Annotated in this window: 44 protein-coding genes (1 of these 44 running past the window's edge); 20 read left to right on the top strand and 24 right to left on the bottom strand. The window is 69.5% G+C overall.

The window, feature by feature from the left end; all coding sequences use genetic code 11:
• The 5 genes from ACFO8M_RS17735 to ACFO8M_RS17715 all read right to left on the bottom strand — a co-directional run.
• Nucleotides 1-297 carry the 5' end (the start) of an Hsp70 family protein gene (locus tag ACFO8M_RS17735; RefSeq protein WP_387977977.1) on the bottom strand. 1785 nt of this gene lie to the left of the window's left edge, so only the first 297 of its 2082 coding nucleotides appear in the window; it begins with the start codon at nucleotides 295-297; its stop codon lies off the left edge, out of view.
• Between the two features lie 153 nt (nucleotides 298-450).
• Nucleotides 451-2652 carry a DEAD/DEAH box helicase gene (locus ACFO8M_RS17730; RefSeq protein ID WP_387977975.1) on the bottom strand — a complete coding sequence of 734 codons (2202 nt, stop codon included), beginning with the start codon at nucleotides 2650-2652 and terminating at the stop codon, nucleotides 451-453.
• A gap of 225 nt (nucleotides 2653-2877) precedes the next feature.
• A complete protein-coding gene (locus ACFO8M_RS17725; RefSeq protein WP_387977973.1) occupies nucleotides 2878-3903 on the bottom strand; it encodes a GNAT family N-acetyltransferase in 1026 nt (341 codons plus the stop codon).
• Between the two features lie 88 nt (nucleotides 3904-3991).
• Complete coding sequence (locus ACFO8M_RS17720; RefSeq protein ID WP_387977971.1) at nucleotides 3992-5029, bottom strand: GNAT family N-acetyltransferase; 1038 nt, start codon at nucleotides 5027-5029, stop codon at nucleotides 3992-3994.
• Complete coding sequence (locus tag ACFO8M_RS17715; RefSeq protein ID WP_387977969.1) at nucleotides 5029-6057, bottom strand: GNAT family N-acetyltransferase; 1029 nt, start codon at nucleotides 6055-6057, stop codon at nucleotides 5029-5031. The genes ACFO8M_RS17720 and ACFO8M_RS17715 overlap by 1 nt, the downstream gene beginning before the upstream one ends.
• Before the next feature lie 169 nt (nucleotides 6058-6226).
• Here ACFO8M_RS17715 and ACFO8M_RS17710 point away from each other — a divergent pair, with 169 nt between their 5' ends.
• Nucleotides 6227-6826, top strand: a complete 600-nt coding sequence (locus ACFO8M_RS17710; protein ID WP_387977967.1) for a SigE family RNA polymerase sigma factor — start codon at nucleotides 6227-6229, stop codon at nucleotides 6824-6826.
• Nucleotides 6819-8018, top strand: coding sequence for a hypothetical protein (locus ACFO8M_RS17705; RefSeq protein WP_387977965.1), 1200 nt, complete (start codon nucleotides 6819-6821; stop codon nucleotides 8016-8018). Before ACFO8M_RS17710 ends, ACFO8M_RS17705 begins: the two co-directional genes overlap by 8 nt.
• Before the next feature lie 65 nt (nucleotides 8019-8083).
• Here the strand turns inward: ACFO8M_RS17705 and ACFO8M_RS17700 are convergent, their stop codons facing one another.
• From ACFO8M_RS17700 to ACFO8M_RS17690, 3 genes are all read right to left on the bottom strand, one after another.
• Nucleotides 8084-8287 (bottom strand): cold-shock protein, encoded by a 204-nt coding sequence (locus ACFO8M_RS17700; protein WP_387977963.1) that lies wholly within the window; start codon nucleotides 8285-8287, stop codon nucleotides 8084-8086.
• Nucleotides 8288-8446: 159 nt separating this feature from the next.
• Nucleotides 8447-10321 carry an ABC transporter ATP-binding protein gene (locus ACFO8M_RS17695; RefSeq protein WP_387977961.1) on the bottom strand — a complete coding sequence of 625 codons (1875 nt, stop codon included), beginning with the start codon at nucleotides 10319-10321 and terminating at the stop codon, nucleotides 8447-8449.
• A 176-nt stretch (nucleotides 10322-10497) separates the two neighbouring features.
• On the bottom strand, nucleotides 10498-10764 hold the full coding sequence (locus ACFO8M_RS17690) for a helix-turn-helix domain-containing protein (protein ID WP_387977959.1): 267 nt from the start codon (nucleotides 10762-10764) through the stop codon (nucleotides 10498-10500).
• 104 nt (nucleotides 10765-10868) lie between these two features.
• Here ACFO8M_RS17690 and ACFO8M_RS17685 point away from each other — a divergent pair, with 104 nt between their 5' ends.
• A complete protein-coding gene (locus ACFO8M_RS17685) occupies nucleotides 10869-12128 on the top strand; it encodes a hypothetical protein (protein WP_387977957.1) in 1260 nt (419 codons plus the stop codon).
• 206 nt (nucleotides 12129-12334) lie between these two features.
• Here ACFO8M_RS17685 and ACFO8M_RS17680 read toward each other — a convergent pair whose 3' ends face one another.
• Together ACFO8M_RS17680 and ACFO8M_RS17675 are read right to left on the bottom strand one after the other, a co-directional pair.
• Nucleotides 12335-12748, bottom strand: a complete 414-nt coding sequence (locus ACFO8M_RS17680; RefSeq protein WP_387977955.1) for a hypothetical protein — start codon at nucleotides 12746-12748, stop codon at nucleotides 12335-12337.
• Between the two features lie 249 nt (nucleotides 12749-12997).
• Complete coding sequence (locus tag ACFO8M_RS17675) at nucleotides 12998-14617, bottom strand: ABC-F family ATP-binding cassette domain-containing protein (RefSeq protein WP_387977953.1); 1620 nt, start codon at nucleotides 14615-14617, stop codon at nucleotides 12998-13000.
• Between the two features lie 405 nt (nucleotides 14618-15022).
• Here ACFO8M_RS17675 and ACFO8M_RS17670 point away from each other — a divergent pair, with 405 nt between their 5' ends.
• Nucleotides 15023-15745 (top strand): M23 family metallopeptidase, encoded by a 723-nt coding sequence (locus tag ACFO8M_RS17670; protein ID WP_387977951.1) that lies wholly within the window; start codon nucleotides 15023-15025, stop codon nucleotides 15743-15745.
• A gap of 84 nt (nucleotides 15746-15829) precedes the next feature.
• On the opposite strand, the gene ACFO8M_RS17665 is transcribed toward ACFO8M_RS17670, so the two are convergent.
• The 3 genes from ACFO8M_RS17665 to ACFO8M_RS17655 all read right to left on the bottom strand — a co-directional run bounded on the left by ACFO8M_RS17665 (nucleotide 15830) and on the right by ACFO8M_RS17655 (nucleotide 21243).
• Entirely contained in the window at nucleotides 15830-16816 is a 987-nt protein-coding gene (locus ACFO8M_RS17665; protein ID WP_387977949.1) for a LacI family DNA-binding transcriptional regulator, read from the bottom strand.
• A complete protein-coding gene (locus ACFO8M_RS17660; protein ID WP_387977947.1) occupies nucleotides 16816-19737 on the bottom strand; it encodes a glycoside hydrolase family 3 C-terminal domain-containing protein in 2922 nt (973 codons plus the stop codon). Before ACFO8M_RS17660 ends, ACFO8M_RS17665 begins: the two co-directional genes overlap by 1 nt.
• A gap of 261 nt (nucleotides 19738-19998) precedes the next feature.
• The gene (locus ACFO8M_RS17655) at nucleotides 19999-21243 is read right to left on the bottom strand and encodes an ROK family transcriptional regulator (RefSeq protein ID WP_387977945.1); all 1245 of its coding nucleotides are present in this window, start codon (nucleotides 21241-21243) and stop codon (nucleotides 19999-20001) included.
• Nucleotides 21244-21573: 330 nt separating this feature from the next.
• On the opposite strand from ACFO8M_RS17655, the gene ACFO8M_RS17650 reads away from it, so the two are divergent.
• The 5 genes from ACFO8M_RS17650 to ACFO8M_RS17630 all read left to right on the top strand — a co-directional run bounded on the left by ACFO8M_RS17650 (nucleotide 21574) and on the right by ACFO8M_RS17630 (nucleotide 27240).
• Nucleotides 21574-23262 (top strand): hypothetical protein, encoded by a 1689-nt coding sequence (locus ACFO8M_RS17650; RefSeq protein ID WP_387977943.1) that lies wholly within the window; start codon nucleotides 21574-21576, stop codon nucleotides 23260-23262.
• 115 nt (nucleotides 23263-23377) lie between these two features.
• Complete coding sequence (locus ACFO8M_RS17645) at nucleotides 23378-24361, top strand: ABC transporter permease (protein ID WP_387977941.1); 984 nt, start codon at nucleotides 23378-23380, stop codon at nucleotides 24359-24361.
• Nucleotides 24358-25296, top strand: coding sequence for a carbohydrate ABC transporter permease (locus ACFO8M_RS17640; RefSeq protein WP_387977939.1), 939 nt, complete (start codon nucleotides 24358-24360; stop codon nucleotides 25294-25296). Before ACFO8M_RS17645 ends, ACFO8M_RS17640 begins: the two co-directional genes overlap by 4 nt.
• Before the next feature lie 175 nt (nucleotides 25297-25471).
• Nucleotides 25472-26428 carry an ATP-binding cassette domain-containing protein gene (locus tag ACFO8M_RS17635; RefSeq protein ID WP_387978126.1) on the top strand — a complete coding sequence of 319 codons (957 nt, stop codon included), beginning with the start codon at nucleotides 25472-25474 and terminating at the stop codon, nucleotides 26426-26428.
• Nucleotides 26425-27240 (top strand): ABC transporter permease, encoded by an 816-nt coding sequence (locus tag ACFO8M_RS17630; RefSeq protein ID WP_387977937.1) that lies wholly within the window; start codon nucleotides 26425-26427, stop codon nucleotides 27238-27240. Before ACFO8M_RS17635 ends, ACFO8M_RS17630 begins: the two co-directional genes overlap by 4 nt.
• Here ACFO8M_RS17630 and ACFO8M_RS17625 read toward each other — a convergent pair.
• Complete coding sequence (locus tag ACFO8M_RS17625) at nucleotides 27230-30106, bottom strand: BTAD domain-containing putative transcriptional regulator (protein ID WP_387977935.1); 2877 nt, start codon at nucleotides 30104-30106, stop codon at nucleotides 27230-27232. The two genes, ACFO8M_RS17630 and ACFO8M_RS17625, sit on opposite strands and share 11 nt — an antisense overlap.
• A gap of 314 nt (nucleotides 30107-30420) precedes the next feature.
• On the opposite strand from ACFO8M_RS17625, the gene ACFO8M_RS17620 reads away from it, so the two are divergent.
• The 3 genes from ACFO8M_RS17620 to ACFO8M_RS17610 all read left to right on the top strand — a co-directional run bounded on the left by ACFO8M_RS17620 (nucleotide 30421) and on the right by ACFO8M_RS17610 (nucleotide 32626).
• A complete protein-coding gene (locus ACFO8M_RS17620; protein WP_387977933.1) occupies nucleotides 30421-30909 on the top strand; it encodes an Imm1 family immunity protein in 489 nt (162 codons plus the stop codon).
• A gap of 59 nt (nucleotides 30910-30968) precedes the next feature.
• Nucleotides 30969-31553, top strand: coding sequence for a GNAT family N-acetyltransferase (locus ACFO8M_RS17615; RefSeq protein ID WP_387977931.1), 585 nt, complete (start codon nucleotides 30969-30971; stop codon nucleotides 31551-31553).
• 77 nt (nucleotides 31554-31630) lie between these two features.
• Nucleotides 31631-32626: an IS481 family transposase gene (locus ACFO8M_RS17610; protein ID WP_387977930.1), complete on the top strand. Its 996-nt coding sequence runs from the start codon at nucleotides 31631-31633 to the stop codon at nucleotides 32624-32626.
• 186 nt (nucleotides 32627-32812) lie between these two features.
• On the opposite strand, the gene xylA is transcribed toward ACFO8M_RS17610, so the two are convergent.
• The 3 genes from xylA to ACFO8M_RS17595 are packed head-to-tail and all read right to left on the bottom strand — an operon-like array spanning nucleotide 32813 to nucleotide 37707.
• Complete coding sequence (gene xylA / locus ACFO8M_RS17605; protein WP_387977928.1) at nucleotides 32813-33985, bottom strand: xylose isomerase; 1173 nt, start codon at nucleotides 33983-33985, stop codon at nucleotides 32813-32815.
• Between the two features lie 14 nt (nucleotides 33986-33999).
• Nucleotides 34000-35409, bottom strand: coding sequence for a xylulokinase (gene xylB, locus ACFO8M_RS17600; RefSeq protein ID WP_387977926.1), 1410 nt, complete (start codon nucleotides 35407-35409; stop codon nucleotides 34000-34002).
• Nucleotides 35410-37707: a TIM-barrel domain-containing protein gene (locus ACFO8M_RS17595; protein WP_387977924.1), complete on the bottom strand. Its 2298-nt coding sequence runs from the start codon at nucleotides 37705-37707 to the stop codon at nucleotides 35410-35412.
• Nucleotides 37708-37998: 291 nt separating this feature from the next.
• Here ACFO8M_RS17595 and ACFO8M_RS17590 point away from each other — a divergent pair, with 291 nt between their 5' ends.
• A complete protein-coding gene (locus ACFO8M_RS17590; RefSeq protein WP_387977922.1) occupies nucleotides 37999-38469 on the top strand; it encodes a Dps family protein in 471 nt (156 codons plus the stop codon).
• Between the two features lie 99 nt (nucleotides 38470-38568).
• Here ACFO8M_RS17590 and ACFO8M_RS17585 read toward each other — a convergent pair whose 3' ends face one another.
• The gene (locus ACFO8M_RS17585; RefSeq protein WP_387977920.1) at nucleotides 38569-39990 is read right to left on the bottom strand and encodes an endo-1,4-beta-xylanase; all 1422 of its coding nucleotides are present in this window, start codon (nucleotides 39988-39990) and stop codon (nucleotides 38569-38571) included.
• A gap of 179 nt (nucleotides 39991-40169) precedes the next feature.
• Between ACFO8M_RS17585 and ACFO8M_RS17580 the strand changes: the two genes are divergently transcribed.
• The gene (locus ACFO8M_RS17580) at nucleotides 40170-40580 is read left to right on the top strand and encodes a hypothetical protein (protein WP_387977918.1); all 411 of its coding nucleotides are present in this window, start codon (nucleotides 40170-40172) and stop codon (nucleotides 40578-40580) included.
• A 41-nt stretch (nucleotides 40581-40621) separates the two neighbouring features.
• Here ACFO8M_RS17580 and leuS read toward each other — a convergent pair whose 3' ends face one another.
• Complete coding sequence (gene leuS, locus ACFO8M_RS17575; RefSeq protein WP_387977916.1) at nucleotides 40622-43435, bottom strand: leucine--tRNA ligase; 2814 nt, start codon at nucleotides 43433-43435, stop codon at nucleotides 40622-40624.
• A gap of 296 nt (nucleotides 43436-43731) precedes the next feature.
• Between leuS and ACFO8M_RS17570 the strand changes: the two genes are divergently transcribed.
• From ACFO8M_RS17570 to ACFO8M_RS17555, 4 genes are read left to right on the top strand one after another with little or no spacing between them, the layout of a single operon-like run.
• On the top strand, nucleotides 43732-44736 hold the full coding sequence (locus ACFO8M_RS17570; protein WP_387977914.1) for an AAA family ATPase: 1005 nt from the start codon (nucleotides 43732-43734) through the stop codon (nucleotides 44734-44736).
• A gap of 58 nt (nucleotides 44737-44794) precedes the next feature.
• Nucleotides 44795-46039, top strand: coding sequence for a DUF58 domain-containing protein (locus ACFO8M_RS17565; RefSeq protein ID WP_387977912.1), 1245 nt, complete (start codon nucleotides 44795-44797; stop codon nucleotides 46037-46039).
• A gap of 58 nt (nucleotides 46040-46097) precedes the next feature.
• Nucleotides 46098-48452: a transglutaminase family protein gene (locus ACFO8M_RS17560; RefSeq protein WP_387977910.1), complete on the top strand. Its 2355-nt coding sequence runs from the start codon at nucleotides 46098-46100 to the stop codon at nucleotides 48450-48452.
• 10 nt (nucleotides 48453-48462) lie between these two features.
• On the top strand, nucleotides 48463-50253 hold the full coding sequence (locus ACFO8M_RS17555; protein ID WP_387977908.1) for a DEDD exonuclease domain-containing protein: 1791 nt from the start codon (nucleotides 48463-48465) through the stop codon (nucleotides 50251-50253).
• Here ACFO8M_RS17555 and ACFO8M_RS17550 read toward each other — a convergent pair.
• Nucleotides 50236-50598, bottom strand: a complete 363-nt coding sequence (locus ACFO8M_RS17550; RefSeq protein ID WP_387977907.1) for a zinc ribbon domain-containing protein — start codon at nucleotides 50596-50598, stop codon at nucleotides 50236-50238. The two genes, ACFO8M_RS17555 and ACFO8M_RS17550, sit on opposite strands and share 18 nt — an antisense overlap.
• Before the next feature lie 383 nt (nucleotides 50599-50981).
• Between ACFO8M_RS17550 and ACFO8M_RS17545 the strand changes: the two genes are divergently transcribed.
• Together ACFO8M_RS17545 and ACFO8M_RS17540 are read left to right on the top strand one after the other, a co-directional pair.
• Complete coding sequence (locus tag ACFO8M_RS17545; protein WP_387977905.1) at nucleotides 50982-52592, top strand: RelA/SpoT family protein; 1611 nt, start codon at nucleotides 50982-50984, stop codon at nucleotides 52590-52592.
• A gap of 96 nt (nucleotides 52593-52688) precedes the next feature.
• Nucleotides 52689-53264: a dihydrofolate reductase family protein gene (locus ACFO8M_RS17540; protein WP_387977903.1), complete on the top strand. Its 576-nt coding sequence runs from the start codon at nucleotides 52689-52691 to the stop codon at nucleotides 53262-53264.
• 58 nt (nucleotides 53265-53322) lie between these two features.
• Here the strand turns inward: ACFO8M_RS17540 and qcrB are convergent, their stop codons facing one another.
• The 4 genes from qcrB to ctaE all read right to left on the bottom strand — a co-directional run bounded on the left by qcrB (nucleotide 53323) and on the right by ctaE (nucleotide 57625).
• On the bottom strand, nucleotides 53323-54909 hold the full coding sequence (gene qcrB / locus ACFO8M_RS17535) for a cytochrome bc1 complex cytochrome b subunit (RefSeq protein ID WP_387977902.1): 1587 nt from the start codon (nucleotides 54907-54909) through the stop codon (nucleotides 53323-53325).
• Entirely contained in the window at nucleotides 54906-56030 is a 1125-nt protein-coding gene (gene qcrA, locus ACFO8M_RS17530) for a cytochrome bc1 complex Rieske iron-sulfur subunit (RefSeq protein ID WP_387978124.1), read from the bottom strand. The genes qcrB and qcrA overlap by 4 nt, the downstream gene beginning before the upstream one ends.
• Entirely contained in the window at nucleotides 56024-56833 is an 810-nt protein-coding gene (gene qcrC, locus ACFO8M_RS17525; protein WP_387977900.1) for a cytochrome bc1 complex diheme cytochrome c subunit, read from the bottom strand. The genes qcrA and qcrC overlap by 7 nt, the downstream gene beginning before the upstream one ends.
• A gap of 177 nt (nucleotides 56834-57010) precedes the next feature.
• Nucleotides 57011-57625, bottom strand: coding sequence for an aa3-type cytochrome oxidase subunit III (gene ctaE, locus ACFO8M_RS17520; RefSeq protein ID WP_387977898.1), 615 nt, complete (start codon nucleotides 57623-57625; stop codon nucleotides 57011-57013).
• Nucleotides 57626-57671 lie beyond the last annotated feature (46 nt).

Here is a 57671-nt window from a genome sequence, read left to right as displayed (position 1 = left end):
CGCCGCGACCGCCTCGCGCACCGGGACCTCCTGGTCCCCCAACAGGATCGACGAGGCGTCCAGGCGCAGCTTCGGGTTCCGCTCGTAGCGTTCGGGACGGCGGCGGCCCTCGCGGGCGGCGTCGCGTCCCACATGAATGGATGCCTCGTAGTCGAGGTATATCCCTGAAGGCAGGAGTGGCGTGCCTTCGAAGAGCAGCTGGTGCCGGCGGCCGTCGTCGCGGAGGACCGTGGCGACCGTGTGGTGGGTGCCGAAGTCGATGCCGAGCGCGGCTGCCGTTCGGGGGGCGGAGTCCATCCAGAGCCTTCTGCGAGGGGGCGGATCGGGGCTCATACAGGTTACTCGGACCCGTCGAAGGCCGCATCGTTCGCTCGGTGGACGCGAAGCGGCCCTGGGGAACGAGTTCCCCAGGGCCGCTTGCTCAGTCAGTATCGCCCGACGATGCGGTGCTTACCAGCGGTCGCGACGCTCGCGGTCGCCTCGGAAGCCGCCGCGCTCGCCGCGGTCGTCGCCGCGGAAACCACCGCGGCTGCCGCGGTCGTCGCTGCGGAAGCCGCCGCCACCGCTGCTGCGGTTGTCGCGGTCGCCGTAGCTGCGACGCTCGCCGCCACCGCTGTAACCGCCGCTGCGGCTCTCGCCGCCGCGGTAGCCGCCACTGCGGTTGTCGCGGTCGCCGTAGCTGCGACGCTCGCCGCCACCGGAGTAGCCCCCGCTGCGGCTCTCGCCGCCGCGGTAGCCGCCCTCACGGCTGCCCTGGTAACCACCGGAACCGCCTTCGCGGTTGCCGCGGTAGCCGCCTTCACGGCTGCCCTGGTAGCCGCCGCCGGAACCGCCCTCGCGGTTGCCGCGGTAGCCGCCACCGGAACCGCCTTCACGGTTGCCCCGGTAGCCGCCACCGGAACCGCCTTCACGGTTGCCCCGGTAGCCGCCGCCGCTGCCGCCTTCACGGTTGCCGCGGTAACCACCGCTGGAACCGCCGCGACGCTCGCCGCCGCGGTCGTCGCGCTCACGGCGCGGGCCGCGGTCATCGCGGTCGCGGCGCTTCGGCGGGTCGAGGATCTCGCGCTCGGCCTGCTCGCGCAGACGGGTCGCCTGGGCACGCAGGCCCTCGGCGTCCTCCTTCAGTCGCTGGATCTGCTGCTCCAGGCGGGCCGCCTCCGCGTCGTTCTGCGAAGCCTGGTGGTCGGCCGCCACCGCGCGCAGGTCGGTGAAGTTGCGGGCGCCCATCAGCGCGGTCAGCTCGGGGTCGAAGTTGTCGTTCACGTAGTGGCGCTGGGCCTCCACGCCCGCACGCTCGATCAGGCTGAACATGCTGCGGTTCTGGTGCGGCAGCACCAGGGTCGCCACATGCCCGGACTGGCCGGCGCGGGCGGTGCGCCCGGCGCGGTGCAGGTAGTCCTTGTGGGTCTTCGGCGGGTCGACGTGGAGGACCATGTCGACGCCGTCCACGTGGATGCCGCGGGCCGCGACGTCGGTGCAGACGAGCGCGTCCAGGCGACCGTTCTTGAAGCGGTCCAGGACCTTCGAGCGGTCGACCTGCGACATGCCGCCGTGCAGGCCTTCGGCCTTGACGCCGGCCTCGCGCAGTTCGTCCGCGATGCGGTCGACGGCGAGCTGGGTCCGCACGAACACCATCGTCAGGCCCGGGCGGGCGGCGACGGCCGCGGTCATCGTGGCCTTGTCGCGCGGGCCGATGAGCAGCAGGTGGTGGGACATGGTGGTGACGGAGCCGGCCGACGGGTCGACCGAGTGGGTGACCGGGTCGGACAGGTACTTCCGGACCAGGACGTCGATCTCCTTCTCCAGGGTGGCGGAGAAGAGCATGCGCTGGCCGCCGACGGGGAGCATGTCGAACAGCTCCTCGACCTCGGGCAGGAAGCCCATGTCGGCCATCTGGTCGGCCTCGTCGAGGATGGCGAGCTCGACCGAGTCGAGCGAGCACTCGCCACGGCGGATCAGGTCGCGCAGGCGGCCCGGGGTGGCGACGAGCATGTCGACGCCGGAGCGCAGCGCGTCGATCTGGCGGTTGAACGCCGTGCCGCCGCAGACGACCTTCATGTCGATGCCGACGGCGTCGCCGAAGGTCTGGAGCGACTCGGCGACCTGGATGGCCAGCTCGCGGGTCGGGGTCATGATGATCGCGCGGGGCCGCTTGGCCTTGGTGCGACCGCCCGCGGCGAGGCGGGCCAGGGTCGGCAGGCCGAAGGCCAGGGTCTTGCCCGAGCCCGTCTGGCCACGGCCGAGGATGTCGCGCCCGGCGAGGGCGTCGGGGATCGTCGCGGCCTGGATCGGGAAGGGCGTGATGATGCCCTGCTCGGCCAGCGCGGCGGTGATCTTCTCGGGCAGGCCGAGTTCCTCGAACGACGGGCCGGTGTAAGCGGGGACGTCGGCGGTCTCGACGGAGAACTCCTCGGCGGGAGCCTCGTCGGCGACGGTCTCGATGACGGATTCCGCCGGCGCGGCTTCCGCGGTCACGGCTTCAGCGGCCTCGACGACGGCTTCGACCGGAGCGGTCTCGGCGGCGGCCGGAGCCTCGTTCACCTCGACGGCTTCCGCGACGGGGGCCTCGGCGATTTCGGGGGCTTCGGTGGTTTCGAGTGCGGCGTCGGATGCGCTGACGGCAGCATCGGGCACAGTTTTGTCAAGAGTCATGGTTCGCCTTCCGCGAGAACGACTTCGTAAAGTGACGCACGTTCCGCGGAGCTTTGGTTCACCATGAGCCGACGGTGATGGGGCGGGACGCGCCTGATCGGGCCACAAAGAGGGCCAGCTGTTGACAATAGCCGACCGTGGGCGGCGAATGCCACCTACACGGTCGGCTTGTGCCTGGAGACACCATTTCGAGGCGATGTCCCCGGCGGATCGGTCCGATTCGGGTCAGGCCTCGAGCTTGCGCAGGAATTCGCCTCCGGCGTCGACGATCTCGTACCCGAGGGTGACGTTGATGTCGATCATGGGGGCGTTGACGTCGGCGTTGTCGGTCCAGATCGCACGGACGTGCGGGAAGTTCTCGCGCAACAGCCGCAGGTTGACGATCTTGAGGAGCAGGCCGAGGCGGTGGCCGCGGTGGTTCTTGTCCACGATCGTGATGCCCTGGTAAGCGTCCGGGAACTCGCCGTCGTCGTGGACGAAGACTGCCGTGTTGGCGACGACCTCGCCGCTGAGGCGGTAGCGGGCGACCGTATGGATCGGGACGATGCCCATGGCCTCGGTGCGGTCGGCCTTGGCGTTCCTCAGCTCTACGTCGATGGTCTCGGGTTCGAGGTCGAGGTCGCCGAGCGGGACTTCCGCGAGGATGGTGGAGTCGATGCGGGCCATCGTCTCGACCAGTTCGGCGGGTGTGCGCCCGACCCAGGAGATGATCTCGTACTCGTCGCCGGCTGCGGCCTGGGCCTTCTCCAGCAGTGCCTGCTCAGTGTCGGTGCCCAGGGCGTCCACGGCGCAGCGGCGGTTGATCACCGTGAGCGCGAGCTTGAAGCCGTGCTTTTCGAGGAACAGCTGCCCGGCCTTGGAGCGTTCGATGCCGTCTTCCCAGGTCATATGGGTGTCGAGGGTGATCTCGGTGCGGCCGTGCTCGCGCGCGTGCGCGATGAAGTGGTCCAACAGGGCCGTACCGATGCCTTTGCGGCGGTGGTCGGGGTGGACGTTGATCCAGGCCCAGGCGAAGTGGAGATTGGCGCGGTTCGGCATGCCGATGCCGAGCTGGGCGAGGACCTGGCCGTCCTCGACGGCGACGAAGTGGGCCTCGTCCTCGTCCGGCGGCGGGTAGCTCAGGCCCTTGATGAAGGCGGCCCGGTGCGGGGCGGGGCTCTCGGGGTGATCGGCCGCGTGGGTGGCCCGCATGACGTCGAAGGCGCCTGAGACGAGGTCACCGTCTGCGGGATCGAGTTCGATGATTTCCATGACGTCAGTGTGGACAGCGCCGGGGACCTGCGGCAACCGAATTTTCCGGTTCCGCCCGCGCCGTTCGGTCCGGCGCGGGCGGAACCGGTCAGACGTCCAGCTTGCGCTGGTAGGAGAGGAGTGCGTCGACGGGGCGGAAGCCCATCTGATCGTTGATGGCGACCATGTTGGCGTTGTTGTCGGCGTTGCCGGTCCAGATGGTGGTGACGTGGCCGTGGTGCTCGCGCAGTTGTCGGAGGTTCGCGAGTTTGGTCAGGAGGCCGAGGCGGTGGCCGCGGTGGGCCGGGTCGACGATGGTGATGGCCTGGCCGGCGTGCTCCTCGCCTTCATGGGCGTAGATGAGGGTGTTGGCGGCGAGGTCGCCGCCGGCCTGGTGGACCGCGATCGTGCGGACCAGGATGTCGCCCTTGGCTTCGGCGCGATCCTCGCGGGTGCGGACGAAATCCGCGTCGACCGTGCGGGGTCGCAGGTCGAGCTCGCCGAGGGGGACTTCGGCGAAGATCTGGGAGTCGATCCGGCCGAGTCCTTCGACGTACTCCTCGGGGCTGCGGCCGATCCAGGAGACGATCTCGTAGCCTTCGGCGGCGGCGATCGACGCGTCCCAGAGGCGTTGCTCCGCCTCCGGGTCGATCGCGTCGATCCGGAGGCTGCGGTCGATCTCGGTGAGCGCCTTGGTGAAGCCGTGCTTCTCGAGGAATCTCGCCCCGGTTTCCGGGCGGCTCGGGCCGCCTTCGACGGCGGCGCGGACGCGGATGACGAGTTCGCTGCGGTGCTCGTCGCGGGAGAGCCGCAGGAAGTGGTCGAGGAGCGCGGTGCCGAGGCCGCGGCGGCGGTGGTCGGGGTGGACCGCGAGTTCGATCTCGGCGTAGTGCGCGTTCTCGTCGTGTGGCAGGTAGACCCAGGTCTGGCCGAGGACCGTGCCGTCGTCCACCGCCGTGTAGCAGCGGTACTCGGAGTTCGGCGGCGGGTGTTCGAGGGCCCCGGCGTAGCGGTCCTCGGGTACGGGTGGGAGTTCAGGGGTCTCGGTGGCGCGGACGAGCTCGAACAGTTCGTGGACCTGCTTCAGGGCGTCCTTGTCCTCCAGGTGTACGCGGCGGATCTCCACCGCCGCTGGGCTTTCCGACATCACTGTGCCTCCAGCTTGAGCTGGTACTCGGCGCTGGCATCCACAGTGGTGTATTTCAGGAGTTCGTTGATGGCGATCATCGGGGCGTTCACGTCGGCGTTGTCGGTCCAGATGTACTCGACATGCGGGAACCGCTCGCGGATCTGGCGGAGGTTCGCGAGTTTGAGGAGCAGGCCGAGGCGGTGGCCGCGGTGGGCGGGATCCACGATCGTGATGGCCTGGTGGGCGTCGCGGTAGTCCCCCTCGTCGATGCCGACTTCGGTCCACGCCACGATCTCGCCCGTGGTGCGCTCGACGGCGACGGTGTGGGAGATGATCCGGCCTTCGGCGGCGTAGACGGCCTCGCGGCCGCGGAGCTTCTCGGGGGTCACGTGCTCGACCTCCATCTCGATCTCCCCCAAGGGAATCTCGCTGATGATCATGGTCTCCATGCGGCACATGGTGTCGAGCAGGTCGTCGGGGACGGCGCCGACCCATTGGCGCAGTTCGTAGGCGTCGCCCGCGGCGGCCAGCGCCTTCGCGTACTGCTCGGCTTCGCGTTCGGGCCCGAGGGGGTCGACGGGGCTGCGGCGGTTGACGGTGGTGAGGGCCTTGGTGTAGCCGCGGGATTCGAGGAGCCGCGCGAAGTCCTCGTCGCGCGCGGGGCCGTTCTCCCAGTACACCGGGGCGCTGGTGAGGGCGGTGGTGCGGCCGTGCTCGGCGCTGAAGCGCTCGACGTGGTCGAGGAGGGCGGTGCCGACGCCGCGGTCGCGGTGGTCGGGGTGGACGGCGCCGAAGCGCAGCATCGCGAGTTCGAGGTTCTCGTCGGTGAAGAAGGCGACGCGAGTGTGGCCGAGGAGTGCGCCGTCCTCGACGCAGCCGAACCAGTGGTTGGCGCGGCCGGGGAAGGCGTGGGTGAAGAGGGTCTTGAAGAAGCGCTCGACGGGCGCGGGGTTCTCGGGGGTGTCCGCGTGGTGGGCGGCGGTCAGCACGGCGAAGGCCTGTTCGACGAAGTCGGGGTCTTCGGCGTTCAATTCGATGATTTCCACTGGGACAGTGTGCCTGGTGGTGGCCGATGGTCTCAATCCGGTTTCGGTGATTCGGACCCTGTCCGTTCGGCCAGTCGTAGCTGACCGTTCGTAGGATGCGGACCGGTGCCCGCTTTCCCGTCTTAGCAGGTATCTCCACCGCATTCTGCCGACAGAAACGGAACCGACCGTGAGCGGATCGACTCACCCGTCAGGGGCACCACCGGAAGCTCCACCTAGGACGCAGTTCGAGGACTTCGTCAGAGGCAGGTCGAAGGCGCTGTGCGCCTCGGCCTACCTGCTGACCGGCGACCGCGGCCTCGCCGAGGACCTCGTCCAGGACGCGCTCGCCCGCACCTGGCGCTCGTGGAAGCGCCTGCACCGCACCGCGAACGCGGAGGCGTACACGAGAAGGACCATGTACCACCTGCATGTGAGCTTCTGGCGGCGCAAGAAGGTCGCGGAGTTCGCGACCGGTGCGGTGCCCGACCGGGCCGATGTCCGCGGCGAGGCGGACACCGCGCTGCGCCTCACCGTGCACGCGGCGCTGCTGGCACTGCCCGCGACGCAGCGGGCGGCGATCGTGCTGCGCTACTTCGAGGACCAGACCGAGACGGCGGCCGCGGCGATCCTGGACTGCCCGGTCACCACCCTGCGGGCCCGCGTCCAGCGGGGCCTGCGGCGGCTCCGGAGCACCCTCCCCGAGCTGGTGCTCGACGGGGACCCGGAAGTGCAGCTCGCCCAATGGGAGCGAGAGTTCCAGGCCGAGAGAGGAGAACGCCATGCCTGAGTCGATCCGCACGCTGCTGCACGACATCGGGGGGGACGACCCGGGGCCCTCGCGGGACCTCGCGGCGGGCGCCGTCAGCCGCGCCCGCTCCATCGGGCGCCGCCGCTTCGCGGCCGGGGCGATCGGCGCGGTCACCGCGCTCGCCTTGGCCGGGGCCGGAACGGCCGGCCTGATCGGCAACCGAGACGGCGACGGCACGCCTCCGGTGGGAGACCCGACCACGGTCGAGGAGCCGAGCCCGGACGAGGACTCGGACAACGTCGACGGCGCGGAGGAGATCACCACGGAATGCGGGATGCGACCGCAGGACTGGGCGGACCAGGGCTTCGAGTTCCCGGCGATGGACGGGTCGGGCACCCTCAGGTCCTTGGACGAGATCCCGGAGAACCCGATCTACCGGCTCACCGATGCCGAGGCCGGACCGAGCTCGTGGTGGATCTTCGCGGACGGCACGGCGGAGGGCATCGACGCCGGGGGCGAGTACGAGTACCACGTGGCCCCGGACTCGAACCGGGTGATCGCGGTGAACCGCGCCGACGGGTGCGGTGCCGCCTATGTGGAGATCGGGTACGACTCCGCCAACCCGAACCTCGCGGCGTTCTCGGTCGAGCCGGTGCACTGCCCGATCAGGTGGTCCCCCGACTCGGACAAGGTCCTGTTCACCGAACCGGTCGGGTTCGAGGACCCCAAGAGCTACATGCTCAATGTGGCCACCGGCGAGATCACGGAGGTGGCGGAGGAGCTGTACTGCGGCGGTGTCTGGCTGCCCGACAGCGAGCACGTGTGGACCGGTGACACGGTCATGCGGCCCGACGGCTCCGACGCGGTAGCGCTGCCCGGGCTCTCGCGCGACGTGGAAGGCGACGACCTGTGGTGGCCGACGGGGATCGCAGCCGATCGCGGCGAGGTCTGCATCCAGGAGTACCGCGCCGAGGAGGGCGACATCGATCCGTGGAAGTGCGAGTACTACGTCGACGCCGAGACCGGTCGACCGCTGGAACTGCCCGTCAGCGGCGACGGCGACGAGCAGGTGGTGTTCCTCGACGACGGCAAGATGCTGATCCTGGTCGAAGACGGCGGGACGACGACGCAGTACCTCGTCGGCCAGGACGGGAACGTCATCGACGAGCGGGAGCTGCCCGCCGAGTACCAGGAGGTCGTGATCGAACTGGTCTCCTACTACCCCTGGTAGGCCGTAGGCACTACAGAAGCCGCTGTCCTTCGCATGAAGGGCAGCGGCTTCGGCTCGCCTATTGCTTAGAGTGCGCGCAGGTTGGCGGCCTGCGGACCCTTCTGGCCCTGCTCCACGTCGAACTCGACCCGCTGGTTCTCTTCCAGGGACCGGTAGCCGCTGCCGGTGATCGCGGTGAAGTGGACGAAGATGTCGGGACCGTCGCCATCAGGGGCGATGAAGCCGAAGCCCTTGTCGGAGTTGAACCACTTGACTGTGCCTTGCGCCATTACTGTGTTTCCTTGCGATGTTGATGTTCAGACTCGCCGCCCGTTCCGTTCCGGGGATCGTGCTCCCCGGTGCGGAGCGGGCGCCGCTGTCTGGGATGTGCTGCCGTTGCCGGCCTTCCGCCACTTCGTCGGATATCCCGCCGAACCGGTTTCTGCACCCTACAATACCCCCGCCTCCTGGAACTGGGTCTTGTACAGCTCCGCGTAGAGCCCGCCGCGGTCGACGAGCGCCTCGTGGGTGCCGGACTCGACGACGCGGCCGTCTTCGAGGACGACGATCCTGTCGGCCCGCCGCACCGTCGAGAGGCGGTGGGCGATCACGAGGGAGGTGCGGCCTTCGAGGGCCGAGTCGAGAGCGCGCTGGACGGCGGCCTCGGACTCGGAGTCGAGGTGGGCGGTGGCCTCGTCGAGGATCACGATCGGCGGGGCCTTGAGCAGGACCCGCGCGATCGCCAGGCGCTGCTTCTCGCCGCCGGAGAACCGGTAGCCGCGCTCGCCGACCACGGTGTCCAGACCGGATTCGAGGCGGCGCACCGTCTCGCCGATCTGGGCCCGGTCGAGGGCCTCCCAGATCTGCTCGTCGGTGGCACCGGGCCTGGCGTAGCGCAGGTTCTCGCGCACGGTGTCGTGGAACAGGTGCGCGTCCTGGGTGACCATGCCGATGTGGTCGGCCAGCGAGGAGGCCGAGAGATCGCGCACGTCGACGCCGCCGACCTCGACCGTGCCGCTCGACACGTCGTACAGGCGCGGCACCAGGGTCGCGGTGGTGGTCTTCCCGGCGCCCGAGGGGCCGACGAGGGCCACGAGCTCGCCCGGGGCCACGGCGAACGAGACGCCGGTCAGGATCTGGCGGCCGTTGTCCGAGCGGTCGGGACGGGCCAGGTCCTCCAGGCTCGCGAGGGAGACCTCGTCGGCGCCCGGGTAGTGGAAGTCGACGTCGCGGAACGCGATCGAGGCGGCCCCTTCGGGCAGCTCCTTCGCGTCCGGCTTCTCGCGGATGAGCGGCTGGAGGTCGAGGACCTCGAAGACCCGCTGGAAGCTCACGAGCGCGCTCATGACGTCCACGCGCACGTTCGACAGCGCCGTGAGCGGCCCGTAGAGGCGGGTGAGCAGCAGCGCCAGCGTCACCACGGTGCCCGGGCTGAGCTGCCCGGCGAAGACCAGCGCGCCGCCGAGCCCGTACGCGAGGGCCTGCGAGAGGCCGGCGACGAGCGTGAGCGCCACGATGAACGTGCGAGCGTACATCGCGGTGGTGATGCCGATGCCGCGCACCCGGTCGGCCTTGTCGGAGAACTCCGACGACTCGGTCGCGGGGCGGCCGAAGAGCTTCACGAGCATCGCGCCGCCCACGTTGAACCGCTCGGCCATCTGCGTGTTCATGGCGGCGTTGAGGTCGAAGCCCTCCTTGGTGAGCGCCGCGAGCTTGCGGCCGACCCATTTGGCGGGGATCAGGAACACCGGGACGAGCACCAGCGACAGCAGCGTGATCTGCCAGGACTGGAAGAACATCACGCCGATGATGAGCGCCACGGCGATGCCGTTCGAGACGAGCCCGGAGAGCGTGCTCGTGAAGGCGCGCTGCGCGCCCATCACGTCGTTGTTCAACCGCGAGACCAGCGCGCCGGTCTGCGAGCGGGTGAAGAACGCGACCGGCATCGACTGGACGTGGTCGAACACGACCCGCCGCAGGTCGAAGATGATGCCTTCGCCGAGTTTCGCGCCGTACCAGCGCATCGCGAGGTTGAGGATGCCCTCGACCGCGGCGAGCCCGGCGATGACCGCGGCGATCGTGACGACCCCGCGCTGGGTGCCGTTCGCGCCGGTGAGCTCGTTGACGATGTCGCCCGCGAGAACCGGCGTGGCGACGCCGATCGCCGCGATGAGCGTCACGAGCCCGATGAAGAAGCCGATGTCGCGCCGGTAGGGCCTCGCGAAGCGGAGGATGCGGCGCTTCACGCCGGGGGAGAGTTTGACCCCTTTGAGGTCGTCCGCGCGCCGCATGGAGCGCATCGCGTCCCATCCGGCAGGTCCCATCGATGACACTGGGCCTCCAATTTTCAGGTGTGCCCAGGTGCGTCGTCGGCCGCGCTCGTCGTCTGTCTGCAAGGCGGAGCGCGGGTGGCTTGGGCGGGTCTTGGCGAAGCTCGCGAGCCGTCAATAGGCACAGTCTGCTGTCTAATCGACTCCGTCAACGCCCAGCCCGGCCCGATTTATTTCCGCGGGCTCTTGCGAGCCCCTCCCCTGGTCCGAAAGTCGACGTCGGCTTCGGCGAGGAGCCGGTGCACGAACCCGTAGGAGCGCCCTATGGTTGAGGCGATGTCCCGGATGCTCTGCCCTTTCTCGTACTCGACGCTCACGTACTCGGTGAGTTCGCGGCGTTCGTCCCCTCTCACCTGCCGGTTCGGGTCGGTCCTGGCGGACTCGACCGGGGGACCGCCGGGAACGCCACTGCTGCGGGGTGGAACCTCTGGTGCCATGTGTCCTTTCCTACGCACGGAGGGTGATCAAGGTGTGTTGTGAAGTTTGCCGGAGTTTTCTCGCCCGGCGGTCGCTTGTGTCGGATACCCGATAGTTTCGTAACGTGACCGCACCGCAGACCTCATTCACCGACCGGGTGGACTCCCTCGCCCCGGCCCGGCAGCGCCAGGGCCGGCTGCGCGACATCGGGATCTGGATCGCGCTCCTCGTGGCGACGCTGACGGTGGCGTCGGTCGCGGTCGAGACCTCCGAAGTGGTCGGACCGACCACGCTGCCGTGGTGGCCCGCGCAGAACCTCTCCCTGCACGTCACCGTCGGCATGGTCGTCGCACCGCTCACGGCCGCAGCCGTACTCGCGGTGGCTTCGCGGCCCGCGGCGGCGCGCATGTCGTGGAACACGCTGCTCGTACTGTCCTATCTGGCCTCGATCACATGGTCTGGCGCGCTGCACACCAACGTCGACCCGACGACCATGACGACGGCGACCGCCGGTGCGCGCCAAGCGATCGCGCTGCTCGTCTCCTACACCGGATCGCAGGCGGGCCTGGCGATCACGGTCGTCGCGATCTCGTGCCTGACGGTGCCGCTGACACTCGTCGCGGTGAAGTCCGTCGCCGGACCCGTTGCGGCGCGGGCACTCTCACCGGTGCTGATCCTCGGGCCGTGGGCGGCCTGGACCACCTTGGGCATCGACGGGATCTCCGCGGCCGCCTGCGCGGCCGTGCTCGCTTGCGGCGCGGTCGTGTCGGAGCGGCGGGTGAAGGGCTCGGACGCGTTCTGGGGCGCGGCGGCCTCCGGCGGCCTGCTCGCGATCGCGGCACTGTTGTCCTACGGGGCGGCGTGGTTCGCGGTATCGCTGCTGTGCCTGTACTTCGCACGGCGACGCTCCATGCAGATCCTCGTCGCGGCGGGCGCGGCGCTGGCCGTGCTGGCGGTGGCGGCGACGCTGGGGAACTCGTGGCCCTACGGACTCGTGGACACCTACAACGCGGCGATCGGCGAGATCGCCGCGCACCCCGGCCAGCTGTGGTGGCTCGCGCTGATGCCCGCGCTGGTGTGCGTGGCGTGCGGCCCCGCGGTGATCGAGAGTCTGCGGCGCTTCGGATCGAGCTCGGCGTGGCCCTTGATGATCGGGCCGCTCATGGCGCTGATGATCGCGCCGCTGAGCGGTTCGAACCCGGAGCAGCCCGAGTACGGCTGGATCGCCTTGTGCCCCTGGCTGATCGTGGCCGCGACCGCCCCCCGCATCCACGGCATGCGCGCTCCGCTCGGCGCCGAGCGGAGCAAGCACTCCGTACGGGTGCCGCTGGTGACCGCCGGAGCGGGCGCCTGCGCGGCGATCGTGCTGATGTATTCGGGCTGAGCACGTCTCTCAGGCCGAGCGCGCCTACCACCAGATGATTGATTCCAAGGGGTCAGTGGTCGTATGAGGTCGGGGTGTTCCTTGACGAGGTCATCGACCGTCACGGAGTCCAAATCTGATTTTGGTGCCGCACAACAAGTCTGGACTCCGTCTTCTCATGCCGTCGGCAAGGGCGCCAACCTGGCCGACCCCCTGGAATCAATCATCTAGACCGTGGTGGTCTGGTTCGAGCCCGACCACCACTGGCCGTTGGCGTGGTACACGACGTACCAGGCGATCCGGTGGCCCTCGGGGAAGTCCTTGTTGCACACCGTCCAGCCCGCCGAAGGGGCGAAGTTGTTGGTGCAGTAGCCTTCGCGGTCGCCGTCGAGGTCCCACCAGGTGATCTTGACGACGTAGTCGGCCGAGCCGTTGTTCTTGAGCCAGATGTAGTCGCCGTAAGGCTGGACGCAGCCGGACACGTAGCGGTTCTCGACGCACTCCCTGGAGCTGTCCTCGTACCAGGTGACGTTGGTCGTCCAGTCATGCTCGTACGCGGCAAACGCCGGGGTGGCGAGGCCGAGGACGGCGAACAGGGGGACGGCGAGCGCGGCGAGGAGCGCCGCGAAGCGGTTGCGCATGGGGGATGCCTCTCTGATGGTCGTGACCGCGCTCCGAGGCGGGGCGCAGGCGGGGAATGCGTTCGGCGCCAACGGATTTGGACCGAGTGCTGACCAAAGTACGCAGTGGGTCGGACCCAGGGTTGCCTACAGTGCACGGTTTTTTCTCGGAGCGGTCGTGTCGGCACCCGAGGCCGGGATCGGGCTCGTCCCGCGCGGGTACGACAAGACGGGGGCCTCACGGCCCCCGTGTCACTCGATCGTGTGCGCTTACGCGAGCTCGACGAGCTCCATCAGGTCGTCCGACCACAGGTCCTCGTCGCCGTCCGGCAGCAGGATCGCGCGTTCGGGGCGCAGGGCCTGGACCGCGCCCGGGTCGTGGGTGACCATCACGATCGCGCCGGTGAAGCCGTCGACGGCGTCGAGCACCTGCTGGCGGCTCGCCGGGTCGAGGTTGTTCGTGGGCTCGTCGAGCAGCAGCACGTTCGCGCCCGAGCACACCAGGCTCGCCAGCGCCAGCCGTGTCTTCTCGCCGCCGGAGAGCACGTGCACGGGCTTGTGCACGTCGTCGCCGGGGAACAGGAACGCGCCCAGGATCTTCCGCAGGTCGGCGTCGGGCAGGTTCGCGCCCGAGTCGGAGGCGGCGGACTGCATCTGCTCCAGCACGGTGCCGGTGTGGTCGAGCGTGTCGTGCTCCTGCGCGAAGTAGCCGATGCGCAGGCCGTAGCCGGGTTCGACCTGGCCGGTGTCGGGTTCGAGGGTGCCGGCGAGCATGCGCAGCAGCGTGGTCTTGCCCGCGCCGTTGAGGCCGAGGATGACCACGCGGGAGCCGCGGTCGATGGCGAGGTCGACGCCGGTGAAGATCTCGAGCGAGCCGTAGGACTTCGACAGTCCGCTGGCGGTGAGCGGGACCTTGCCGCACGGGGCGGGCTGCGGGAGGCGCACGTCGGCGACCTTCTCCTGCAGCAGGTCCTCTTCGAGGTTGTCGAGCATCTCCTCGGCGCGGCGGATCATGCCCTTGGCGGCCTTGGCCTTGGTGGCCTTCGCGCCGAGCTTGGCGGCCTGCTTGGTGAGCGTGGCGGCCTTCTTCTCGGCGTTGGCCCTCTCGCGGCGGCGGCGTTCGGCGTCCTCGGCCCGCTGGCGCTGGTAGGCCTTCCAGCCGAGGTTGTAGGAGTCGATGACCGAGCGGGTCGGGTCGAGGAACCACACCGTGTTGACGACTTCTTCGAGGAGCTCGACGTCGTGGGTGATGAGGACCAGGCCGCCCTTGTGGCCGGCGAGGAAGCCGCGGAGCCAGTTGATGGAGTCGGCGTCGAGGTGGTTGGTGGGCTCGTCGAGCAGGAGGATGCCGTCGCCGTCGTCGGAGAAGAGGATGCGGGCGAGTTCGACGCGGCGCCGCTGCCCGCCGGAGAGGGTCTGCAGGGGCTGGGCGAGGATGCGGTCCTCGAGGCCGAGCTTGGAGCAGATGCGGGCGGCCTCGGATTCGGCCTGGTAGCCGCCGCGGGCGGAGAACTGCTCCTCGAGTCGCGAGTAGCGGTTGACGAGCTTGTCGCGTTTGGCGTCGTCGGCGACCTCGGCGAGTGCGGCCTCGGTCTTGGCGAGGTCGGACAGGAGCTGGTCGAGGCCGCGGGCGGAGAGCACGCGGTTGGAGGCGGTCTGCGTGAGGTCGGCGAAGCGCGGGTCCTGCGGCAGGTAGCCGAAGGGGCCGGTGCTCTCCATCTTCCCGGCGTAGGGCTGGGTGAGCCCTGCGAGGACGTTCATGGTGGTGGTCTTGCCGGCGCCGTTGCGTCCGACGAGGCCGATCCTGTCGCCGGGCTGGATCCGCAGATCGGCCCCGGACAGGAGGATGCGCGAACCGGCGCGCAGCTCGAGACCGGTGGCGGTGATCATGGGGCACTCCTTCAGGCGATGGCGACCGGATGACGGCAACCTGGTGATGGGCGGCCGACTTTGCCGCAGACTTTCCAAGTTTAGGCGGCGTCGTGCGTCACGGTCATGCCGATATAAGCCGTCCTGCCGAATGTGAACGAGCACTCACTCTTAGTGATCTCCCTCGTCCTTTCGGAGGAGGCGCGGCCGCCCCGGGGTGCCGACCTCTGCCGCAAGAGGACCAGTTCGGGCGTTGTATCGCCTGGTCATAGGCCTAGTGTCCAATTCGGGTCTGTTACGTTTCCCCGCGCTATGGGCAAACATGACGACACCAGCGAATCAGCTGGCAAGGAATTGACCAGCCGCCGACTCCGGGCCGTGCTCCGCAGTCGCCGAATCCGTCGCGAACGTCACAGCTGGCGTTTCGTGAACGGCGGCCTCGCCGCCGCGATCCTCATCGGGTCCGGGCTCGCCGCGCTCTCAGGGCAGAACGCCGCGGCGCAGGCCGCGGAGGCCGCGGAAGAGCAGAACGACACTGTCGTGGCGTCCGAATGGCCGGTCGACACCGTCCTCGCCGGGATGGAGACCGAGTGGGTGGCCGAGCAGGCCGCTCGCGAGAAGGCCGCCGCCGAAGCCGCCGCCAAGGCGGAGGCGGAGGCAGCCGCGGTCAAGGCCGCCGAGGAAGAGGCGGCCCGTCTGGCCGCTGAGGAAGCCGAGCGCGCCGCAGCGGAGGCCGCTGAAGCGGCCGCTGAGGCGGCGAACCCGTGGACCGCCCCGTCGGACGCAAGGATCACTTCGTACTTCGGGATGCGCGACGGCAGGCTGCACGGCGGCACCGACTTCGGCAACTGGGAAGGCGACGAGATCAAGGTGGTCGGCGACGGCACCGTGACCTACGTCGGCTACGAGGCAGGCGGCTACGGCAACGTGGTCTACGTCGACCACGGCGACGGCATCGAGACCCGGTACGCCCACGCCTCCGAGGTCCCCGTCCAGGTCGGCGACAAGGTCTCCAAGGGCGACACGATCATCCTCTCCGGGAACACCGGCGGCTCGACCGGTCCGCACCTGCACTTCGAGGTGCTGATCGACGGCGAGAAGGTCGACTCGCTCGCCTGGCTCGAAGACCAGGGCATCGACGTCGGCTGAGGCCGAGAAGACTTTTCTCTCTCCTACAAGTGAATATGAAGCGGCGGCCCGGGGTTCATCTCCCCCGGGCCGCCGTCTTGCTCGCTAGCGCAGGGTGAGCTGCGGTTCGATGAGCGTCGAGTCCGGGACGTCGTGGCCGTCGAGCTTGCGCATCAGGTGGCGCACCGCGGTCTCGGCGAGGGTCTCGGCCGGGACCAGCACGGAGGGCAGCTGCGGGTGGGTCCGCTCGGCCACCTCGTCAGGCCCGATGACGACCACGTGGAAGTCCTCCCCCACGCGCTTGCCCGAGTCCGCCAGGGCGTGCATGACATGCCCGACCGCCGGTTCGTTGTGGACGGCGAGGCCGGTGAGGTCCGGTTTCGAGGTCAGCAGTTCCTTCACGGTGCGCTGCACGGAGACCGCGTCGTCGGGGCACGGCCAGACCTCCGCGCGGGCGACGCCCCGGCTCAGGAAGCCCGCCATCACCCGCTCGGCGAAGCCGGTGCGGCGGGCGTAGACCGCCTCCGAGGCGCCGAGCAGGGCGATGTCGCCGCAGCCGCGCTCCACGAGGTAGTCCGCGCACACCCGGCCCGCCGCCTCGAAGTCGAGGTCGACGCAGGTCAGTCCCTCGGCGTCGGCCGGGAATCCGATGAGGACGCTCGGGAGTCCCAAGCGGCGCAAGGTCTCCACGCGGGGGTCGCGGACCTCCACGTCCATGAGGATGAGTCCGTCCACTATGGCCGAGGCGGCGACCCGGGCGAGTCCCGCCGGGCCCTCGTCGGCGGTCATGAGCAGCACGTCCTGGTCGTGGCGGCGGGCCTCGGTGACCGCGCCGGAGGCGAACTGCATGAGCACCGGCAGGTGCATGCCGTCGCGCAGCGGGAGCATCATCGCGACGACCCCGGCCCGCCGGGAGGCGAGCGAGCGCGCCCCGGCGTGCGGGTGGTAGCCGAGGTCGGCCACGGCCTCCATGACGCGGTCGGCGGTCTCCGGTGAGATCGACCGCTTCCCGCTCAGCACATAGGAAACCGTGCTGGCGGCGACGCCGGCCCGCGTCGCCACATCGGCGATCGTGACGCCTCGGCCGGCCACTAGGATTCCCCACCGAAGCGGAGGGAGGCCAGGCGCACGGGACCGGACTCGAAGGTCACGTACAGGTCCTTGACGCCTTCGACGCGGCCGAGATCGACGGTGACGTCGGTGTAGTCGTACACGCCGCCGGTCGCCGGGGTGTCGATCTTGGCGAGCACGTCCCCGTCGAGCGGGTCGTCCACGCGCAGGGACAGCTGCGAGGCGTGCCCTGCGACACGAGCGGTCACAGTGGAGTATTCAGGCGTACTGTGCCCATGTTCGGCTCCGCCGCTGTGCCCCTGTTCGGCTCCGCCGCTGTGCCCATTTTCGGCTCCACCGCTGTGCCCATTTTCGGCTCCGCCGAAGTCGCAGTCGCCGAGCATGATCCAGCCGCCCGCTTCTTCGGCGGCGATCACGTCGCCGGAGGTCCGGTTCTCATCGCGCCAGAGCACGCCCTCGTAGAGGTCGTTCGCGGTGGCGGCCAAGGGCTGCGAGAGGTCCCGGGCGCCGACGGTCTCGCCGTCCACGCGCACCGAGGCCGACAGGACGATGTCCGTGGCGGAGCGCCCGATCATGAGCCGCTGGCGGGACTTCTCGACGATCATCCGGCCGGTCACGTTGTCCCAGTGGGCGAGGTCGTCCACGGCGACGGTGAAGGTGACGGTGCGGGTCTCGCCCGCGGCCAGGCGGACCTTCGCGAAGTCGCGGAGCTGGCGCAGCGGCTGCTTGACGCGCGAGCCGCACTGGTGCGTATAGAGCTGCACGACCTCGACGCCGTCGCGGTCCGAGGCGTTCGTGACCTCGACGGAGACGGTGAGGTCGTCGCCGGGGCGGGCCTGCTCGCGGTCCGCCTTCAGGTTCGCGTACTTGAAGTCCGCATAGGACAGGCCGTGGCCGAACGGGTAGAGCGGCTGGCCGAGGTAGTAGAGGTAGGTCGCGTCCGAGGCCACGATGTCGTAGTCGAGCATCGCGGGCAGCTCGGCGGCGTCGGTGTACCAGGTCTGCGGGAGGCGACCCTCGGGGTCCCGGTCGCCGTAGAGGACGTCCGCGAGCGCGTTGCCCCACTCCTGGCCGCCGTGGCCCGACCACGCCACGGCGCGCGCGTGCTTCTCGGACCAGTTGGCGGCGTAGGGATAGGAGGCGGACATGACAAGGATCGTATTCGGGTTCGCCGCGTGGACGTCGCGGAGGAGCCATTCCTGGGCGTCGGGGAGGCGCAGGTCCGTGCGGTCCTCGGTCTCGCGGCCGTTGACGAGCGGGTGGTCGCCGAGGACGGCGATGACGATGTCGGCCTCGCGCGCCAGGTCGGCGGCCACCTCACGGCCCTTGACGACGAACTCGAAGTCGAACTCGACGGCGTCGGTGCGGTTGTCGCTCAAGGTGATCCGGCCGTCTTCGAGCGCGAACCACCGGCTGTCCTCGGCGCCTTCGGCCTTGTGGACCTGCTGGACGGCGACCTTGCCGCCTTCGACCTCGATGATCCTGAAGGTCTCGTGCACGTCGAACTCGTGCGGGCCGACCGAGTCGGCGCCGACGGTCCCGTCCAGGCGGCCGTCCACGTACTTGCCGGTGGCGACGTTGCGGGCGGTGTAGGACCAGCCGCCCCAGTCGAACAGGTCGAACTGGGCGGCCGCGCCGGTGGTGTCGGTGATGTCGAGCGCCTTGCCGTCTTCGACGGCGGTCACGTAGCCGGTCTTGTGGCGCAGGCGGATCCGGTCGACGCCTTCGCTGTAGACGACCTCGGCGCGCGCCGAGAGCGCTTGGCGGGCGGTGACGGCGTACGGGAGGGTGCCGGAGTACCAGTCCTGCATCTGGGTGTCGGCGAGCGGGCCGATCACGGCGATCTTCTTCGGGGCCTTCAGGGGAAGGATGCCGTCGTTCTTGAGCAGCGTGATCGACTGGGTCGCGGCCTCGCGGGCGAGGGCCTGGTGCTCAGGAGAATTGACGACCTCGTTCCCGATGTGCGCGTAAGGGTCTTCAGGGTCGAACTCGCCGAGACCGAAGCGCACGTGGAGGTTGCGGCGCACGGCCCTGTCGATGTCGCTCTCGTCGAGCAGGCCGCGCTCGAGGGCGGCCTCGACGTGGACGAGCACGTCGCGCGAGTTCTCGTCGTCCTGGGTGAACGAGTCGAGCCCGGCCTTCACCGCCGCCGCGTACGCGGTCGGGAGGTCTTCGAAGTAGCCCTGGAGGTTCGCGAGGTTGTTGGGCGCGTATGCGTCCGAGACGATGTACACCTCTTCGTCGGTCCAGGTGCGGAGCTCGTCGTTCACCAGGGGCGTGACGTGCGCGGGGCGGCCGTTGACGAGGTTGTACGAGAGCATGACCGCGACCGCGTCGCCGCTCGCCAGTGCCGGGCGGTGTGCGGCGAACTCGTATTCGCGGAGGACCCGCGGGGGCATGTTCGAGGAGGTGATGCAGCGGTCGGCCTCGTTGCCGTACGCGAGGAAGTGCTTGACGGTGGGGGCGGTCTTCCACACGGAGCCGTTGTCGCCCTTGAGGCCCCGCGCGTACGCGGCGCCCATGCGTCCGGTCATCCCGGCGTCCTCGGAGTAGCCCTCCTCGTTGCGGCCCCAGCGCGGGTCGCGCAGCGGGTTCACGGTGGGGGCCCACACGTTGCGGCCGACCTTGACCGGGTCCTCGTGGTTGAAGGCCAGGACCTCGTCGGCGACGGCCGCGCCGACCTGCTCCACGAGCTCGGGGTTCCAGGTCGCGCCCAGGGCGACCACCTGCGGGAAGACGGTGGCCTCGCCGAGCCACGCGAGCCCGTGCAGCGCTTCGGTGCCGGTTTTGAAGGGGCCCATGCCGAGTCGCTCGACCGGCCGGTGGTACTGGTGCAGCAGGCCGATCTTCTCGTCCAGCGTGAGGCGGGAGAGGAGGTCGGCCACGCGCTCGGCGCGGGGGAGGCTCGGGTCGCGGAAGGCGGGACGCGGGTTGTCGCTCATGGTGGACTTCCTTGCTTGGACGTCGCTGTCGTTGAAGGTCCGTCGAAGCGCTTCGATGACTGCGGCATTACGGCGTTGATGTCGTTGCCAAGTGGGGTCTGTCGAAGCGCTTCGATTGAGGATGCAAGATTTCTACACCTCAGCCTCGCCCCGAGTCAAGACGGCCAGGGCGCGACAACGTGCGCGGATGACGGGTTTCGCCTGTTCCGCAGGCCTTTCACCTGCGGAAACAAACGGGGTAACAATCGTGAAACAGAGGCGTTAACCGCCCAGTGGAGTCGGCATCTTCCCTGCGTCGATGTCGTTGAGGATGCCGGTGGCCGCGCCCAGCGCGGGGGCCTCGTGCCCGAGGGCCGAAACCACGATCTCGGCCCCGCCCGCGCCGGAGGCGTGGGTGCGCGCGGCGAGTTCGCTTTCGGCGGCGGGGCCGATCCAGGGGCTCAAAGCCTGGTAGTGGCCGCCGAGGACCACCGCTTCGGGGTTGAGCAGGTCGACGGCCAGCGCGATGCCGGCCCCCAGCGAGCGGCCGATGCGGTCGAGGACTTCGAGCACGCGGGGCTCTTCGGCGCGGGCGCGGGTGACCACGTCCTCGACTTCGGCCTCGACTTCGGCGCCCGAGATGTCGTCCGATTCGGACAGTTCCTTCAGGACGGCACTGATGCCCGCGAAGTCCTCGACGCGGCCGACGCGGCCGCCGACGTCGATGAGGAGGTTGCCGATCTCTCCGGCGAATCCCGTTGCGCCGCGGCGCAGTTCGCCGTCGATGATGAGGCCCGCGCCGAGTCCGATCTCGCCGGTCAGGTAGATCATGTTGGACACCCCGGCCCAGGAGCCGAAGCGCTGCTCGGCGACGGCGCCGAGGTTGGCGTCGTTGTCGGCGGTGACGGCGTACTTGGGGTCGCGCATGGCCTGGCGCAGGCGGCCGGTGAGATCGAAGTGCTCCCAACCGAGCATCGGGGCGCGCTGGACGACGCCGTCGTTGCCGATCATGCCGGGTACGGCGACGGCGAGCCCGAGGATCTGGCGGCCTTCGGCGTCCATCTTGTCGACGGCGCGTTTGGCAAGGCCCGCAAGGGCGGAGACGGAGCGGCCGGGGGTCGACCCGGCGCCGTCGTGGGCGCGGCGCCAGGACAGGAGGCGGTTCCCGGCGAGGTCGACGGCGACGAGGGTCATGTAGTCCACATTGACTTCGACGCCCAGTGAGGCGTAGTAGCCGGTGTCGACGCTGAGGAGGACGGCGGGACGGCCGATGTTGCCGATGACGGAACCGGACTCGCGCAGCACGCGCCGCTCGATCAGTTCGGCCACGAGCGAGGAGACGGTGGCCTTGTTCAGGCCGGTCTTCGCGGCGAGGTCGGCGCGGGAGCACCGGCCTTCGGCGCGGACCTGGCGCAGCACGAAACCGAGGTTGTTGGCCCGCACGTCCGTGAAGTCGGCGCGCTTGGCCCGGCCCCGCGCTTCCTCGCCGACGGTCCCGGCCGACTTCGACGCTATGCGCATCGCCATGTCTCGTCCTCCTGCTGTTCTCTTGGCCCGCCCATGGCACCGGGTGCGGAGCCTTGGCTTGGCCCCCTCGGCGCCGCTTGCCAGCCGTAATTGTGCATTGTCACGGATGGCGACAAGCCGTCGCCGTGCGGTCCCTGACGGTTGCGCAGCGAAGCGTTTCACCACAAGGGCCGTACTCGAATCGTGACCAATCCGCGTCCGTTTCGCCTGACCCCCGACTTGTGTCGGGTGCCACCGTGCGCTACTTTAGTTTATCGAATAGCCGAACTAATTACCGGCCACACCCCCCACAAGACCCTCACAAAGCAGTACGACCGAAAGGACAGCAACGTGGCTACTCCCTCAGACGGGTCGATCTTCCGGCGCCGCTCCCTCCTCAAGGCCGCCGGTCTCGGCGTCGCCGGAGCCGCGGGCCTTCCTGTCATCGCCGCTTGCAGCGACATCGAATCCGGCGGCGGCACCTCACAGGCGACCGAAGGCTTCGACTTCCTCCCCACCTACAAGGAATGGCCGCTCCCGGTCGAGCCCGACCTGGTCGGCGAGCCGCCGAACCACCCGTCCGGCTTCACCACCTATCCGGAGCCCGTCCCGGCGATCGAGAACGTCCCCTCCAACAGCGGGACCTTCGAGATCACCGTCCCGTTCTGGGGCGAGGCCCCTCCGGCGGACGACCCCTACTTCGCGGCGGTCGCCGAGGCCAGCGGCGGGACCACCGTGAACCTGCGCCAGGCCGACGGCAACACCTTCGCCGAGACCTCCGTGCAGTGGCTCAACGCGAACGAGTACGGCGACGGCATCATGCTGTTCAGCTGGATGCTGTTCGCGCACCCGAACTTCCAGGAGACGGTCACCAACTCCTTCTACGACCTGACCGACATCGTCAAGGGCGACATCTCCGAGCGCTGGCCGCTGCTCGCGGGCCTGCCGACGGCCTCGTGGGGCCAGGCGGTCTGGTCGACCGACCCCGAGGACCCCGAGACCGCCCGCGTCTTCGGCATCCCCGGCTCCTTCTCGGGCGGCCCGGGCAACGCCGTGTTCGCCCGCACCGACCTGCTCGAGGCCGACGGCCTCGCCATGCCGACCACGGTCGAAGAGCTCCTCGACGTCGCCCGCGCCTGGTCGGACGACGCCGCGGGCCGCTGGGCCTTCGGCGGCCTCGACTACCTGACCCCCGCGTGGTTCGGCCTCGCGGGCGCCGGCGACGGCTGGGCCTACATCGACGGCAAGCTCGTGCACAACTGCGAGCGCCCCGAGTACACCGAGTGGCTCGAGTTCCGCCGCACCGCGTGGGACGAGAAGCTGGTCCACCCGGACATCCCCACGGGCACCCTCGACGGCCAGGCCCTGCACAAGGCGGGGACCATCCTGTTCCAGCTCGACGGCATGTCGTGGTGGCAGGGCTTCGTCGACCAGGCCACCGCCGAGGGCACCGGGGGCACGATCGCCCCGCTCGGCGCGCTCTCCGCTAAGGGCCGGGAGCCGCTGGTCCACGTCAACACCAGCGTCGACGCCTGGACGTTCCTGAACAAGGACCTCTCCAAGGAGCAGGTCGAGGAGTTCCTCGACTTCGCGAACTTCTGCTCGGCGCCTTACGGCACCACCGAGTACGAGATCGTCAACTACGGCGTCGAGGGCACCCACTTCACCTACGGCCCCGACGGCTCCCCGGTCTTCAACGAGGTCGGCACCAAGGTCGTCCAGGCACCCGTGAACCACAAGACGATGTCGGGCCACGTGCAGCAGTTCCTGACCGGCACCCCCGACATGGTCCAGGCCCGCTTCGAGTACAACGCCTCCATGAAGGACTTCGCCGAGGTCAACATCTTCGAGGGCATGCGCGTCGAGGGCCCGGCCGACTTCAAGTCCGCGTCGCAGGTGCGCCTCGACCAGGAGGCCGACATCGCCTTCGGCCGTGCGGACCTGTCCACGATCCCGGACATGGTCCAGACGTTCCTCGACAACGGCGGCGAGGCCGCCCGCGAGCACTACACCGCCGCTTACGAAAAGCTGCACGGCTAAGACGCCCGGCCGGGTCGCGACACCTCGGCGAGGCCTCCGAGCCGAACCCAGGTCGACGCGTCCCGGCCGTCCCCGTCCCCCGCACAGGTACTCACTGACTGGATTCACACAAGCGATGGCAGCTCTCCAGACCTCAGCGCGCCCGGCCCCGAGCCCGGGGCAGGACCGCCCCCGCATCAGGAACAAGCGGACCGTGGCCCAGCGGCTTCGGCACGACTGGCCCCTGCTGATCCTGACCGTCCCGGCGTTGGCGCAGCTCGCGGTGTTCTTCTACTGGCCCTCGGCCTGGAACATCATCGCGTTCATGGACTACAGCCCCCACAAGCCGTTCTGGGAGAACTCGTTCGTGGGCTTCGCCTGGTTCGAGCGGCTGTTCGCCAACCCGTACTTCATGCCGGCGCTGCTGAACACGTTGAAGTTCGCGTTCGCGAACCTGCTGTTCCTGTTCCCGCTGTCGATCGTGCTGGCCCTGGTCATGCACTCGGTGGTCTCCACCAAGATCCGCAGCCTCTTCCAGTCGGTCGTGTACCTGCCCTACTTCTTCTCCTGGGTCCTGGTCGTCACGGTCTTCGTCCAGACACTCGGCTCCGACGGCCTGGTCTCCAACTGGCTGCTGGGCCTCGGCGGCGACCGGATGACGTTCATGTCCGATCCGGACAGCTTCATGTTCCTGGCCTGGCTGCAGTGGGCCTGGAAGGACGCGGGCTGGGGCATGATCATCTTCCTGGCCGCCCTGGCCTCGATCAACCCGAGCCTCTACGAGGCCGCCGCGGTCGACGGCGCCAGCCGCTGGAGGCGGATGTGGCACATCACCCTGCCGGGCATCCGGCCGGTGATCGTGCTGCTGCTCATCCTCCACATCGGCGGCATCCTCAACGTCGGCTTCGAGCAGTACCAGCTGCAGCGCAACGCCGTCGGCTTCCAGACCACCGAAGTGCTCGACACCTTCGTCTACTACCGCAGTGTCATCGGCACCGAAGGCCCCTCGTTCGGCACCGCCGCGGGCCTGTTCAAGGGCGTCATCGGACTGATCCTGGTCCTCGTCGCCAACAACGTCGCGCACCGCCTCGGAGAGCAAGGGATCTACCAGAAGTCATGACCGCCACCGACATTCGCGTCACGCCGCGCCGCAAGAAGAACGCCCGTCCATCCTGGGACGAGGAGCCCTCGCTCGGGGGGAAGATCACCAAGGCGCTCTTCCTGATCTGCTACGCGGCCGCCATCGTCCTGCCGATCTGGGCCGTCGTGGCCACCAGCTTCGCCAGCGAGGAATCGCTCACCCGCGCCGGCGGGAACCTGCTGCTCATTCCGACCGACCTGAGCCTCCAGGCCTACCGGGAGATCTTCGACGGCGGCACGCTCACCAGGTCGCTGCTGCTGACGATCGGCCTGACCGCGGGCGGCACCGCGCTCAGCATGATCCTCACCATCGGCGCCGCCTACGGGCTCTCGCGCCCCGGTTCGCTGCTGCACCGCCCGATCCTCATGCTGGTGCTGTTCACGTTCCTGTTCGCCCCGGGCATGTACCCGAGCTTCCTCGTGGTCCAGAAGCTCGGCCTGTTCGACAGCTACCTGTCGCTCATCCTGCCGATGGCGCTCAACGCGTTCAACCTCATCGTGCTCCGCTCGTTCTTCATGAACTCGGTCCCGACCGAGCTGCTGGACGCCGCCCGCATGGACGGCGCGGGCGAGTTCCGGACGCTCTTCAAGATCGTCCTGCCGATGTCGAAGGCGATCCTCGCCGTCATCGCGCTGTTCTACGCGGTCGGCTACTGGAACATCTACTTCTCGGCCGTGCTCTACATCCCCGGCATGGAGACCCAGCCGATCCAGGTCGTCCTGCAGCGGATGCTGATGTCCACGCAGGGCCTGCCCGGGGCCGCCGCGGACGTCTCGCAGTACCAGACCGCCGCCCCCGACTCGGCTCTGAAGATGGCCGTGGTCGTCTGCACGATCGTCCCGATCGTCATCATGTACCCGTTCATCCAGAAGCACTTCACCAAGGCCGTCATCACCGGCGCGATCAAGGGCTGATTCACGGCTCGCAGGCTTCGCCGTGGCCGGCTGACCACCCCCGGTGCGAAGGGCCGTCTCCCATTGGGAGGCGGCCCTTTCACGTGCCCTGCGGCAGTGAAAGTCGAGTGAGATCGGGGTGAAAGCCAAGGCGCGCACGCTGGTCGCACAGGAAGCGAACCAGGAAGGCACTCCAGTGAAGTACGCCATCGAAGTCCGGGGACTGAAGAAGTCCTTCGGCGAGGTCCACGCCCTCGACGGCGTGGACCTCGCCGCCGCCCCCGGCACCGTGCTCGGGGTCCTCGGCCCCAACGGCGCCGGGAAGACCACGGCCGTCCGCGTCATGTCCACCCTCACCAAGCCGGACGCGGGGACCGCGCGCGTCCTCGGCCTCGACGTCGCCAAGGAGGCCGCTCAGGTGCGCCAGCGCATCGGCCTCACCGGCCAGTACGCCGGGCTCGACCCGAACCTCTCCGGCGAGCAGAACCTCGTCCTCGTCGCGCGGCTCCTCGGCGCGTCGAGGCGCCAGGCCAAGACCCGCGCCAACGAACTCCTCGAGCGGTTCGACCTCGCCCACGCCGCCACCCGGGCCGCGAGCAGGTACTCCGGCGGCATGCGCCGCCGACTCGACCTCGCCGCCTCGATCGTGCGGCGACCCGAGGTGCTGTTCCTCGACGAGCCCACCACGGGCCTGGACCCGAAGAGCCGCAACGGATTGTGGGAGGTCGTGCGCGAGCTCGTCGCCGCGGGCACCACGGTCCTGCTCACCACCCAGTACCTGGAGGAGGCCGACCAGCTCGCCGACTCGATCGCGGTCATCGACACCGGCCGCGTGATCGCCTCCGGCAGCCCCGCCCAGTTGAAGCGGGCCGTCGGCGGCCGAGTCCTGCGCCTGTCCCCTGCCCGGCCCGAGGCCGCCCCGCAGCTCGTCCAGCTCCTGGCCGCCGATTTCGACGCCCGCAACGAGGACGGCGCGGTGATCGTGCCCATCGCCCACACCGGTGAGGCCCAGGCCGTCATGGCCCGCGTCGGCCGGGCGGGGATCGACCTGACCGCCTTCGGGCTCCACGAGCCGACCCTCGACGAGGTCTTCCTCCAGCTCACCGGACACCGCACCCGCAACGACGAACCCGTGAAGGAGATGGCCGCATGAGCACCCTGACCACCGAGGCACTGAGCGCCGAGACGACGTGGACGACGACGCGCGGGCCGCTGGCCCAGGCGGCCACGATGACCGGGCGCGCGCTCGCCTCGATCAGGCACGCCCCCGCCCAGCTCGTCGAGTTCTTCATGATCCCGCTGATGATCCTGCTGTCCGTCACCTTCTTCATGGGCGGCCAGATGATGGGCTCCTGGCAGGACTTCCTGCAGTACGCCGGGCCGACCATCATCGCGATGGGCCTGTTCTTCGCCGTCCCCTCGACCGGCCTGGGCCTGTACGGCGACATCAAGGAAGGCGTGTTCGACCGCCTCACCGCCATGCCCGTGTCGCGGTTCGCGCTGCTCGCCGGGCGGGTGGCCGCCGACATGGCGAAGCACGCGTGGGCGCTGCTCGTGGTCGGCGGCGTCGCCTTCGCGATCGGCTACCGCGCCGAAGGCGGCGTCCTCGGCACAGCCGGGGCCGCCGGGGTGATCCTGCTGTTCCTGTTCGCCTCGTCCTGGACGATGGCCCTGGTCGGGCTCACCGCCAAGAGCGAGGAGCAGATCCAGACGTGGATGATCAGCCTGCTCATGCCCCTGGCCTACACCTCTTCGGCGTTCGTGGAGGTCGAGACGCTCCCCGGCGCCGTCCAATGGTGGGCAGAGCTCAACCCGCTGACGGCGATGTCCGACTCGGTGCGGGTCCTCCTCGACGGGGAGACCCCGGGCGGCGAGCTGATCGCGCTCTTCGCATGGAGTGCGGCGATCATCGCGGTGTTCGTGCCGCTGTCGCTGCGGGCCTACCGCAAGCGGCTCACGAACTGAACGGCCACGTGCTCCCTTCGAGCATGCCGGCGGCCCGGGCCTCGAGGTCCGGGTCGCCGATCTCGCGTGCCACGACAGCGAGCTGGCGGTAGAGCTGGAGGGTGACCTCCGAGAAGCCCAGGTACCGCGGCAGTCCGGTCTCGGCGTCCAGCAGCTCCTCCAGGGCCTCGGTCAGCTTTCCCATGCGGCGCAGGCAGATCGAGGCTGAGATCCGCGCGGCCAGGACGTTCTCGGGGTTGCCGATCCGCTGCGAGCGCGCGGCCGCCTCCCGCATCCGGCCCAGGGTCGCCCCGGGGTCGTCCCCGTGCTCGGCGTCGATGCGCCACAGGTGCTCGGCGATCACCGAGTCGGCGAGATCGGCGCCGAACTCTGATTCGGCCTCCAGCGCCCGGGTCAGCATGGCGCGCGCCCCCGGGTAGTCCCCCGCGGCCATGCGGTCGGACGCGAGTCCTTGGAGCGAGAGGATGAGCCCGAAGCGCTCGCCGAGCCGTTCGAAGATCGCGTTGGACTCGGCCAGTTCTCGGGCGGCGAGTTCGGTGCGGCCGGTCCGGTAGGAGAAGTCGGAGGCGAAGAGGAGGGCGATGCCGCGGACCCACGGGTCGCGTTCGGGGTCGAGTCCGGCCGTGACGCCGCGCAGGGCGGCCTCGTCCCCGGCGAGGAGGGACCGGATGAGCGGCACCATCTTCAGGATCGGCTCGATCTCGTAGAGTCCGTGGGCTTCGCTGAGGCGCTGGGCTTCGGCGAAGTCGGCGTCGATGTCGGCCGGGTTGAGGCGCCCGGCCCACAGGCCCCAGCTGCCGGACATGGCGACGATGGCGCGGTACAGGGGCTCCACGGGGCCGGTCATGGCGGCGACCTCGCGGGTCACCTCCTGGCCTTCGTTGCGGTAGCCGCGCATCCACCAGTACCAGGCCATGGGGGCGACGAGGCGGTGGGCGAGCTGAGCGTTCCCGGCGGCGACGGCGCGTCTGATGGCGACGGTGAGGTTGCCGTGGTCGGCGGCGAGTCGGTCGAGCCAGTCGACCTGCTCGGCGCCCATGAGGTGGGGCCCGGCCTCTTCGGCGAGACGCATGTAGTGGAGGCCGTGGCGTTCGAAGCGGTCGGCGGTCTCGCCGGCTTCGGCGAGGCGGGCGGCGGCGTATTCGCGGACGGTCTCCAGAAGCCGGTAGCGGCCGCCGGGGAGGCGCTGGACGAGCGATTTGTCGACCAGCCCGGTGATCACGTCGTCGTGGGCGGAGCAGACCTCGCCGGCGGCGTCGAGGTCGGCGCTGCCGCTGAACACCGACATGCGGGCGAGGACGAGCCGTTCGTCCGGGTCGAGGAGGTCCCAGCTCCAGTCGACGACGGCGCGGAGGGTCCTCTGGCGCGGTTCGGCGGTGCGCGGGCCGCGGCCGAGGAGGCCGAAGCGGTCGTCGAGGCGGGCGGCGAGGTCGTCAAGGCTCATGGCGCGCAGGCGGGCCGCGGCGAGTTCGATGGCGAGCGGCAGGCCGTCGAGCGCGGCGCAGACCCGCAGGACGGCGGCCGCGTTCGCGGCGTCGACGGTGAACGCCGGGTCGCTTTGGCGCGCGCGTTCCTCGAACAGCCGGATGGCCGCGTGCGATCGCAGGTCGGCGGGTGATCCGGCGTGGTCGGGCAGCGGCAGGGGCCCGACGCCGAGGACGGCTTCGCCGGTGATGCCGAGCGGCTCGCGGCTCGTGGCGAGGACCCGCAGGCCCGGGACGCGTCCGAGGAGGTTCGCCAGGAGTTCGGCGACGTCGTCGATGAGGTGCTCGCAGTTGTCAACGGCGAGAACGAGGTCGCGGCTCCAGAGGGCATCGGCCAGGCGCGTGCGCGGGTCGTCGCTGCGGCGGGCGAGGATCGATTCGCCGAGGCCGATCGCGTCGATGAAGACCTCGGGGAGCCTCGACGGGTCGGCGACGGGCGCGAGCTCCACCAGGCGCACCTCTTGGCCCGCCCGGGCGAGTCGGTGCGCGGTCTCGACGGCGAGGCGGGTCTTGCCGGTGCCGCCGGGGCCGGTGAGGGTGACGAGCCGGTTCGCTTCGAGCAGTCTCGGCAGTGCGTCGAGTTCGGGTTCGCGGCCGATGCAGGCGGTGAGCGGTTGCGGCAGCGCGCTTCCGGTGGGTTTCGGGGCCGGTTCGATGCCGCGGAGGACGTCGAGGTGGGCGGTCTTGAGCACGGCGGAGGGGTCGACGCCGAGTTCGTCGGCGAGCTCGGCGCGCACCGATTCGTGGACGGCGAGGGCTTCAGCGCGGCGTCCGGCGGCGGCGAGGGCCCGCATGTAGCGGGCGGCGTCGGGCTCGTTCAAAGGGTCGGCGGCGTGGCGGGCGGCGAGTTCGGCGAGCACGGCGTCCGCGCCGTCGAGGCGGAGCCTGGCGTCGAGGTGCAGGGCGGCGACGGCTTCGCGGCGCATGGCGAGGCCGGTCCGGGCGGCTTCGGCGAAGGCGTACCCGTCGAGGCCCGCGAGTGCCGGGCCGCGCCACAGGGCGAGGGCGGCTTCGGCGTGTTCGCGGACGGCGGCGAGCGCGTCGGTCTTCGCGGCGGCCTCGGCCCGCGCGGTGTACTGCTCGAACGCTTGGACATCGGTGTCGGCGTCGGTGATGCGGTACCCGCCGGGACCGGACTCGAGGTGTGCGCCTAGGACCCCGCGGAGACGGGACAGCTGCGTGTGGAGAGCGCCCGCGGCGTTGGCGGGCGGATCGGCGGGCCACAGCGCGTCGATGAGCGCGGAGGCCGAGACGGCGCTCCCGGGTTCAAGCGCGAGCCGGGCCAGGAGGGCGCGCTGGCGGCCGGCGGGGACCGGGACCTCGGCGCCGTCCTCGTCGAGCACCCGCAACGGTCCCAGCAGCTCCACACGCATGCGGTCCATCTTGCCGCCCTAGGGAGGCACGGGCAGACCCGGTCCGGTCGGAGGCGGCGCGGCGATCCTGAGTGGAATCTACGACTTGCATGAACAGGTTGTCACGGCACATCAGTGATGCATCAGTGCTTTATCGGCACTTTTCTGTCAAGTTCCCGACTGATCGAACATACAGCCCGATCACGCACGTACTGTCGTTCACAAACCCTGAAGCCCGATTCCCCATGTGAGGTGCGGTGTCCACCATGGCGATCAGACTCGATCACCCCCACGATTCCCAGTCCCGCACGTTCGTCTCTCCCGGGTCGGAAGGAGCACCCCCAATGAGCGCTGGCCCCGCAGACGCGCATATCGCCGGCTACTGCGTCGAGTTCAGGCTCCAGACCCGGGACAACGGCACCCGGGTACTCCTCGCTCATGACCCGGACGGCGTGGCCGCCGCCGTCGAGACCATCGTGTCCGCAGACCTGCTCCAGGTGGCGACCGCGCTGGTGAGGGACCGGCCCGGCTACGAGCCCGGCGGACGGCCCGACCACGGCCTCAAGATCATCGCGGACAAGGCCACCGAGGTCGGGGCGCTGGCGTACTTCGGCCCGGGAGGTGAGGACTACGGCCCGGGCGCTTGGGTCACGTACTCGAACGAGCCGCAGGCCCCGGAGATACGGCTCTACCGGGACATGGACACGGCCAGCACGTTCCCGCCGGACGCGCACATAGCGTTGAGCACACTGGCGCGCGCGGTGGAGGACTTCCGTGCCACGGGCGGCCTGCGCCCGTCCGGCTGCATGTGGCGGCCGAGCACGGTGTGGTGACTTACCCTCTGGCGAGATCGCGGCCCGGCATCGGTCCTGCCACTGGTTAAGCTGCGAATATGAGCAGCACTGACCTGGTCGGCGTGCGCTTCGTCGAGCTCGCGGACGCGGCGGCGATCGCCTACATCGTCAACCACTACATCGCCGAGAGCACCGCGAACTTCCGCACCGAGCCGCAGACCGCGGCCGAGTGGGAGCAGGACATCGCCCAGTACGCCGGCCGCTACCCGTGGCTGGTCGCGGAATACGAGGGCGAAGCGGTCGGCGTGGCGTACGCGAAGCCGTGGAACGCCCGGCAGGCGTACGACTGGACCGCCGAGGCCACCGTGTACGTCGCCGACGGCCAGCGCGGCCGCCGCGTCGGCTCGACCCTGTACCGCGATCTGCTCAAAAGGCTTGAGGCCCAAGGGTTCCGCAGTGTGATGGCGCAGGTGACGAGCCCGAACCCGGGCAGCGAGGCGCTGCACGCGGCGTTCGGCTTCGAGCTGGTGGGCACGATCAAGGACGCCGGCTACAAGCACGGCGAGTGGCGCGACGTGGGCATCTGGCAGAAGACCCTCACCGACCTGGCCGGCCCGCCCGCGCCGACGGCGTCGACCGCTAGTTGTTCTGTCCGGGGAGGTTGTGAACACCTCACCGGTTGAGTCGGGCAGGAACGTGGAGAGGGCCTTCTGGTTTGGTGTGCATCGCTGAATGACACGCCCGACCAGAAAGGCCCTCGATGCCCCACCCTAACGCGCCCTTGACCGAGACCGGCAGGCTCCGCCTGGCTCGCTGTGTGGTCGATGACCGCTGGCCCCTGCGCCGCGCGGCCGAGCGCTTCCAAGTCAGCCCCACCACCGCCTGGCGGTGGGCCGACCGCTACCGCCGCTTCGGCGAAGCAGGCATGCGCGACCGCTCCTCACGCCCGCACACCAGCCCCCGACGCCTCCCGACCCGCACCGAGCGGCGCATCATCAAAGTCCGGGTGCTCAAGCGCTGGGGCCCGGCCCGCATCGCCTACCTCCTCGGACTCAATCCCTCCACCGTCCACCGGGTCCTGACCCGGTACCGCCTCGCGCGCCTGACGCACCTGGACCGCGCCACCGGCGCGGTCATACGCCGCTACGAGCGGGCCAAACCCGGCGAGCTGGTTCATGTCGATGTCAAGAAACTCGGGAACATCCCCGACGGCGGCGGCCACAAGATCCTGGGCCGGGCCAAAGGCACCCGGAACTCGACCGCCTCGGCCCCGATCGCCAACAACCGCAACACGAAACGATCCAAGCGCGGCTACGCCTACCTGCACACCGCCCTGGACGACCACTCCCGCGCCGCCTACACCGAGATCCTGGCCGACGAGACCAAGGAGACCGCCACCGCCTTCATGGCCCGCGCCCTCGACCACTTCACCAGTATCGGGATCGGCATCGAGCGCATCCTGACCGACAACGGCCCCTGCTACAAGTCACACCTCTGGCGAGACCTGCTGCAAGACAACCACATCAAGCACAAACGGACCCGGCCCTACCGGCCCCAGACCAACGGGAAGGTCGAGCGATTCCACCGCACCCTCGCCGACGAATGGGCCTACGCCCGTCCCTATCGAAGCGAACGCGAGCGACGCGACGCCTTCCCGGCCTGGCTGCACTGGTATAACCACCACCGCGGCCACACCGCACTCGGAGGCAACCCACCCGCCACCCGCGTTCCTAACCTCACAGGGCAATACAGCTAGGCGGTTCTCATGAACCTCTAATGGTTCTCGCGTGGAATGCAGAGGCCCCGTCCGTAATCTTCGGTGCAAGGGGAAAGAACCTCCTGAGGGTGACAACGAGCCGCAAGGCGAGTCGATCCAACTGATGGGTGTGGGGTACGAGTCGGGCCCGGAGCGGAAGCTCCGGGCCCGATTCTTTTTGCGGCTCTAGCGAACGCCGTAGAGGTGTTCCAGGGCGAGCTGGTCGAGGTGCTCGAAGGCCATGCCCTTGGCGGCGAGGCCGTCGACGTCGACCTTGACGTCCTTGAGATCGGCCCAGGTCTCGCCTTCGGCGAGGGTGGGGACGGCGAGCTCGTCGACGCGGGCGGCCTTGAGGGCGGCCTGGACTTCGGGGTCGGCGCGGAAGGCGCGGACCTTCTCCTGCAGGATCTTGTAGTTGCGCATGCACGCGGCCGCGGAGACCCACACGCCGTTGTCGTCCTCGGTGCGCGGGGGCTTGAAGTCGAAGTGGATCGGGCCGGTGTACTGGCCCTTGGCGATGCCCTCTTCGACCGCGTCGACGGTCCAGAACGCGCCGCCGACGTTCCCGGCGCCGAAGCGCAGGTCCTGGTCGTAGCGCGGACCGGTCTGTCCGTTGAGGTCGATGTGGTAGAGCTTGCCGTGCCACAGCGCCTGGCGGATGCCGGCGGCGTAGTCGAGGCCGGCCATCTCCTCGTGCCCGATCTCGGGGTTGATGCCGGTGAGTTCGGGGCGCTCGAGCTCGTTGATGAACGCGAGAGCGTGGCCGAGGGTCGGCAGCAGGATGTTGCCGCGGGGCTCGTTCGGCTTGGGCTCGATGGCGAAGCGCAGGTTGTAGCCCTGCTCGGTGACGTAGTCGCCGAGGGTGTCGAAGGCTTCCTTCATGCGGGCCAGGGCGGACTGGATGTCCTTGGAGCCGCCCGATTCGGCGCCTTCGCGCCCGCCCCACGCGACGTAGATCTCGGCGCCGAGTTCGGCGGCGAGGTCGATGTTGCGCATGACCTTCGAGATGGCGAAGCGGCGCACGTCGCGGTCGTTGTGGGTGAAGCCGCCGTCTTTGAAGATCGGGTGGCCGAACAGGTTCGTGGTGGCGGTGGTGACCTTGAGGCCGGTGTCGTCGAGGGCCTTGCGGAACGCGCCGACCTTGGCGTCGCGCTCGGCTTCGGAGTCGTCGAAGCCGAACACGTCGTTGTCGTGGAAGTTGACGCCGTAGGCGCCGATCTCGGCGAGCTTGCGCACGGCGCGGTCGGCGGTCATGGCCTCGCGGGTGGCCGAGCCGAAGACGTCCTGAGCCGCCCAGCCGACCGTCCAGATGCCGAAGGAGAACTTGTCCTCGGGCACCGGTGCGTATTTGTCGGTCATGATCAGTCCTTTTCTCATTGATGGGACGCCCAGGACGAGGTCTCGTCCCTGAGGGTCGCGTACTGCTCTACTGCACTTCTGAACGACGTGTTCGCGGCGGCCGTGCCGGTGAGCCGCGCCGTGTCACCTGTATTCCACTGTGGCGGGTTCTGCGAGCCGGAGAGGGCCCAGGCCGCCTGCTTGGCGGCGCCGAGGGCCACGTACTCGGCCGTGGGGGGTACTTCCACGTCCACGCCGAAGACGCCGGGTGCGATCCGGCGGACGGCTTCGGAGGCGGCGGCGCCGCCGATGAGGAGGACGCGTTTGGCCTGGAGGCCTTGGGCCGCGAGGGCGGCGAGCCCGTCGGCCTGGGCCGAGAGCATGCCTTCGACGGCGGCGCGGGCGAGGTCGGCGCGTGTGGCGCCGGTGGTCAAGCCCGAGAGGACCCCGGTCGCGTTGGGGCGGTTGGGGGTCCGTTCACCGTCGAGGTACGGCAGGAGGGTGAGGCCTCCGGCGCCGGGTTCGGCGGCGATCGCGAGGGCGTCGAACTCGGCGTGTTCCACACCGAGGAGCGTACGGAACGTGTCGAGGACGCGGGCGGCGTTGAGCGTGCAGACCAGCGGCAGGTACCGGCCGGTGGCGTCGGCGAACCCGGCGACGAGCCCGGAGGCGTCGGCGGCGGGGACGTCGGAGACGCCGAAGACGGTGCCAGACGTGCCGAGGGAGACGACCACGTCGCCGGGACCGAGGCCGAGGCCGAGCGCGGCTCCGGCGTTGTCGCCGGTGCCGGGTGCGACCGCCGCGCCCCAGGGGGTGCGGCCGACGATCTCGTTCGGGGCGGCCACGCGCGGGAGCGCGAGTTCGCGGCCGAAGGCCTGGACGAGCCGGTCCGTCACGTAGTCGCCGGTGGCGGGCGACCAGTAGCCGGTGCCGGAGGCGTCCGAACGGTCGGTCGTCGCTTCGGCGGCGGTGACGTCGCGGAGCTTCATGGTGAGCCAGTCGTGCGGGAGCATGACCGAAACGGTTTTTGCCGCGTTTCCCTGCTCGTTCTCGGCGAGCCAGGCGAGCTTGGTGGCGGTGAAGGAGGCGGCGAGGACCAGGCCGGTGTCGGCGGCCCAGGCTCCGGGACCGCCGTGCTCGGCGGTGAGCCGCTCGGCCTGCGGGGCCGAGCGGGTGTCGTTCCACAGCAGGGCGGGGCGGACGACTCGGTCGTCGGCGTCGAGGGCGACCATGCCGTGCTGCTGCCCGGCGACGGCCACGGCCTCAGCGCGGTCCAGCAGGCCTTTTCCGGCCTCCTGGAGCGCCTCCCACCACGCTTCGGGCGGGCACTCGGTCCCGTCGGGGTGGGAGGCGCGACCGGAGTCGACGATCTCGCCCGTCTCGGACTCGACCAAGAGGACTTTCGTCGACTGCGTCGAAGAGTCGACTCCGGCTACCAGGCTCATCTATTTCCGCTCCAACTCGGCTTTCGCGGGCTTGCCCGCAACATCGATGACGCTCACATTAGCGATGTCCGCCGGGCCGGTTGAAACCAGGGTGGCAATAGTTTCTGAAACTGTTTCGATCTCGACGGTCGTATCGCCGTTGACGTCGGCGATCACGATCCCGCGGTCCGGGGCGCCCCAGAGCTCGAGGGTGATGGCTTCGAAAGCGCCGTCGCCGATGGTCACGTCGGGAGCGATCCGCGGAATGATCGCGCCGTAGCGCACGAAGACCGGGAAGGTCTCCAGGCCGTGCTTCGTGTCGATGTAGCGCCCGCCCTCGTGGACCTCCTTGGTCCAGAAGTCGATCCACCGGCCCTCGGGCAGGTACACCTTGCGTTCGCCCGACGGGTCGTTGACCGGGGCCACGAGCAGGTCGGTGCCGAAGCGGTACTCCTGGTCGGCGTTCCACGCCACCGGGTCCTCGGGGTTGTCCACGTTGAGGGCGCGCAGCACCGGCTCGCCGGTGCGCGAGGCGCGCACGGCCGCCGAGTAGATGTACGGCATCAGCGAGTACCGCAGCTTCAGCGACTCGACCGCGAGGCGCTCCGCCTCTTCGGAGAACTCCCACAGCTCGCGGGTGGTGGTGCCGTGGTAGCGCAGCAGCGGCGACAGCGCGCCGAACTGGGCCCAGCGGATGTACAGGTCGTCGGTCGGCGTGCCGTTGAAGCCGCCGGTGTCGTGCGACCAGAACGGGACGCCCGACAGGCCGTGCGAGAGCCCGCCGCGGATGGTCCCGCCCAGGCCCGCCCAGGTGGTCTGCACATCGCCCGACCACTGCGCGGAGTGGCGCTGCCCGCCGAGGAACGACGAACGGGCCCAGACGAGCTCGTGCCCGTTGATCTCGCGGGTCACCTCGACCACCGCGTCGTTGTACAGCAGGGTGTACACGTTGTGCAGCTCGGTGCCGGTCATGCCGTTGTGGGCCACCGCGTCAGCGGGCACGCCTTCGGCGAAGTCGGTCTTGTACAGGGCCGCGCCGGCCTGGAGGGGGCCGCGCAGCAGGCCCTTCCACCACTCGACCGCGTCCGGGTTGGTGAAGTCGACGATGCCGCTGGCCTGGTGCGAGCCGTGCCAGACGTCCGCCACGTAGGTCTCGCCCTTGGCGTTCTTGAGGAAGTAGCCGCGCTCGTCGCCCTCGGCGAAGACCGGCGACTTGTGGGAGATGTACGAGTTCATCCACAGGCAGACCTTGAAGCCCTGCTCCTTGAGCTCGGCGAGCATCCGCTCGGGCTCGGGGAAGTTCTCGCGGTCCCACTGCATGTCCGACCAGTGCGGCTCGTGCTGCCAGAACGTGTCGAGGTGCAGCACGTCGCAGGGAATGCCGCGCTCGCGGATCTTCTTGGCCCGCTCCATGACCCGCTCCTCGGTGTCCACGAAGAAGCCGGAGGAGATCCAGGTGCCGAAGGCCCACTTCGGCGGCAGCGACGGGCGAGAAGTGAGGCCGTCGAAGCGGTCGAGGACCTCGACGGGGGTGCCGCCGAGCACGAAGTACTCGAGCGCGTCGTCGGGCACGATGAACTCGACGGCCGCGTGGGTCTGCTGGGCCATGTCGAACTCGACGGGCGCGCCGGAGTTGACGACGATGCCGTAGCCGCGGTCGGAGACGTAGATCGGGGCGTTCTTGTACATGCGGATGGACTCCGAGCCGAACGCGTCGAAGTTCCACATGAGCGGACGCTGACCGCGCGCGTTCAGCGGCGCGAAGCGCTCGCCGAACCCGGCGAAGGCCTCATCCGGTGCGGCGGTGAAGGACTCGTGGAACGCCACCGGCTGCCCGTCGACGAGGGACCGGCCGAACGGGAGGGAGCGCAGGCGTCCCGAGATGTCGGTCTCGCCCGGGTTCTGGGCGACGAGGGTCTTCCCGGCGGCGTCGGTGTACTTCAGGGACCAGGTGTCGAGGGTGACGACGGCGCGGACCGATCCGGCGTCGACGACGACGGTGCCGTCCTCGACCGAGACCCTTGCGTCGGCGTAAGCGCCGGCGTGGACGAGTTCAATGATCTTCTCGACGGCGGGGCGGGCGGCCGGGTCGGCCGACAGGCGGGTGCGAACGACGCCCTCGGCGACGGCGGCGAGGCCGACGTACAGCTCCTCCCCCGCGCTCGTGACGGCCTTCAGCAGCACCGAAGCGGGGCCGGTCTCGGCGACTTCGGCGCTCGTGACGGCCGACAGACCCTGCTCGCCGTTGGCTCGCTGGGGAAGCTCCGGGGGGTCGGCGACGAAGAATTCGCGGGCGACCAGCGGCGGGCGGTAAGGCATTGTTGCTCCTGCCTGTTGAGGGTGTTCGTACGGCGGCGCGCTGCCGGTCGGGGCGGCACGACGTTCATTAGTTTATCGACTATCCGAACAAATAGCGACCGGGGGCACTGACATTCCGCATTATCGCCCGAGCGGGAGCAACCGCTCGCCGTTTCGGCTCTCAAGCACCCTCACTGCGCCGAGTACCACCGCAGCGGGCGCGGGAAAGCTACCCTGGGCGGTGCAACCGCCCGAGGTGCACGGCAGTGCGCTGTCGTCGTCCCAGGCCCAGTTCCGATGCGAGGTACCGAGATGTCCACCATCCGCTCCAGCCTTTCCGACGAGAACCGCGAGACCACGGCCAAGGCGCTGCAGGGCGCCCTCGTCGACCTCATCGACCTGTCACTCGTCGGCAAGCAGGCGCACTGGAACGTCTACGGCAAGAACTTCCGCTCGCTCCACCTCCAGCTCGACGAGATCGTCGTGTCGGCGCGCAACGCCACCGACCTCGTCGCCGAGCGGGCCATCGCGATCGGCGTGAGCGCCGACGGGCGCGCGAGCACCGTCGCCGAGGCCTCCTCGGTCCCCAAGATCCACGACGGCCAGATCAGCGACACCGAGGTGGTGTCGCTGTTCATCGACGCCTACACCGCGATCATCGCCAACATGCGCGAACGCATCGAGGTCACCGAATCGGCCGACCCGGTGACCCAGGACCTCCTCATCGGCGTCACCGCCGAGCTCGAGAAGCAGAGCTGGATGTTCCAGGCCGAACTGTCCTGAGGGTCTTCTCGCGGCCGGGGCGGGAGGAGCGGCTGTACGGCTTCGCCGCACTCACGAATCAGCCGCTCCGCCCGGCCCCGGCCTGTGCGAAGAGACAGGTCAGGCGGGGGTGCAGGTCACGGTCGGGACCGAAGCGGTCGAGCCGTCGGCCTTGGTGATGTTGAAGCCGAACGTGGTCGACTGGCCCGCGGCGAGCGTGCCGTTGTAACTCTCGTTCGCGCCGTTCACCGTCGCACCGGTGAGCGTCCCGGTCACGCTCCAGGCGTTGGAGATCCGCTCCGAGCCCGGCCAGGTCCACGTCACCTTCCAGCCGTTCAGGTTCTGGTTGGCCTTGACGGTGGCCGAGTAGGTCGCGCCGGTGTTCCACGGACTCGAGACTGAGAGCGTCGCGGTGCAGCCCGAGCCGGTGGGCGGGGGCGAGGTGGTCGCCGGGTCCGAAGTGGCCGGAGTCGTGGTCGGGTTGCCGGTGCCGCCGCCGCCGAGGGCGTTCAGCACCGCGGTGTAGGCGGGCTTCTTGGAGTAGTCCTCGAAGAACAGCAGCGCCGCACCGGTGCCGGGGAAGGTGCCGGGCACCCACGAGTCGTTGTCGCGCAGGCCCCAGACGGTGATGCCGGAGCAGTCGGCGAGTTCGGCGCAGATCTCGGTCACGCGCCGGTAGTCCTCCGCCTGCTGCGCCAGTTCATTGGCGTCAGCCGGCGTGTTGAGCCGGATGTCCAGCTCGGTGATGCGCACCTTCAGGCCCAGGTCCACGAATCGCTGCAGGTTCGCCTCCATCGTGGAGGGCACCTGACCGAGGATGAGGTGGGACTGGAAGCCGACGCCGTCGAGGATGTTCTGCGACTTCAAGCCCTGCGCGATGCGGTAGATCGTGTCGGACTTGGCGTTGTCGCCCTCGATCGAGTAGTCGTTGATGTAGAGGTCGGCGTTCGGATCGGCCGCGCGGGCGGTCTGGAACGCGGTGGTGATGAACCCTTCGCCCATGGTGCGCAGCCAGAACGAGTCGCGCATGGCGCCGTTGTTGTCGCTGACGACCTCGTTCACGACGTCCCAGGAGTCGACCCGGCCCTCGTAGCGGTTCGCGACGGTGTTGATGTGGTCGACCATGGCGGTGCGCATGGCCGTGGCGTCGAGACCCTGCACCCAGCTGGGGGTCTGGGCGTGCCATACGAAGGTGTGCCCGTGGACGGACTGGCCGTTGTCCTCCGCGAAGTTCACGATGGTGTCGGCCTGGGAGAAGGTGTAGTTGCCGTCCTGCGGTTCGGTCGCGTCCCACTTCATCGCGTTCTCCGCGGTGAGGGAGTTGAACTCGGTGGCGACGGTGTTGCGGTACTCCGCGTTGTTCTGGAGCTTGTTCACGTCCACTGCGACGCCGATGTCCTTGCCGATGGCGTCTGCCGCGGCGCGCAGCGTGGTGGCCTGGGCGCCCGCGAACTGGGTCGAGAGCCCGATGCCGAGCGCCGCGGTCGCGAGGGTGACGGCCCCCGCGATCACCGCGCGACGGCGTTGACGGTTAAGCAGCACGAAGAACTCCTCAAGGTGGTGCCGCGCCGTGAGGGAACGAGGCTGTAAGAAGGATGGGTCCACGTGGAAGCGGAGCGCTCCCAGCGAGGTGAGCACAGCCTAGCGAATGCATCGATGTTGGTCAATGCTCACAGTTCGGTGTACCTCGCGAACCGGAGGAGACCTCTAATATCTCCGGTATGGACAACCCGGCAATCGAAGATCCCCCTGGGACCAGACCCGTCTACCAGCGCCCGATGCCCTGGCAGATCATCGTGGCACTCGTGCTCATCGGCCTCGCCGTCCTGTCCTCCGCCATGACGGCGGTGCTGACGTTCTCGGTCGTGGCGGCACTGTCGGCCCTCATTTGGATCGCGCTCGGCGTGTGCATCGTCGCTCGCCTGGACAGGGCCCGGAACCTCGCGATGGCGTTCAACCTCGTCAACATCCTGATCGCCGTGCTGCTCACCTTGGCGTTCGCCGCTCTCGGGGCGATCGCCGCGTTGACAGCCGCGAGCGGCGCGTTCTCGCTCGGCATGATCTTCCTGCTCGGCAGCGACGCGTCCAAGGCCTACACGTACAAGGTCGGTCTGAGGTCGTCCCAGGATTGACGAAGGCGGGACCGGTTCCGGTCCCGCCCTTGCCCTCTGCGTTACTTGGCGACGATCGAGACCATCTTGCCCGCCACCACGATGACCTTCTTGACGTCCTTGCCCGCCAGGTTCGCGGCGACCTTCTCCTCGGCCAGCGCGGCGGCCTTCACGGCCTCCTCGCCGGCGTCGGCGGCGACCTCGATGCGGCCGCGGACCTTCCCGTTGATCTGCACCGGGTAGGTGACCGTGTCCTCGACCAGGTACCGCTCGTCCACGACCGGGAAGTCCGCGTAGGCGATGCCGTCCTGGTGGCCCAGACGCGCCCACAGCTCCTCGGCGATGTGCGGGGCGACCGGCGCGACCATCAGCACCAGGGCCTCGGCCGCCTCGCGCGGCACGGGCGCCAGGCCGGTCAGGTGGTTGTTCAGGGTGATCAGCTTGGCGACCGCGGTGTTCATGCGCAGGTGCTCGTAGTCCTCGCGGACGCCGGCGACGGCCTTGTGGACCTCGCGCAGGGTGGCCTCGGTCGGCGCGTCGTCCGTGACCGTGGCTTCGCCGGTCTCCTCGTCGACGATGTTGCGCCACAGGCGCTGCAGGAACCGCTGGGAGCCGACGATGGCGCGGGTCTCCCACGGCTTGGAGTCGGCCAGCGGGCCCATCGACATCTCATAGACGCGGAACGTGTCGGCCCCGTACTCGGCGCAGATGCCGTCGGGGGTGACGACGTTCTTCAGGGACTTGCCGATCTTGCCGTACTCGCGGTCGACCTTCTCGCCCTCGTAGAAGAAGACGCCGTCCTGCTCGGTCACCTCTTCGGCCGGGACGTACACGCCGCGGCTGTCGGTGTACGCGTAGGCCGAGATGTAGCCCTGGTTGAACAGGCGGCGGAAGGGCTCGCGGCTGGAGACGTGGCCCAGGTCGAACAGGACCTTCTGCCAGAAGCGGGCGTAGAGCAGGTGCAGGACCGCGTGCTCGACGCCGCCGATGTACAGGTCGACGCCGCCGACGTCCCCGTCCTCCTGCGGGCCCATCCAGTAGGACTCGTTCTCCGGCGCGGTCAGCTTCGCGGCGGACTTCGGGTCGGTGTAGCGCAGCTCGTACCAGGAGGACCCGGCCCAGTTGGGCATGGTGTTCAGCTCGCGGGTGTAGGTCTTGGGCCCGTCGCCCAGGTCCAGTTCGACCTCGACCCAGTCCTTGGCGCGGCCCAGCGGCGGCTCGGGCGCGGTGTCGGCGTCCTCTGCGTCGAAGGTCTTGGGCGAGAAGTCGTCCATCTGCGGCAGTTCGACCGGCAGGTGCTCGTCCGTCAGCGCGACGGGCAGACCGGTCTCGTCGTAGACGATCGGGAAGGGCTCTCCCCAGTAGCGCTGGCGGCTGAACAGCCAGTCGCGCAGGCGGAACGTGGTGGCGCCTTCGCCGCGGCCGTGCTCGGCCAGCCATTCGACGATGCGGGCCTTCGCGTCGGCGACGGGCAGGCCGTCCAGGAAGCCGGAGTTGACGCAGGTGCCGTCGGTGGTGGACAGGACGGCCTCGCGATCCCACTCCGCTCCGGTGGAGATGACCTGGACGATCGGGATCTCGAAGGCGGTCGCGAAGTCGAAGTCGCGCTCGTCGTGGGCGGGGACGGCCATGATCGCGCCGGTGCCGTACCCGGCCAGCACGTAGTCGGCGATGAAGACGGGGACGGTTTCGCCGTTGACCGGGTTGGTGGCATAACCGCCGGTGAAGACGCCGGACTTCTTCTTGGCGTCGGCCTGTCGCTCCACGTCGGTCTTGGCGGCGGCCTGGGCGCGGTAGGCGGCGACGGCCCCGGCGGGGGTGTCGTGCCCGCCGGTCCAGGCGTCGGGGACGCCGGCGGGCCAGGACTCCGCGGTCAGGGCCTCGACCAGCGAGTGCTCGGGGGCCAGGACCATATAGGTGGCGCCGAACAGCGTGTCGGGGCGGGTGGTGAAGACGCGGATGTCCCCCGCGTAGGTCCCGAAGTCGACGAACGCGCCGGTGGACTTGCCGATCCAGTTGCGCTGCATGGACTTCAGCGATTCGGTCCAGTCCAGGCCGTCCAGGTCGGACAGCAGCCGGTCCGCGTAGGCGGTGATGCGCATCATCCACTGCTTCAGGGTGCGCGTGTAGACCGGGAAGTTGCCGCGCTCCGAGCGGCCCTCCGCGGTGACCTCCTCGTTCGACAGCACGGTGCCCAGGCCGGGGCACCAGTTCACGGGGGCCTCGGTGACGTAGGCCAGACGGTGGCCGTCGATGACGCGGCGGCGCTCGACCGTGCCCAGCTCCGACCACGGGCGGCCGTCGGGCGTGGCCCGCTCACCGGACGCGAAGGCGGCGATCAGCTCGTCGATCGGCCGGGCCTTGTCGGCCTCGGTGTCATACCAGGAGTTGAAGATCTGCAGGAAGATCCACTGAGTCCACTTGAAGTAGTCGGGGTCGGTGGTGGCGAACTCGCGGCGCGTGTCGTAGCCCATGCCCAGGCGCTTCAGCTGCGACCGGTACCGGTCGATGTTCTCGGCGGTGATCTCGGCGGGCTGGCGGCCGGTGGCGATCGCGTACTGCTCGGTGGGCAGCCCGAACGCGTCGTAGCCCATCGGGTGCAGCACGTTGTACCCGGTCATGCGCAGGTAGCGCGAGTACGCGTCGGTGGCGATGTAGCCCAGCGGGTGGCCCACGTGCAGCCCCGCCCCCGAGGGGTACGGGAACATGTCCATCACGAACTTCTTGGGCGCCCCGGCCCGCGGGTGGTCAGGCTCGGCGAGCGCGCCGGCCGGGTTGGGAGCGCGGAAGGTCTGCTCGGCCTCCCAGCGTTCCTGCCAGCGCGGTTCGATCTCGTTGGCCAGCTTGGCGTCGTAACGGTGTGCGGGTTCGGTCATGGCTCGTCCTGTGGTCCTGTGGTGCGGCTGGGTTCGGGCGGCGCTTGCTGGGTACAGACCCTAGACAGCAAAAAACCCCAGACACGCTGGGGCTGCCGTGCTGGGATCCACCTAGCACGGCTACATAAGGAGCTCGAAACGCCGAGACATGACTCCAGTGTAGCGGAGCGTCACGCAGGTGGCGCGGGACATATGGCCTGGGCGCGTCCGAGTACGATGGCGGACAAGCGACCGTAACGGTGGATGTCGCGCCGTGGTGCCGTTTCTCAGACACACCCATCTCCCCGGGAGGACCTTTGACCTTCGAGTCGTCCCCAGCGCAGCCGACGCAGGGTCCGGTGCCGCTCTCGCCCCAAGAGTTCAAGGCGACGGCCGAGGGCATCCTGACGAACGTCGAGTGGGTGATCGAGGGCAAGTCCCACACGATCAAGCTCGCGATCGCGGTGATGCTGGCCGAGGGCCACCTGCTCCTGGAGGACGTGCCGGGGGTCGGCAAGACCCAGCTGGCCAAGGCGCTGGCCCGCTCGGTCGACTGCTCGGTGCGGCGGATCCAGTTCACGCCGGACCTGCTGCCCTCGGACGTGACGGGCGTGAGCATCTTCGACCCCGAGAAGCGCGACTTCGTGTTCAAGCCCGGGGCGATCTTCGGCAACCTGATCCTCGGCGACGAGATCAACCGCGCCAGCCCCAAGACGCAGGCCGCGCTCCTGGAGTGCATGGAGGAGCGGCAGGTCACGGTCGACGGGAACACGTACAAGCTGCGCAGCCCGTTCATGGTCATCGCCACCCAGAACCCGGTGGAGATGGAGGGCACGTATCCGCTGCCCGAGGCCCAGCGCGACCGTTTCGCGGCGCGGCTGGCGATCGGCTACCCGGACATCAACGCGGAGCTGGCGCTTCTGGACCGGCGCGAGGAGTACAACCCGCTGGACGCGCTGCGGCCGGTGGCGGACGCGGAGATGATCGTGCGGATGATCGCCGCGGCCCGCGCGGTGCACCTGGCGCCCGAACTGAAGCGGTACGTCGTCGACCTGGTGGCCGCGACCCGCACGAACGCGCAGGTCCGCTTGGGAGCGAGCCCTCGCGCGACGCTGCAGCTGCTGCGGTGCACGCAGGTGCTCGCGGCGATGGACGGGCGCGATTTCGCGCTGCCGGACGACGTGCAGCAGCTGGCCGTGCCGGTGCTCGCGCACCGGCTCATCCCCACCACGGAGACGACCATGGGCGGGGGCGACACGAAGGCGATCGTCTCGGACATCCTCAGGCACGTGCCGGTCGTCTCCCATCCGGGGAGGTATTAGGCATGGCATGCCGCGGCACTTCCCGTGACGCCGTGTCCTTCCCGGAGAGGGCCTAGGCGTGGAGCTCACCGGGCGCGGTAAGACGCTGCTGGCGGTGAGCGTGGCCGTCGGCCTCATCTCGCTGGCCGTCGGCGAAGGCGACCTGCTGCGCGCGGCGCTCCTGGCGCTGATCGCGCCGCTGGGCGGGCTCGTGATGCTGCGGTGGGCGCGTCCGTCGCTGGAGTCGAACCGGGTGCTCAACCCGGCGCAGGTCGAGGCCGGGCAGCCCACGCAGGTGCGCCTGGGCATCCAGAACACGGGCCGCAACCGCCCGCCGGCGCTCATGCTCGAAGACCGCATCCCGTACCGGCTGGGCAACCGCCCGCGCCTGGTGCTGGAGCGCCTCGCGCCCGGCGCGCGCAGTGTAGTGAACTACACGATCACTCCGGGGACGCGCGGCGCGTACGAGCTCGGGCCGCTGACGGTGCGGACCTCGGATCCGTTCGGGCTGGCCGTCTCGGTGCAGGAGTTCCCGCTGACGACCGAGCTCATCGTGACCCCGCGCATCCAGCCGCTGCGCAGCCTGCTGCTGCCGGGCGGGGCCGGGATGTCCTCTGGGGAGTCGGCGGCGCACGCGGTCGCGATCACCGGCAACGACGACATCGCCGTCCGGGAGTACCGCCACGGCGACGACATGCGGCGCGTGCACTGGAAGGCCAGCGCCCACCGCGGCCAGCTCATGGTGCGCCGCGAGGAGCAGCCGTGGGAGAACAACGCGGCGATCCTGCTCGACGTGCGCCGCGGCGCGCACCGCGGGGAGCTCTCGAGCTTCGAGTGGATGGTGGACGCGGCCGCTTCGGCGACGGTGCGGCTCTCGCGCGACGGCATCGACCCGTGGCTGATCACCGCGCACCGCGACTTCGAATGCCGCCAAGGCGATTACAGCGAGGCGATGCGCTACCTCGCGACCGTGTCCGCGGCCCCCGAGGCACCGATCTCGACCATGGTCGAGAAGGCGCAGCGGCCGCGTTCGGTCTCGGGGATCGTCGCGTTCCTGGGGCACGTGACGGCCGCGGAGGCCGCGACGCTCGGGCGGCTCGCCAAGCGCGGCGGGGCCTGCACGGCGCTGGTCGTCGACCCGGTCCGATGGATCCCGAAGGCGGCCTCGAGCCGCACCGACCCCCGCGAGCGGGCGTTCGCCGAGCAGCACCTGGCCGCGGTGTCGGCCCTGACGAACGCCGGCTGGCAAGTGATCCCGGTGGTCGCCGGGACGGAGCTGCGCCGGGTGTGGACCCGCCTGGGCGCGTGGAGGACGCTGGCTTGACGACGCACGGACCCCAGCAGGAGACGACCGGAGACGACCCCCGATCAGGTGAGGCGCGATGAGCGGACAGCGACACGCCACCACGGTCGCGGCGGCCACACTGGCCTTGACGTTGACGCCGCTCATCGGCATCTTCGAAGGCCTGGGGTGGACGGTCCCGGTCCTGCTGACGATCACGGTGATCGCCGTCTGCGGGTCGCTCACGCGGGCGGCCGGGCGCGGACAGGGCCTGCAGACGATCGCAATGGCCGCGGGACTTCTCGTGGTCCTCACCGTCGGGTTCGGCGACGGCACCGCGCTCCTGTTCGTCATCCCGCTGCCGGCCACGTTCACGCACTTCGCGCTGCTCGCCGGTGAAGGCGTCGCCGGCATCGTCACGAACGCCCCGCCGGTGGCCGCCGAGGGCGGCATCCTCTTCTTGACCCTCTTCGGGATCGGGCTCGTCGCGATCCTCCACGACATGTTCGTGGTCGGCCTGCGCACCCCGGCCCTCGCGGGCCTGACGCTGCTCACCATGTACCTCGTGCCGGTCTCGGTCGCGCCCGACGCGACCGCGTGGTTCTGGTTCATCCTCCCCGCCGTGTCGTACCTGTGGCTCCTCGCCGACGACAACCTGCGGCGCGTCTCCGCGTTCGGGCACCGCTTCACCGGGACCGGCCAGCTTGTCTCGCAGCGATTCCCCTCGCCGTTGGCGCGGACCGCGCGCTGGTCGGCGGTCGGGTTCATCGTGGTGACGCTCGTGTCCCTGACCGTGGTGCCCACCAACACCTCCGGGTTCCTCGACCGCGTCGCCCAGGGCTGGGAGGGCGGCGGCGACGCCGGGATGGGCGACGTGAACCCGTGGGCGAACCTGTCCGGGTCGCTCAACCAGCCTGAAGAGGTCGACGTCCTCCGCGTCACCACCGACGACCCGAACCCCCGCTACCTGCGGATGCACGTGCTCGACGAGCTCACCACCGACGGCTTCGGCCCCAACGACTACGAGGACGGCGGCTCGATCGACTCGTTCGCGGACCCCGGCGACGTCCAGGTGTACCAGGCCGAGATCCAGAACCTGGCGCTGGAGGCGGCCGTGGTGCCCGTCTACGGGAACCCGGTCGACCTCGACATCGAAGGCGACTGGGCGATCGACAACGACACCGGCGTCATCATCGGCGACGGCTCCGACATGGGCGGGGTCGACTCGTACTCGCTCGTCTACACCGACGAGGCGCCCGAAGCCGAGGTGCTCGCGGGCGCCGCGGGCATGGACCAGTCGAGCGACCAGTGGGAGGCCAGCACCAGCCACCCGGACGTGCCCGAGCTGACCGACATCGTCGAGCGCGAGATCACCGGCGACACGGTCCACGAGAAGGTCCTCTCGGCCTACCAGTTCCTCTCGGTCGGCAACGGGTTCCGGTACTCGCTGGAGACCACCGACGCCGGCAACGACCAGGCCATCCTGGACTTCCTGGATACCAAGCAGGGCTACTGCCAGCAGTACGCGGCCGCGATGGCGTGGATGCTGCGCGAGGCCGACGTGGCCGCGCGCGTCGTCATCGGCCTGTCCCAGGGCGAACGGGACGGCCAGGACTGGGTGCTCACCAACCACGACTACCACGCGTGGGTCGAGGTCTACTACGACGGACCCGGCTGGGTCACGTACGACCCGACCCCGGCCTCGGGCGTGCCCGGGTCGGTGTCCTTCCCGTGGGCGGCCGAACCGGCGCCCGAGGACGAGCCGACCGACGACGTCACCGCGACCGCCGAACCGTCCGCCGGCCCTGTCGAATCCCCCAGCGCCGCCGAAGGCGATCCGACCGCAGGCGCCGAGGCGCCGACCGAGGGCCCCACGGCCCAGGCCACCGACGGCGGTTCGGGCGGCGGCATGTCCTTCAACCCGGCCTGGCTCCTGCTGATCCCGCTCGCGGCGCTGCCGTTCGCGCCCGCGCTGTGGCGCGGGCTCCTGCGCCGCTCCCGCCTCGGTCCAGGACGGCTCAGCGCCCAGACCGCCTGGGACGAAGTGGTCGACCTCGCCCTCGACTACGGTGTGGGCCTTTCGGATTCGCTCACGCCCAGGCAGGCCGCCGGGGTCCTCGGGCAGGCCGCCCCGGGCGCCCGCGAGGCCGCGACCGTGCTCGGCTCCGCGATGGCCCGCCACCGCTACTCCCCCAGGGGCGCCGACGCCGCAGGACTCGCCGACGCCGTGCGCGACCTGCACGCCGAACTCGACAAGAACGCCGAACCGCGCCGCCGGTACCGGGCCATGTTCTGGCCCGCCTCACTGCTGGCGAAGATCAGCGCCAAGCAGGCCGAAGAGAGCGCCCGCCTCACGCGGCGCTCCACGAGCACCGCCGACCGGGTGCGTTCGGCAGTGCGGCGCTCGCGACGTTCGAACAGCCGCAAGGATCGATCTGTCACAGGTCGCCCTTAGGGTTGCGTACATGTACCGAAGCGGCGCCGCCGAGAGCGACCGGTCTTTGACCAGAGACCGAGCTGATCCCGACGAGTCCGGCTATACCCAGCCGACCCTCGACAGCCTGGGGACCCCGCTGTCCGAGGTGACGTTCTGCGTCGTCGACCTCGAGACCACCGGCCTGGCCGCCGACGCGTGCGGGATCACCGAGATCGGCGCCGTGAAGGTCAAGGGCGGCGAGGTCGTCGCCGAGTTCGGCACCCTCGTCAACCCCGGCGAGTCCATCGACCCGCGGGTGACGCGCCTGACCGGCATCACCGACGAGATGGTCGCGGACGCCCCCGCCATCGAAGCGGTCCTCCCCGCGTTCCTCGAGTTCGCGCGCGGCGCCACCCTCGTGGCCCACAACGCCGGCTTCGACATCGGGTTCCTGCGCCACGCCTGCGAACTGACCGACACGCGCTGGCCGCGCCCGCCCGTGGTCGACACGGTCGTCCTGGCCCGGCGGCTCACCGAGAAGAGCGAGGTCCCCAACCGCCGGCTCGGGACGCTCGCGCGGTTCTTCGGCTCACCGGTGACCCCGAACCACCGGGCCCTGGACGACGCCCGCGCCACCGTCACCGTCCTGCACGCCCTCATCGAGCGCGCCTCCGGCCACGGGGTGGACACCGACGCCGAACTCGTCGAGTTCTGCCGGGCCATTCCCTCTGAGCTGCAGCGCCGCAAGCGCCACCTCGCCGACGGGCTGCCGCACGCCCCGGGCGTGTACATCTTCCGCGACGCCGACGACCGGGCGCTCTACATCGGCGTCTCGGTCGACGTCGCGACGCGCGTACGCAGCTACTTCTCGGCCGCCGAGCAGCGCCGCCGCCTGCGCGACATGCTCGCCTCGGCCGAGAGCATCGAGGTCGTCGAATGCGCCCACCGGCTCGAAGCGGGCATCGCGGAGCTCCGGCTCATCTCAGGCGGCAAACCGCCGTACAACCGGGCCGCCAAGTACCCTGAGCACCGCAGCTGGGTGCGCCTCACCGACGAGCCTTACCCGCGCCTCCAGATCTCCCGCAACCCGCCCGCCCCCGGCACCCCGCGTCTCGGCCCGGCCTCGGGCACGCAGGCGCAGGCGGCGATCAGCGCGATCGAGGCGGCCCTGCCGATCCGCTCGTGCCGCACCCGCTTGTCCCCCAAGCGGACGTCCTCCACTTGCGTGCTCGGTGAGATCGGCAAGTGCGCCGAGCCCTGCCGCCACAGCGTCTCGGTCGAGGAGTACGCCGCGATCGCCGAACGCGCGGCACGGGCCATGGACGACGACCCCGCCCCGATCGCCGAGGCGGTCGCCGAGCGGCTCGCGGAGCTCTCTGAGGCCGAACGCTTCGAGACCGCCGCCGAGAAGCGCGACGAGCTCGGGGCGTTCCTCCAGCTGGCCGCCGCCACGCACCGCACCAGGAGCCTCGTGGCGGCCGGGGAGATCGTCGCGGCCGGCCGCGCCAAGGGCGGCGGCTGGGAGATCGCGGTGATCCGCCACGGCCTCCTCGCCGGGGCCGCCCGCACGCCTCCGCGGGCCGATCCGATGCCGCACATCGCGAAGCTCCGCGAGACCTCGCGCGTGGTCGAGCCCGTCGAGGACGTCGTCGACGCCGCCCACGCCGCCGAGACCCGCCTCCTGCTCGAATGGCTCGGCCGCCCCGACGTGCGGCTCGTCATGGTCGAGCACGCCTGGGCCAGCCGCCTCGACGGCGCCGAACGCTGGAACGGCGCCATCCCCCACAACCCGGCGCCCTGGCGCCGCTCCACCGGCGAACGGTCAACTACTCCGGATTGAGGTCCGGGGTTTGTCGCTCGTGTCCGCCGTTGGCTGCGGCGTGTCGGCGACAACAGGCGTATTGACGAAAGCCCAAGTCGTGCGTGCGCGGTCACGGACGTTGACCGCGGCTGCCTGGTCGGCGGGCCCAGCGAGTCCGCAGCCGACGCCGGCGAAATGATCTCTGGTGGGACGGTTGGCCTTGGCGGTGTGCCCGCACCGCGGGCACCGCCGCGAGATGTTCCTCGCATCGATCAGCACGACCGGGCCCCCCGCGCGTTGCAGTTCGCGGCCTCGTTGACCGCGCGAAACCGGGGGCGGTTCCGCCCCGACACACCCGACCCCGGGGGACCGCGCCGACCACATCCTGAGACGCGCCTGCCGACCCTCCGCTGTCCCAAGCGAACCCACAGTGCCATCCCCTGAGACGGACGCTTTCCGGCGAATCGGACGTGAGTCGTCTCGCATCCATCTGCGGCGCTTGGGGTTTCCTCGAACCCGCCCGCGCGGGTACTGTGTGTCATCCGCCGGTAGCGGCGGCCCTGCCGAAATCCGACAGTGTCTAGTGTCGATTCTCTCCAAGAATCGTTGTACATCTAGAATGCGGTCAACCTTGGGCATCGGAGGCTTTCATGTTGCGCGCATTGCTTTCCGCTACTCGATCTGCCAAACCTGACGATCCGTGGGACCTCGCGGGCAAAGTGGCGCAGCTCGAAGCTGCTCACCGTGCGCACTGCGAGCAGCCCGACATGCTCCTGGTCCGCCGCGCCTACCGCATCGCCGAGCAGATGCACCGCGGCCAGGCCCGCCGCTCGGGCGAGCCCTACATCACCCACCCGATCGCCGTCGCCACGATCCTCGCCGAGCTCGGCGTCGACACCGCGACCATCGCGGCCGGGCTCCTCCACGACACGGTCGAGGACACCAGCTACTCCCTCGAAGCCCTCCGCGGCGACTTCGGCGACGAGATCGCCGTCATGGTCGACGGCGTCACGAAACTCGACAAGATCCACCTCGGCTCCGCCGCCGAAGCGGAGACCTTCCGCAAGCTCGTGCTCACCGCAGGGCGCGACATCCGCGTCATGGTCATCAAGCTGGCCGACCGCCTCCACAACATGCGGACCATCAAGTTCAAGAAGCGCCCCAGCCAGATCCGCATCGCCGAGGCCACCAAAGACGTCCTCATCCCCCTCGCCGACCGCCTCGGCCTGTACGTCATCAAGCGCGAGCTCGAGGACATCGTCCTCGAAACCCTCGAACCCGAGATCTTCCAGAAGATCAAGGAGCACCTCGGCTCCGAGTCCGACCGCGACCGCCAGGTCGCCGTCATCGCCCCGCAGGTGCGGCGGGCCCTGCGCGACTTCAAGGTCACCGCGCGCCTCCTCGACCGGCCCCGGCACCCCTACTCGATCTACCGCGAGATGCAGAAGCACCCCGGCACCGGCCCGGCCGACCCGCCGCGCCTGGTCATCGTCGTCGACGGTCCCGCGACCGACTGCTACGCCGCACTCGGGGCGATCCACAAGGTATGGAAGCCCGTGGGCGGCAAGTTCCGCGACCTCATCGCCGCCAAGAAGTTCAACCTGTACCAGTCGATCCACACCGCGGTCGCCGGGCCCGGCGACACCACCGTCGAGTTCCTGATCCGCACCAAGGAGATGCACGAGACCGCCGAGGTCGGCATCGTCGCGGGCCTGCGCCAGTCCGGGGCCAACCCGGTCGAGATCCAGCTGCCGTGGCTTCAGCGCCTCCTGGACTGGCAGCATGAGATAGCCGACTCCGGCCAGTTCCTCGATTCGCTGCGCTGCGACCTCGCCGACCAGGACATCCTCGTGTTCACCCGCGACGGCGAACAGCTCATGGTCCCCAAGGCCTCCACCCCGGTCGACGTCGCCTACTGTTCGGGCCCCTCCAAGGGCCACCGCCTCATCGCCGCGTACGTCAACGGCGAGATCGCCCCGCTCTCCCAGAGCCTGCGCGACGGCGACACGGTCGAACTCGTCCTCACCACCGAGCAGCCCTACGGCCCTTCCAAGCAGTGGCTCGACCACGCGAAGACCCCCGAGGCCCAACTCCACATCAACGACTGGCTCGGCTCGGCCGACGACGGCGACTCCACCGGCGAACTCCCCATCATCCCGATGCAGCGCTTCGAGGACGAACTGAAGGCCGGAAAGAACCGCCTGTGGCGCTCCCTGATCGCCCGCGGGCGCGGACTGGCTGGGGAACAACCGCTCCACGGTGTGGCGTCATCTCTGGGCTATCCAGACCTCGACTCCCTCTACCTCGCCCTCGCCCGCGAGAAGCTCGACCCCGACGAACTCGCCGAGAAGCTCATCACCACCGTCGACCGCTTCTAAGACCCCGCTAGGGCCCGCTTCTCCGCCGCGATGAGTTTCGCCGTGCTATCCAGTCGGTACTGGCATACGCATTGCACTGCGATCGAGGAGCACAGCATGACCGCCACCTACACATTCGACGTCTTCTCCAGTCTCGACGGGTTCGGCGCCGCCGGCGGGAACTGGAGCGGCTACTGGGGCAAGCAGGGCCCCGAGCTGCTCGACCACCGCCTCGCCCAGTACGACCAGGAGCAGCGGATGGTCATCGGGGCCAACACCTACCGGGCGTTCGTACAGATCCTGGCCTCGACCACCGAAGAGTCCATCCACGACCAGTGGGTCACCAAGATGACGAACCTCCCGGCGACGGTCGTGTCGACCACGCTCGAAGGCCCCCTGGACTGGCCGGACGCGACGCTCGTGAGCGGCGACGCCCTCGACGTCGTCGCGAGGCTCAAGGAGGAGTCCGACGTCCCGCTCCGCTCGCACGGCAGCCTCTCGATGAACCGGGCGCTGATGGCCGCCGGTCTGGTCGACCGCGTCCAAGTGACGCTCTTCCCCGTGATCACCGGTCAGACCGGACTCGACCCGATCTTCCAGGGCGCGGCGGACTTCGACCTCGAACTCCTCGAGACCCGGACGCTCGACGGCCGCATCCAAGAGCTCGTCTACAAGCCCACCCTGCACGCCTGAGACCGCGAAAAAGGCGGGGCCGCACCGAAAGGTGCGGCCCCGCCTCGAACGCTCGCGCTTAGTGCTTGCCCGACTCGATCTCGTCGCGCCTCTCGACGCGGCCGTCCTCCGACGGCTCCTCGATCGACTTGAAGAAGCCCTTGTCGGCGGCCTCGAGAGCCCCGACGCGGTTCATCTTCTTCGGCACCACCCAGCCGTTGTACTCCAGCTCGGTGTGGCCGTGCTCGTCCGGCTCGGCCAGCGGCTGGTGCACCTCGTAGAAGCGGCCGTTCGGGTCGCGCATGAGGATGCCCGTCTCCAGGCCGTGCGCCAGCACCTCGCGGTCGTGCTGCTGGAGGCCCAGGCAGATCCGGTACGTCACGTAGTACGCGATGATCGGCATGACCACGAGTCCGATGCGGCCGGCCCAGGTCATCGCGTTCAGGCTGATGTCGAACTTCTCGGCGAACACGTCGTTGCCGCCGGAGATCACGCCGATGATCCAGAAGACCACGACCATGACGCCGAGGCTCGTGCGGCCCGCGTTGTCGCGCGGACGCTGCAGCAGGTTGTGGTGGCCGCGGTCCTTGGTGAACCGCCGCTCCAGCGCCGGGTACAGCAGCGGCAGCACGACGGAGAGGCCCATGCCCACGATGCCCGGCCAGAACACCGGCGGCAGCGTGAAGTACGGCGGGATCCGCAGTTCCCAAGCGGGGAACAGGCGGATGAGGCCGTCCAGGTACATGACGTAGAAGTCGGGCTGCGAGGCCGACGACACGACCGACACCTCGTACGGGCCGAACAGCCAGATCGGGTTGATCTGGAACAGACCCGCCATCGCCCCGAGGACGCCCCAGATGAACAGCATGAAGCCGACCTGCTTCATGACGTAGTTCGGGAACATCCGGAAGCCGATCACGTTGTGCTCGGTGCGTCCCGGTCCAGGCCACTGCGTGTGCTTCTGCGCGAACACGAGCCCGACGTGGACCGTGATGAGCGCCAGCAGGATCAGCGGGAACACGAACACGTGCACGATGTAGAGCAGCGAGATCACGCTGGTGCCCGGGAACTGACCGCCGAACAGCGCGGCCGAGGCCCAGGGACCGATGAACGGGATCGACTCGGTCATGCCCTCCATGATGCGAAGGCCGGTGCCCGAGAGGCCGTCGTCGGGAAGCGAGTACCCGAAGAAGCCCTCGAAGAAGCCGACCCAGAACAGCACGATGCCGATCATCCAGTTCGTCTCGCGCGGCGCGCGGAACGCGCCGGTGAAGAAGATCCGGAGCATGTGGATCAGGATCGACGCCATGAACAGCAGCGTCGACCAGTGGTGCATCTGGCGCATGAACAGACCGCCGCGGACCTCGAACGAGAGGTCGAGCGCGGAGGCGTAGGCCTGCGACATCTCGATGCCCCGCAGCGGCACGTACGCGCCGTTGTAGGTCACCTCGACCATCGAGGGCTCGAAGAACAGCGCCAGGAAGGTGCCCGAGAGCAGCAGCAGGATGAACGAGAACAGCGCGATCTCGCCCAGGAGGAAGGACCAGTGGTCCGGGAAGACCTTGTTGAACAGGATCCGACCGGGGATCGCGAGCTTGAAGCGGTCGTCGAGTTCACCGCCCGCCTTGGTCAGCAGGCTGTCGCTCGTGCCTTTGCGGCGTTTCACTTCTCATCCTCCTCGGGGAGGGACGGGCGGTTCCAGAACGCCGGCCCCGGGGGCACCAGGAAGTCCGACTTGGCGATGAAGAAGCCCTCGTCGTCCACGGTGAACGGCAGCAGCGGCAGGTGCCGCGTGGCCGGGCCGAAGACCGGCGCGGCGTTGTCCACCACATTGAACTGCGACTGGTGGCACGGGCACAGCAGGCGCTGGCTCTGCTGCTCGTAGAGGCTGGTCGGGCAGCCGACGTGCGTGCAGATCTTCGAGTACGCGACGAAGTTGCCCCAGAGGGCCTCGACGTCCTGGTACATCGGGTACAGGTTGCCGCGCAGCACCGCCGCGTCGGCCTCCCGCAGGTGGATCAGCAGGACGGGCGAGGTCGGGAACTGGTTGGTCGCACCGTGGTCGATCGCCGGGTAGACGGTGATCTGCCCGCCGACCGAGACCATGTCGGGCCGCACCAGGGCGCCGTCCTTCATCATGAAGCGGACGGGTTCGCCGTCGTTGTGCTTCTCGGCGTTCCAGCCGGTGACGGTGAGCATGTCGCCGGGGTCCTTGATGAGGGCGCCCAGCGGGGCGATGGCGGCCAGGCCGAGCGGCGCGGCGCCCAGGAGGGCGGCCTTCACCAGGAACGGCCGGCGCTTGAGACCCATGTCCTCGACCATGTTGTCCACGGTCGCCTCGGCGATCTTGCGGTCGTCCGAAGGGGAGCCGCCGTCGTGGCGGTCCTGGATGAGCTCCTCGATCGGGAGCAGCTTCTTCGCCCAGGTGAGCACGCCGACTGCGAACAGCAGCAGCGAGAGTCCGAGCGTCGTCCCGAGGACCGGCGTGTACCAGGTCTGGAGGTCGCGCCAGCTGGCCGCGCCCTCGTACTCCCAGGGCCAGAAGATGTAGGCCGCCACGAACGCGGTCGCGAACAGGCCGGAGAACAGGAACAGGCCGCCGACGATGCGCTCCATGCGCTTCTCGGCCTTCGTCCCCGGCTTCGCGAAGCGCGGCTCGTAGTGAATGATCTCGATGTCGTCGCGGCGCAGGCCCTCTTTGTAGACCTCGAAGCGGCTGAGTTTCGGGTTGTTCAGGTCCACCGGTTCGGGCGAGTTCGGGGCACTGTCGTTGTGGGCACTCACGATTTACCTGCAATCCAGAGCGTGGTCAGCAGGAGCGCGGTCATGCCGACCAGGAAGATGGCCAGTCCTTCGGTGGCCGGTCCGTACCGGCCGAGAGCGAACACGCCGCCCGGGTCCTTGTCCTCGTTCACGAGGTACTGGACGTAGGCGATGATCTCGGCCTTCTGCTCAGGGGTGAGTTCGTTGTCGGCGAACACCGGCATGTTCTGCGGGCCGGTGAGCATCGCCTGGTAGAGCTCCTCGTCGCTGACGCCCTCAAGCGAGGGGGCGTGCGCGCCGGAGGAGAGCGCGCCGCCGCCGCCGGCGTAGCCGTGGCAGGAGGAGCAGTTGACGCGGTAGAGATCGCCGCCCTCGGCCACGTCGGCCTCGTCGACCATCGCCTGGAGGTCGTCGGGCACGCCGGCGCCACCGCCGAGGTACTCGATGTAAGCCCCGAGCCACTCGGCTTCCTCTTCCGTGAAGACCGGGTAGTTCGTGCTGGGGGCCTGCGCGCCCTGCGCGGCCATCGGCATGCGGCCGGTGTTCACCTGGAACTCCACGGCCGCGGAGCCGACGCCGATGAGGCTCGGTCCGCGTCCGTCGACGCCCTCGCCGTTATCGCCGTGGCAGGTAATGCAGCTGGTGTCGTACAGCTCCTGGCCTTTGACGGCTTCGGAGTCGATCGCGTTGGACTCGGCCTCCTGGGCGTACAGGCTCGGGGAGAACGCCGAGTAGAGCCCTCCGACGATGACCAGTGCGCCGGTGAACCTGGCCAGCGCGCCGAGGCGCTTGCGCCAGCCTCGCCGGCGTTTCGCTGATGCAGCCACGGTTGTTGCCTCACCTTTATCTAGCTCTCGGACCGGACCGGGCCCGTTGTGGTCCCGGTTCGGCCGGCGGTCGCCTCCGGGGGGCGGCCGTCGCATTTCTCGGATGCGGCTCCGGCGCTGGGCCGGGGCCTGACTTGCTGTGGGCCGGTTCAGTTTCGGCGAACCGGCTTCAGTGTTTTAGTACTGGGCCATCGGAAGGAAGTAGATCACGGCGAACAGCGCGATCCAGACCACGTCGACGAAGTGCCAGTAGTAGGACACCACGATGGACGCGGTGGCCTGGGCGGGGTTGAAGCGCCCCATCGTCGTCCGGATGAGGTAGACGATGAACGCGATGAGGCCGCCGGTCACGTGCAGGCCGTGGAATCCGGTGGTCAGGTAGAACATCGTCCAGTAGCCGTCGGCCGAGATGGAGTGGCCCTCGGCGACCAGGTTCCGGTACTCGTTGACCTGGCCGAGGACGAACACCAGACCCATGATGAACGTGATGGCGAACCAGCGCCGGAGGCCGTAGACGTCGCCGCGTTCGGCGGCGAAGACGCCCAGCTGGCAGGTGATCGAGGAGGCCACGAGGATCACCGTGAACACGAGCGCGTAAGGGATCGTGAGGTGCTCGTACCCGGCCTCGAACATGTCGGGCGCGGCGGCCTGGATGGAGAAGTACATCGCGAACAGGCCCGCAAAGAACATCAGTTCGCTGCTCAACCACACGATGGTGCCGACACTGACGACATTGGGCCGCGTCAGTGAGTGGATACGGCTGGGGTCGATAGTTGCTTCGGCGGCAGTCACGCGCACATTATTACGGCCCGGCGGGCTCAAGCTGCGCATGGGGTGT

It is taken from the genome of Glycomyces rhizosphaerae (genome assembly GCF_042647865.1).
Lineage (GTDB): Bacteria > Actinomycetota > Actinomycetes > Mycobacteriales > Micromonosporaceae > Glycomyces > Glycomyces rhizosphaerae.
This window is presented reverse-complemented; position numbering and strand designations above follow the sequence as displayed.

What these genes read in the sequence shown, in the direction of transcription:
- ACFO8M_RS17660 (WP_387977947.1), bottom strand. Translation starts at nt 19,737, where the DNA reads ATGAGCGACAACCCGCGTCCCGCCTTCCGCGACCCGAGCCTCCCCCGC.
- ACFO8M_RS17560 (WP_387977910.1), top strand. Translation starts at nt 46,098, where the DNA reads ATGAGCGGACAGCGACACGCCACCACGGTCGCGGCGGCCACACTGGCC.
- xylA (WP_387977928.1), bottom strand. Translation starts at nt 33,985, where the DNA reads ATGACCGACAAATACGCACCGGTGCCCGAGGACAAGTTCTCCTTCGGC.
- leuS (WP_387977916.1), bottom strand. Translation starts at nt 43,435, where the DNA reads ATGACCGAACCCGCACACCGTTACGACGCCAAGCTGGCCAACGAGATC.
- ACFO8M_RS17640 (WP_387977939.1), top strand. Translation starts at nt 24,358, where the DNA reads ATGACCGCCACCGACATTCGCGTCACGCCGCGCCGCAAGAAGAACGCC.
- ACFO8M_RS17725 (WP_387977973.1), bottom strand. Translation starts at nt 3,903, where the DNA reads ATGGAAATCATCGAACTCGATCCCGCAGACGGTGACCTCGTCTCAGGC.
- ACFO8M_RS17645 (WP_387977941.1), top strand. Translation starts at nt 23,378, where the DNA reads ATGGCAGCTCTCCAGACCTCAGCGCGCCCGGCCCCGAGCCCGGGGCAG.
- ACFO8M_RS17590 (WP_387977922.1), top strand. Translation starts at nt 37,999, where the DNA reads ATGTCCACCATCCGCTCCAGCCTTTCCGACGAGAACCGCGAGACCACG.
- ACFO8M_RS17610 (WP_387977930.1), top strand. Translation starts at nt 31,631, where the DNA reads ATGCCCCACCCTAACGCGCCCTTGACCGAGACCGGCAGGCTCCGCCTG.
- xylB (WP_387977926.1), bottom strand. Translation starts at nt 35,409, where the DNA reads ATGAGCCTGGTAGCCGGAGTCGACTCTTCGACGCAGTCGACGAAAGTC.
- ACFO8M_RS17695 (WP_387977961.1), bottom strand. Translation starts at nt 10,321, where the DNA reads ATGGGACCTGCCGGATGGGACGCGATGCGCTCCATGCGGCGCGCGGAC.
- ACFO8M_RS17680 (WP_387977955.1), bottom strand. Translation starts at nt 12,748, where the DNA reads ATGCGCAACCGCTTCGCGGCGCTCCTCGCCGCGCTCGCCGTCCCCCTG.
- ACFO8M_RS17620 (WP_387977933.1), top strand. Translation starts at nt 30,421, where the DNA reads ATGAGCGCTGGCCCCGCAGACGCGCATATCGCCGGCTACTGCGTCGAG.
- ACFO8M_RS17690 (WP_387977959.1), bottom strand. Translation starts at nt 10,764, where the DNA reads ATGGCACCAGAGGTTCCACCCCGCAGCAGTGGCGTTCCCGGCGGTCCC.
- ACFO8M_RS17540 (WP_387977903.1), top strand. Translation starts at nt 52,689, where the DNA reads ATGACCGCCACCTACACATTCGACGTCTTCTCCAGTCTCGACGGGTTC.
- ACFO8M_RS17595 (WP_387977924.1), bottom strand. Translation starts at nt 37,707, where the DNA reads ATGCCTTACCGCCCGCCGCTGGTCGCCCGCGAATTCTTCGTCGCCGAC.
- ACFO8M_RS17705 (WP_387977965.1), top strand. Translation starts at nt 6,819, where the DNA reads ATGCCTGAGTCGATCCGCACGCTGCTGCACGACATCGGGGGGGACGAC.
- ACFO8M_RS17655 (WP_387977945.1), bottom strand. Translation starts at nt 21,243, where the DNA reads ATGGCGATGCGCATAGCGTCGAAGTCGGCCGGGACCGTCGGCGAGGAA.
- ACFO8M_RS17555 (WP_387977908.1), top strand. Translation starts at nt 48,463, where the DNA reads ATGTACCGAAGCGGCGCCGCCGAGAGCGACCGGTCTTTGACCAGAGAC.
- ACFO8M_RS17700 (WP_387977963.1), bottom strand. Translation starts at nt 8,287, where the DNA reads ATGGCGCAAGGCACAGTCAAGTGGTTCAACTCCGACAAGGGCTTCGGC.
- ACFO8M_RS17615 (WP_387977931.1), top strand. Translation starts at nt 30,969, where the DNA reads ATGAGCAGCACTGACCTGGTCGGCGTGCGCTTCGTCGAGCTCGCGGAC.
- ACFO8M_RS17675 (WP_387977953.1), bottom strand. Translation starts at nt 14,617, where the DNA reads ATGATCACCGCCACCGGTCTCGAGCTGCGCGCCGGTTCGCGCATCCTC.
- ACFO8M_RS17720 (WP_387977971.1), bottom strand. Translation starts at nt 5,029, where the DNA reads ATGTCGGAAAGCCCAGCGGCGGTGGAGATCCGCCGCGTACACCTGGAG.
- ACFO8M_RS17730 (WP_387977975.1), bottom strand. Translation starts at nt 2,652, where the DNA reads ATGACTCTTGACAAAACTGTGCCCGATGCTGCCGTCAGCGCATCCGAC.
- ACFO8M_RS17630 (WP_387977937.1), top strand. Translation starts at nt 26,425, where the DNA reads ATGAGCACCCTGACCACCGAGGCACTGAGCGCCGAGACGACGTGGACG.
- ACFO8M_RS17545 (WP_387977905.1), top strand. Translation starts at nt 50,982, where the DNA reads ATGCTCCTGGTCCGCCGCGCCTACCGCATCGCCGAGCAGATGCACCGC.
- ACFO8M_RS17550 (WP_387977907.1), bottom strand. Translation starts at nt 50,598, where the DNA reads ATGTGGTCGGCGCGGTCCCCCGGGGTCGGGTGTGTCGGGGCGGAACCG.
- ACFO8M_RS17580 (WP_387977918.1), top strand. Translation starts at nt 40,170, where the DNA reads ATGGACAACCCGGCAATCGAAGATCCCCCTGGGACCAGACCCGTCTAC.
- ACFO8M_RS17625 (WP_387977935.1), bottom strand. Translation starts at nt 30,106, where the DNA reads ATGGACCGCATGCGTGTGGAGCTGCTGGGACCGTTGCGGGTGCTCGAC.